Genomic DNA, 55900 nt, shown 5'->3' with positions numbered 1-55900 from the left:
GGTGCCCCGGCCCGAGAGGCAGTAGAGGTACTCGTCGCAGGTGGCGTGGTAGTGCGGCGGCGTCGGCCGGTAGACCCGGAACACCCGGGCGCTCGCGGCCTCCCGGTCGGTCAGGTAGGTGTCGACCAGGAGGGTCCCGGCGCTGTCGGGCAGCGCCGCCGCCAGTGCCGCCACGTCGAAGATCCCGGTCCCCGCCGCCTCCGTCATCGCGTCCTCACTCCGAGAAGCCTTCGAGCACGATCTTGCCCCTGGCGCGCCCGCTCTCGATCAGGCCGTGGGCGCGCCGGAGATTCGCGGCGTCGATCCGCCCGTAATGCTCTCCCAGGGTGGTGCGCAGGCGGCCCGAATCAATGAGGCGGGCGACCTCGTCGAGGAGCGCGCCCTGGGCAGCGATGTCGGCGGTGGCGAACATCGAGCGGGTGAACATGAACTCCCAGTGCAGCGACAGGCTCTTGCGCTTGAGGAGCCCGACATCGAGGCGCTCCGGATCGTCGATCAGGGCGAGGCGGCCCTGCGGGGCGATGAGCTCGACGATCGCGGCGAGGTGCGCGTCGGTGTTGGTCGTGGAGAAGACGAGGCCCGGCGCGCCGAGCCCCAGGGCCGCCACCTCGGCCGCCAGGGGCTTGGAATGGTCGACCACGTGGTGGGCGCCGAGGTCCCGGCACCAGGCCGCCGTCTCGGGCCGCGACGCGGTGGCGATCACGGTGAGGTCGGTGAGTTCCCGGGCGAGCTGGATGGCCACCGATCCGACGCCCCCCGCGCCGCCGACGATCAGGATCGCCGGGGCGGCGCCCGGAACCGGCTTGCCCGTGTCGAGCCGGTCGAACAGCGTCTCCCAGGCGGTGATCGCGGTGAGCGGCAGGGCGGCGGCCTGCGCCCAGTCGAGGCGCGCGGGCTTGCGCCCGACGATGCGGGCATCGACGCAGTGGAACTGGGCGTTCGTCCCCGGCCGGGTGAGGTCGCCCGCGTAGAACACCGCGTCGCCCGCGGCGAAGCCCTGGACCTCCGCGCCGGCGGCGACGACGGTGCCGGCCGCGTCCCAGCCGAGCACCTTGGCGCCGCCGGCCTCCGGCTCGGCCCGCCGCCGGACCTTGGTGTCGACGGGGTTCACCGAGACCGCCTCGACCTTCACCAGCAGGTCCAGCGGGCCGGGCGCCGGCTGGGGCAGGTCGAGGTCGACCAGGGCTTCGGGATCGGTGATCGGCAGGGACTTGCGGTAGCCGACGGCGCGCATGGTGATCTCCTCGGGCTGTCGCCGCAGGAGATGCCGCCCGCCTTCACGGGCCGCAAGTACGCACATAAAACGCCGCTAGTGCCGGAAACCATACCGTCGGAGACGCCCATGCCCCGCACCCGCCGCCACACGGGGGCCTGCAGCCCCGGCTGCGCCGTCGAGGCGACGCTCCGGCTCATCGACGGCAAGTGGAAGGGCGTGATCCTCTATCACCTGCTGGAGGGAACCCTGCGGTTCAACGAGATCCGGCGGCGCCTCGCCAGCGTGACCCAGCGCATGCTCACGAACCAGTTGCGCGAAATGGAAGCCGACGGCCTGATCACCCGGACGGTCTATGCCGAGGTTCCCCCGAAGGTCGAATACAGCCTGACCGAGCGGGGGCGGTCCCTCGAGCCGGTCATCCGCGCGCTGAAGACCTGGGGAGATCTGCACGTCGAATTGGCAGATGCGGCCCAAAACGCCGCCTGATTGGGCAGACCGGTCCCGGATCCGCGCGAGACCCATAACCGGATTTTTATGACTTGGCCGGAAGGTGGCGCGTCTCCTGCCGGACGGTTCCAGATCTTCCGATGCCGATCCTCGCCTCGCTCCGCGCCCGCATCCTGGCGGTGGCGCTCGCCCCGTGCCTCGCCTTCGCGGGGGCGGCCGGCCTCGCCGTGTCGGACCAGTGGGCGCGGCGGGCCGAGATGGACCGGGTTGAGGGCCTGGTCGGCCTCGCCTCCCGGATCAGCGCCTTCGTGCACGAGGCCCAGCGGGAGCGCGGGGCCTCGAGCCTGTTCCTGGGCGCGCAGGGCGCGCAGTTCGGTCCGGAACTGGCGGCCCAGCGCAGGCGCACCGACGCGGCGCTCGCCGGACTGCCCGAGGCCGTGACCGCCGCGACGGGCTTCGGGCCGGTCTTCGCGGCCCGGAGCGAGGGCTTCGCGCAGGCGCTCACCGGACTGGCCGCGCAGCGCCGGGCCGTCGACGCCCTGACGGCGGCCACGCCGCAGGCCGTGGCCTACTACACGGGCCTGATCGGGGAGGGGCTCGGGCTGGTGCGGGCCATGGGCGGCGCGATCGACGAGGCCGGCCTCGCCGCCCGGGCGAACGCCTACGCGGCCTTCCTGGCGCTGAAGGAGGCGGCCGGCCAGGAGCGGGCCGTCGCCGCGGCGGTCTTCGCCTCCGGCAACCTCGACCTCGCGGCCGCCCGCCGCCTCGCGACCCTCGCGGCCGAGCAGGCGACCTATGCCGGCCTGTTCCGGGCCGGGGCCGAGGCCGGGCAGGCGCACCTGCTCGACGCCGCGGAGGCGACCGGGCCGGCCCGCGAGGTCGCGCGCCTGCGGACGGTCGCGCAGGAGACGATGCCGGGGACGCCCCTCGCCTTCCGCGACGCGCCGGCGTGGTTCCGCCTCGCCACGCAGCGCATCGACGCCCTGAAGGGCGTGGAGGACCGGCTCACCGCCGACCTGGTGGCGGCCGCGGGGGCGGTGCACGCCCGCGCCGGGCGGATGCTGGCCTTCTGGGCCGCCGGCGGCCTCGCCCTGTTCGCCCTCTCGGCCGGCCTCGCGGTCTGGCTCGGCACGGCCATCGCCCGTCCGCTCTCCCGGATGGCCGGGGTGCTGACCGCGATCGGCCGGGACGCGGGCACGGCCGACCTGACCATCCCGACCGGCGGGCCGCGCGAGGTCCGGGCGATCGCCGCCGCCGCCCTGGCGTTCCGCGACAGCGTCGCCGAGCGCCGGGCGGCCCGGGCCGCGCAGGAGCGGCTCGCCGCCGAGACCGCGGCGGCCCAGCGCGCGGCCGCCCTCGGCCTCGCCGACAGCTTCGAGCGCCAGGTCGGCGGGATCGTCGCGGCCGTCTCGGCGGCGGCGGCCCAGCTGGAGGCCTCCGCGCACGGGATGGCCCGCGCCGCCCAGGACACGACCGATCTCAGCCGGGCGGTGGCGGTGTCGGCCGATTCGGCCGCCCGATCGGCCGACACGGTGGCGGCGGCCACCGAGGAGCTCACCGCCTCGGTCCGGGAGATCGGCGTGCAGGTCGGGTCCTCGGCGGACCTCGCGGCGGCCGCCACGCGGAGCGCGGACGGCATGGCCGGGGAAGTCCACCGCCTCGCCCAGGCGGCCGGCAGCATCGGGGAGATCGTCGCGATCATCTCGCAGATCGCCGGCCAGACCAACCTGCTGGCGCTCAACGCCACCATCGAGGCGGCGCGCGCCGGGGAGGCCGGCCGCGGCTTCGCGGTGGTCGCCGCCGAGGTCAAGCACCTCGCGGAGCAGACCGCCCGGGCCACCGAGGAGATCGCCGGCAAGGTCTCGGAGATCACCGGATCGACCGAGGCCTCGGTCCGGTCGATCGGCGGCATCACCGCGGTGATCCGCGACCTCGCCCGGATCGGCGCCGAGATCGCCGCCATGGTCGAGCAGCAGGGCGCGGCCACCGCGGAGATCGCCCGGACCACCGCGCAGACCTCGCAGGACACAAGCGGGGTCTCGAAGCACATGGCGGGCGTCGGCGCGGCGGCCGGCACCGCGAGCCAGGGCTCGGCCCAGGTGCTGCACGCGGCGGCCGACCTGTCCCGGCAGGCGGGCGATCTGCGCGGCGCGGTCGAGACCTTCCTCACCCGGGTTCGCGCAGCCTGACGCGGGATCCCGAAGGGCTCGGCCCTTCGGCGGGGTGTCGGGGCAGTGCCCCGACATGCGGGCCGCGCCCGCGAAAGGTCCCGGACCTCCCGAACCGGGCTTTCCCTACGCGGCGAGGCCGAGCCCGAGGAGCCGGTCGGCGTTGCGCCAGAGGGCGGCCTCCAGGGCCTCCTCGGACAGGCCGAGGCCGCGGAAATCCGCGACGCCCTGGCCCATCGGGCGGAACGGGAACGAGGAGCCGAACAGGAACTGGTCCTTCATGAACCCGTTCGCCGCCTCGACGTAGAGGCCGCCGCCCGGCGCGAACGTGTACATGTCGGGCGAGACGAAGACGTTCGCGTTGCGGAACGCCACCGTCACCATGTCGGCAACGTGCGGGTAGAACCCGTGGCAGCACACGATCGGCAGCGCAGGGAAGGTCCTGGCGACCCGGTCGACCGCGAGCGGGTCGTTGAGGCGCAGGTCCGGCGTCGTCGGCCCCGACATCACGAAGGCCGGGACCTCGAGCTCCTGGCACAGCTCGTAGAGCGGCATCAGGCGCTCGTCGTCGGCCCGCATGGCCTCGCGGTAGAAGCCGGCATCGAGGTTGATGCCCTTGAAGCCGAGCTCGGTCACGGCGCGCCGCGCCTCCGCGAGGGCGGCCTTGCGGCCGAGCTTCACCGGATCCACCGAGGCGATGCCGATCAGCCGCCTCGGGTCGTGCCGGGCGGCCTCCGCCAGGGCGTCGTTCGAGACCCGCACCCCCGGGACCGAGCGGGCGACCATGACGGCGACGTCGATGCCGGCCCCGTCCATCTCGGCACGGAAGCCCTCGATCGTCGCGCCGCGGGTGAAGTGCTCCACCTCCCGGCTGCCGACCCGGGCATTGAGCCAGCGGTCCACGCCGAACTCGGGCGTGTCCGGCTCGGCGCCGAAGAATCTGTGCAGGAAGGTCGGCCGGCTGCGCATGTCCACGACGGGCATTGTTCGCGAGTCTCCTGTGCGGATCGAGCTGTGTGTCCGGTCGGTCCTCGTCTCAGCGCGAGACGGCCTCCAGCACCTTGCCGCGGGTCTCGACGCCGAGGGTCAGGACCAGCAGGGCGGCGATCAGGAAGCCGCCGGCGCCGACCTGGAACGCGGTGGCCGGGCCGTGGTCGCGCACCAGCACCGGCACGATCATCGGCCCCAGGATGGCGCCGATCCGCCCGAAGGCCGAGGCGAAGCCGGCGCCCGTGGCTCGGGCCCGGGTCGGGTAGAGTTCCGGCGTGTAGGCGTAGAGGCAGCTCCACATGCCGAACATGAAGAACTGCATGACGAAGCCGGCGACGAACAGCCAGGTCACGGCGACGCCCGAGACGGTCAGCACCGTCCCGGCGCCGGCATTGCCGTACAGGTAGGCCGCCGCCGCCGCGCAGATCAGGAACAGGGCGGTGGTGGGCTTGCGGCCGACCCGCTCGAGCAGCACGGCCGCCGCGGCGAAGCCCGGGATGCCGCCGAGGGTGATCAGGGTGACGAAGCCCACCGAGCCGACGATCGAGAAGCCGCGCTCCTTGAGCAGCACGGCGATCCAGGAATTGAGGCCGAAGAAGCCGATCAGCGCGAAGAACCACAGCCCGAACGCCATCACGGTGCGCAGGCGGTATTCGGGCGCGAACAGAGTCGCGACGGCGCCGCGGTGCGGACCCTGATGCGGACCCTGATGCGGATCTTGCCGCGGGCCGGGCACGGCCGCCGTCGCCGCGGCCAGGGCCGGCGCGACCGGGGGGAGGGGGCGGCCGGTGGCGCGCTCCACGGCCCGCTCCATCGCGGCCATCGCGGATTCCGCCTCCGCTTCGCGGCCCGCCTCGGCGAGCCAGCGGGGCGATTCCGGCATCGTGCGGCGCACCGCCAGCACCACGAGCGACAGCAGGCCGACCACCACGAAGGCCCAGCGCCAACCGAGATGGGGCAGGACGAAGAAGCTGATCGCCCCCGAGAGGACGTAGCCGACCGCCCAGAACCCCTCCAGGATCGCGATGTACTTGCCGCGCACCCGGGCCGGTACGATCTCCGAGACCATCGCCTGCGCCACCGGCGCCTCGCCGCCGACGCCGACCCCGATCAGGAACCGGCAGGCCATCAGCACGGGCAGGCTCCAGGCGGCCGCCGCCGCGAGGCTCGCCAGCCCCCAGACCACCATGGTCACCTGGAACACCGCCTTGCGGCCGAACCGGTCGGAGGCGGTGCCCGCGAGGACGTTGCCCACGAGCTGGCCCGCGAAGGTCATGGCGGCGAGCTGGCCGGCCTCGGTGGGCGTCAGGCCGAAGGCCGCCACGATCGCGCCGAGCAGGAAGGTCAGGAGCGCCACGTCGATCTGGTCGACGAGCCACGCCGAGGCGATGACCGCGAAGATCCGGCGCTGGTAGCCCGACATGGGCAGCCGCTCCAGGCGCGCCGCGATGTCGGAGGCGTGCGGCCGCGCGGCCCCGGATGACGGGGCGACCGGGCGTTCGGCGGCTGGCGGCACGGTCGGCTGCTCCCTCCGCGTCCCGGACCGTACCGGGGCGGTTCCGCGGATCCGGTACATCACGCCGGGGTCCCGGAACAGGGACGGTGCGCGCCCGTGCGCTTCGGAGCGGGACCCGGGCCGGATCCCGGTCGGCCGGGGCCGCCTCCGGGGTTTCCGGTTCAGTCGGGAATCGCGAAGCCGATCGACAGGCACAGGGCCGCGACGGCCGTCAGGGCCATGGCGGCCTGACGGACCTGGTGCCAGCGCGCGCTGCGCGCGCGCTCCTCCGGGCTGGCGCCGAGCCGGAGCTCGTCGTCGAAGCCCGTCACGAAGGATTCGAAGTTCGGGAAGGCGCGCCGCGCGAGCCAAATCCACACACCGACGGCGACCAGGCCGAGGGCCCAACCGCCGTAGGTAAACGCATCGTCCAACATCCGGCGCAGCCCTCGAGCCGACGCCCCCCTCGCCGCGTATTCTACGGGAAGTTGCGAAGATTGCCTAGGCGGAACAGGGGCTTCCGGGCTCGGTTCCGTGTTTCCGAACGTATCGCGGCGGCCCCGCTCGGGGACTGGTCCGGCCGCGTCACGGTCCCGTCAGTCCCTCTTCCGGCCGAGGGCGTAGAGGGTGATGGCGGCGGCGTTCGAGACGTTGAGGCTGCGGATCGCGCCCGAGAAGGGGATCCGGGCCAGGACGTCGCAGCAGCCCCGGGTCCGCTCGCGCAGGCCCTTGCCCTCGGCGCCCAGCACGATCACCAGGGGCCGCGCGACCGTCAGCGCGTCGAGGCTCTCGGGCGCGTCCGAATCGAGGCCGACCCGGGTGAAGCCGCGTTCGCCCAGTTCGATCAGGGCCTCGGCGAGGTTCCGGACAGTCACGAAGGGCACGTGTTCCAGGCCGCCGGAAGCGGATTTCGCCAGGACCCCGGTGGCGCCCGGCGCGTGGCGCGCCGTGGTGACGATCCCGGCCACGCCGAAGGCCGCGGCGGTGCGCACGATCGCCCCGACATTGTGCGGGTCGGTGATCTGGTCGAGCGCCAGCAGCAGCGCGTCGGCGGGCAGATCGTCGAGGCCGGGGGCGGGTAGGGGCTCGGCCTCCAGGTACAGCCCCTGGTGGACGGCGTCCGGGCCGAGCAGGCGGCCGATGTCGCTCGGCCGGACCAGTTCCGGGGTGATCCGCACGGCGCCGCCGAACTCGGCCTCCAGGCGCGCGGCCGCGTTCTCGGTGGCGAGCAGCCGGTGCAGGCCGCGCTGGGCGTTGCCCAGGGCCTGCACCACGGGATGCCAGCCGTAGAGCACGGTCGGCCCGTCGCCGCCCTCCTCCCGCGGGCGGGCCGCCGCGGCCGGGCGGCTTCCGGGCCGGGGGGCCGGGCGCCGGGGCCAGGGCGGGCGTGGCCGGCTGGGGCGTCCGCCGGGCGGGCGGCCGTCGTCGCGGCGATCCGTCATCGGGCTGCGATCGGCGAAGGGGCCCAGGGCAGGGCGAGGCTGGGCCGGGCGAATTCGGGCAAGGGGGGCATTGGCGCGCTCTTCTCTGAGGGCCCTCTCGGAAGGAGCCGAGAAACCGGGCCGCATCGTCCGCGTCAAGCCGCCATCACACCGTGACCCTGGCCGAACCCCGGTGCGATGCCGGAGGCCACCCGGTCGTCGGCGGGGCGCGGCGGCACGGCACGGAACTCCTTCGCCGTTCCGTCAAGCCGCGACGGTCGTTCCCCGTGGGAATGTGGAAAACCTGCTCATATTCCCTTCGCACCCTGTGCATGTGCGGCGCGACACGGTCGTTCGTCAGAACGAACGGGCTGGTCCGCAGTAGGAAGATTATCTGGATGAATCTTTCAGAGAGTCAGTTCAGCAGGTTATATGGGGTGGCGAATTCCGCATGTGTGCCAGTGGTTTGGCGCGCGTTCGCGCATCCGACTCTGCGCGGGGATGCATTGAACTCTGCGCGGCGGCGTATCCGATTCTGCGCCCGGGCCGCGCCCCGCCGTATCGGAATCTGCGCGGCCGCGTATCCGATTCGGCGCGGATTCGCCCCCGGATCGGTGGATAACGGGGACGGTCACCGGGCACCCGCGCGTATCGGACTCTGCGCCGGACGCGGCGTCGGCTCGGCGTCGGATCGGCGGGCGACAAGACCCGTATCGAACTCTGCGCGCCGGGGCGGGCGCCGGCCGTGAAGCGACCGGCGTCGGCCCGCTCGCGGGCGTGATCCCGCACCGGGGAAGCGTGGATTGCCGGGACAAGGCCGACCGGACGGGGGCCGCGGCGGGCGAATCGTGGCATGGCAGGATCGGGCCGTCCGTCCGCCCGCCGGATGGACGGCCCGTGCAGCGCGGGCCGAGGGGCGATGAGCATCGAGGAGAAGATCGCCGGGATCCATGACCCGGACCTGCGGGCCGAGATCGAGGCGGCGCGCGGCGGCTTCCTGTTCGCGCAGATCGTCGAGCACGTGCTGCACCGTCAGCGCGAGCGCGATGCCCGGGCCGCCCTCCTGGGGGAGGAGGAGAGCCGCCGGGCCGGGCTGTCGCGCGACCAGCGCCGCCGCGACGCGGTGCGCCTCGTGATCGAGAACGAGCCGGCCCTCCCGTCGAGCCTCCAGCACATCCACTCGGTCCTGGCTCTGTGCGGCCTGCCCTACCGCGATCCCGGGCCGGTGCGGGAATTCTCCCGCAGCTACGGCCGCAACTCGCTCAACCTGATCGCCGGCCGGATCAAGGACCCGGAGACCGGCGCCTTCGAGCCCCAGGGGCTGCCCTACGGCCCGAAGGCCCGGCTGGTCCTGCTCCACCTCTGCACCGAGGCCGTGCGCCAGCGCAGCCCCACCGTGAAGGTGGCCGAGACCCTGTCTGGCTTCATGCGCGAGATGGGCTTCGCGGTCACGGGGGGCGAGCGCGGCACCATCCGCCAGTTCAAGGAACAGCTGAACCGGCTGGCCGCCTGCTCCATGCAGATCGGCCTCTGGGACGGGCGCGACAGCGCCACCACCCTCAACGTCCCGCCGTTCCGCAGCCTGGAGCTGTGGCGCCCCCGCGCCGGGGAGGGGGACGACGAGGCCGGCCGCACGGTGCGCTTCGATCCCGAATTCTACGAGACCCTGATCCGGCACGCCCTGCCGGTGGACGTGCGGGCGGCCCGGGCCTTCTCGGGCTCGGCGCGCAAGCTCGACCTGCTGTTCTGGACCGGCTACCGCCTGCGGTCCCTGCAGCGGCCGCTCCGCCTGACCTGGGCGAACCTCCACGCGCAGTTCGGGGCCGAGAACGCCTCGATCCGCAGCTTCCGCCAGGCGTTCAAGGCCGATCTCGCGCACCTGCGCGAGGTGTTTCCGCGGCTGCCGCTGGTGCTCGACGACGGCGGCCTGACCCTGCACCCGGCCGATCCCAGCACGCTGCTCGTGCCGCCCCGCCCTGCGGGCAAGGGAATACGGAAGCGCGCGAAGGAATAGATCAGAGCGCGAGGTTCATTCCCTCACGGAATGAAACGGGCCAGGATGGAGAGTCGGTCGTATTCCCTCTGCCGATCGGAATGAGTATATGTTCCGTCCGCTTGGAAGGAACATGACGTGGGCCTGTCGGACTCCGAGATCGCGGCGCGGCTCGCCGCGCTGCGCCGCCAGCGCGAGGCGCTCGATCGGGAGATCGCCGATCTCGTCCTCTACCAGGAGCTCGGTCGCCGGCTGGCGGCCGGCGGAGCGGACGCGCGGCCGGACCCGACCCTGAAGCCCGATCCGCCGGCGGGGCTGCGCCGAGACCCGGCCGACGGGCCGCCGCGGGGTCGGGACGTGCCGGAGGGCCGGCCCGGGGCGCCTGCCGACGGGGAGCCCGCGGCCCGCGACGGCGGGCGTGCGGTCGATCCGCGGCGCGGTCGCCCGATCCCGCCGGCGCCGCCGGGCCGATCCCGCCGGTGATCGCCTTCACGGAGGACGCCGCCGGCGCCCGCCGCTACGGCCGGGCCGTGGTGCAGGCGGCCTGCGCGGCGATCGCGCGGGCGGGCCGGCCGCTGCACGCGGCCGAGATCCTGGAGGTGCTCGCCCGGCAGGGCTTCACCCTGCCCGGCCGGGATCCGGTGGCGGCCCTCAACACGCGCCTGTGGAAGCGGTCGGGGCCGGGCGGCCCCCTGAACCGGGTCGCCGAGGCCACCTACGCCCTGGCATCTTCGGAGCCGGATCCAGCCCGAGGGGTGCCGGTCACGAAGACGTGACGCCGGACCCCGCCACCGTCTCCCCACTTGGGCGCGCGTCGGGCCCGGCGATCCGCTCGGCCGCGCGCTGACCCAGGCCGCCCGCGCCCACGCGGATCTGATCACGCGGCTGCTCGCCGTCGCGGCGGTCGGCGCGGCCGTGCCGGTGCTCCTCGTCGCCTCCCGCGACCACGCGCCGGAGGGTTGGGACCTTCGACGAGGTCACGGTCTACGCGGCCTCCTGGCCCGGCCGCCGGGCGCCGGCAGCGCCGGTCGGGCCGCTTCAGTTGACCAGGCAGAAGCCCTGACCGGTGCCGACCCGGCGCTCCTGCGCGCACCAGGGCTTGGACGCGCCGGAGCCGGTCGCCGGGGCCCTCAGGCTGGCGGTCGTCTGCGCGGGGTCGGCCGCGGTGCCGCGGAGGGTGAGGCTGCCGAGGGGCGCCCGGCCGGGCTCGGGCCGGAGCGCGGCCTGATCGGGGCCGGCCTCCGGTCGCGACCCCGGCGCGACCGCCCTGTCCGGCGCCGGGAGCGCGGGGCTCGCGGCCACCGGCTGCACCGGGTCGGGCGGGCTCAGGGTCGCGAGGCCGGGCATGTCCTGCGCTGCCGCGGCGCCGCACAGGACCAGGCAGGCGGCCGGGGCCGCGAGGAACCTGATCATCGACGAAGCTCCTGACGAGAACCATTCCGCCGGCCGGTCCCGCGGCGCGGGCCTGCCGTGGGGCTGAGTCTGGCCTTCCGCTCGTTAAAGGGGCGCGAAGATTCAGGATTAACCGGTTTTGAAGATCGCCGGGTCCCCGGACCCGGACAGCCTTGACGGCCCGCGCGGCGGGCTGCCGCCGCCCGGAGAGCGGGGCCGGTGGCCGGACGCGGCGCGGAGCCGCTCCCGATCGCCCCAGCGACGGGAACGGCTCCGCGCCGTTGTTTCTCGGGCCGCGGCTTCGGCGCCCGGCCCGCGCTGCGGGCGCCCCGCCGCGACCGGCCGGCCGCCGGCAGAGGGCGCGGGGCCCTTCAGTGGGCCGGGGCCGCCACCGCGGCGGCGAGCCGGTCGTGCGGGACGCCCGAGCCGCCGACCACCGCGATCCGGCTGCCGCCGGCGCTGCGCCGGCTCGCCCAGTCGCCGATCATCTCCAGGCAGGTGTGGTCGATGGCCGCGAGGTTGTCGGTGGCGAGGCGGACCTCGCCGCCCGCCGGGGTGCGCTCCAGGGCCGCCGTGAGGCTCGGCAGTTGCAGGAAGGTGGCCGCCCCCGACAGGCGCAGCTCCGGCACGCCCGGCACTTCGGGGGCCGCCGCGTGCTCGATCCGGAGCCGTCCCTTGCGCAGGCTCGGCAGGGCCTGGAGCAGGCTCAGGGCGAGGCCGGTCAGCACCCCGGTGAGCAGGTCCACCGCCACCACGGTGGCCATCGTGGCGAGCCAGATCGCCGCGGTCAGCCAGCCGTAGCGGGCCTGCAGGTGCAGGGCGTGGGCCGGGCTCGCCAGACGCCAGCCGGTGACCACCAGGATGCCGGCGAGGCTCGCGGTCGGCACCAGGGCCAGCAGCCAGGGCAGCGCGAGCAGGAAGGCCAGGATCCAGGTCCCGTGCATCACCGTGGCGGCGCGGCTCACGGCGCCCGCCTGGACGTTGGCCGAGGAGCGCACGATCACCCCGGTCATCGGCAGCGCGCCGACGAGCCCGCAGATCAGGTTGCCGATGCCCTGCGCGCCGAGTTCCCGGTTGAACTGGGTGCGGGGGCCGTCGTGCATCCGGTCGACGGCGGCCGCCGAGAGCAGGCTCTCGGCGCTGGCGATCACCGCGATCACCAGGGCCATGATCAGGATCTCGGCCTCGGCGAGGCGCGCCCAGGACTCGGCGGCCGGCAGGGCGAGGCCGGAGAACAGCGCCTCCGGCACCGCCACGCGCTTGACGGCGAAATCCCCGAGCCCCGCCACGAGGCTGCCCGCCAGCACGCCGACGAGCGCCCCGGGCAGGAGCCGGAGCCGCGCCGGGCGCAGCCGCTCCCAGGCGATCATCGCCGCGATGGTGATCCCGCCGACGATCACGGCCCCGGTGCGGTCGCCCGTGCCGGTGACGAAGTTGAAGAACGCGGCCGGGATCGCCACGAGATTGTCGAGGCCGCTCGCCCGGGGGAGGGCGTCGGTCAGGACGTGGATCTGGGCCAGCACGATCAGGATCCCGATGCCGGCCAGCATGCCGTGCACCACGGCCGGCGAGATCGCCCGGAACCAGCCGCCGACCCGCAGGGCGCCGGCGGCGAGCTGGACGAGGCCCGCCACCACCAGGACGGGGCCCAGGGCGTCGAGACCGTGCGCCTGCACGAACCCGTAGACGATCACGGCGAGCCCGGCGGCGGGCCCGCTGACCTGGAGCGGCGAGCCGGCGAGGAGGCCGACCACGATGCCGCCGACGATGCCGGTGATGAGGCCGCGCTCCGGCGGCACGCCGGACGCGATGGCGATGCCCATGCACAGGGGCAGCGCCACCAGGAAGACCACCACGGAGGCGGGCAGGTCCCGGGCGAGGCTCGCCCGGACGGCGCCGCCCGGGGCGAGGGCGCTCTGCAGGGTCGTGGTCAGGCGGCCGGGGGGGCGCATGATCAGGCCGCCTGCAGGCGGCTGCTGGCGGAGGAATCCTGCGCCACGGGCATGTCGGCCCCGGCGATCGGCCGGAAGCGCCCGCTCGCGCCGTCATAGGCCAGGAGGGCCCCGGTCTCGATCTCGAAGAACCAGCCGTGCAGCCGCAGGGAACCCTTGGCCAGGGCGGCGGCGACGCTCGGATGGGTGCGCAGGTTGGCGAGCTGGACCACCACGTTCTCCAGGGCCAGGGCGTGGTGGCGGGCCTGCGCGTCCATCCCCTCGGGATAGGCCTCGCAGACGATCCGCTCGGCGGCCTCGGCGTGGCGCAGCCAGGCGGCGACGCTGGGCATCCGCTTGAGCAGGTCCCGGTTCATCAGCCCCTTCATGGCGCCGCAATCCGAGTGGCCGCAGACCACGATGTCGCGCACGCCGAGGGCCACCACGGCGTACTCGATCGCCGAGGAGACGCCGCCGACCACGTCGGAGGCCGGGGGCACGATGTTGCCGGCGTTGCGGCAGACGAACAGGTCCCCGGGCCCCGCCTGGGTGATGTGCTCGGGCGAGACCCGGGAATCCGCGCAGGCGATGATCAGCGCGCTCGGGTGCTGCCCGTCGCGCACCAGCTGCTGGTACATCTGCCGCTGGCCGGGAAAGACGCTGCCCTGGAAGCTGGCGATGCCCTGGATGATGTTGTTCATGAAGGGTCCCTGAAGCTGGGAGAGCCGGAAGGCGGAACGGGCAAGGGCGATGCGCCGGAGCGCGCCTGCCGGACGGCGGCGCTGCGCGGGAGCGCGGAGCGGTGTTCGGTCGGGTCGGGACCGCCCGGCCGGAGGGGCCGGGCGGTGAGTCTCGGTGTCGGGGTGTCGCGTCCGAAGTGTCGGCGTGCGAAGCCTCGGCGTCCGAAGTCTCAGCGACGGACCCGGCGGCGCTCCGCGGTTCCGGAGGCCCAGTGCGGGTCGACGACCTGGCCACGCGCCACGCTGGCCCCGACCCTGTCGTGAACCATCGGCGCCCCGAGGAGCTGCCCGGACCCGGAACGCTGCGAGTGCAGCGAGCGCGGGTCGTGGTGGGGGTCGCTGATGTAGGAGCTCATGTGGCCGCCGCCGGCGGCCTGGCGGCTCCCACCGCCGCCTTCGCCCGCCTGCGCCGCCAGGGGCGCGCCGAGGATTCCGGTCAGGAGGCCCAGGGCGAGGCCGAAGGCGGAACCGGCCGTGCGGCCGCGAGCCGGGAGATGTCGGGACTGGGTCATGGCGTTTCCTCGCTGTTCAACCTGTGGCGCGGGACACTGCATCCCTGCCGCTAAGTCGAAAATAGTCTAAATTTCCGGAATAGCGTGTGCGCATCGGCACATTATATCGATGAACACTTTAATCCTCGGCGTATGTACTATCGTGTGCGCCCGCACACGTCTTCGTTGCGCCGTGAAATCATGGCCGGGATTAAAGGGGAATCCGGCCTCGCCGGCGCGCAGGGCTGCGCGGCCGCCCCGCCGCAGAGGGGCGCGCGATGTCGGGTCGAGGCGGGGACGACGGTCGCCCGGGTCGGGGCGGGATCAGGCCCGCCCGGCGTTCGGACGCGGCGCGGACCGTGCGGGCGCGCGGCCGGCGGCGGGCAGAGGATTGGCCGCCACGTAGACGAGGCCGCCGGCCTCGTAGGTGAGGCTGGCGGTCCTGCCCCCGGCGAAGCCCCGCTCGAGCAGGCGGGTGCCGAACCCCTTCCGCGAGGGGGAGACGACCGGCGGGCCGCCGCGCTCGCGCCAGGTCAGCCGCAGGGTCTCGGTGTCCGGACCGGCCTCCACCGTCCAGGCCAGCGCGGCTCGCCCGGCCGGAACCGACAGGGCGCCGTGCTTGACCGCGTTGGTGCACAATTCGTGCAGGATCATCGTGAGCGCGAGCGCTCCCTCGGGCGGCAGCCGCAGGTCGGGGCCGTCCAGGGTGATGCGCGGGGTGTTCGCGCCCAGAGCGTCCCGGTCCGAAGTCTCCCGGTCCGAAGTCTCCCGACCGGAAGAATCCCGGTCCGACGGATCGCCGCCCGCGGGTTCCGGACCCAGGAAGGGCCGCACCGCCTGGGCGGCGATGCCGCGCAGATCCGCGCTCGCCCAGCTCTCGCGGGTCAGGATATCGTGGGCGCGCGACAGGGCGAGGAGCCGCGCCTCGAAGGCGTCGCGCCCTGCCGCCGCGCCGGCGCCGAGATTCTTCAGGCTCTGCGCCGCCATCGCCTGCACGGTGGCGAGGGTATTCTTCACCCGGTGATTGAGTTCGTCGATCAGCAGCCGGTGGGTCTCCGCGCGCCGGGCCCGTTCGTCCGCCGCCGCCGCCAGGGCGGCGGCGATCGTCGCGCCCTCGCGCACGAAGGAGCGGGGCAGCGGCGGCAGGGGCTGGTCGCGGCCCAGGGTCTCGGCAGCGGCCGCCAGATCCAGCAGGGGGCGGGCGATCAGGCCGGCCAGCAGCCACGCGAGCAGCGCCGCCGCGAGGGCCACCGCGCTGCCCGCCGCCAGGATGCTCCCGCGCAGGGCCGCCACCGAGGTCAGGGCCCGGTCGGCCACCTGCCGGACCACCACCTGCCAGCCGAGGCCCGGATAGTCGCGGTGGCCGGCCGTGGACGCGCGGGCGCTGAGATACGCGGTGCCGTCCGGCCAGGGGCCGACCCGGCTCGTGCCCTCCGGATCGAGGGGCCGTCCGCCCGCCAGGACCGACCGGGGCAGGGGGGCGCCCTGCAGGGCGGGCGGACCGAGGAGCACGGTGCCGTCGCGGGACAGGATCAGGATCTCGGCACCCTGGCGGTGGCCCCGGAGGGCGCCTTCGAGGACGCGGGCCATGTCGCGCGCCCAGGCCCAGTCGAGATGCGCGGCCAGCACCCCGAGGACGCGGCCGTCCGGCGCCCGGACCGGGGCCGCGACGTCGAGGAGCCGCAGGGGCTCGCGCGCCGCCGCGCGCGCGGCGGCCTCGTCCGGGGGCATCAGCGCCTCGAGGAGCTTGGCCGGGTGCACGTCGCCCACGTAGGGGCCCGCGCGGCCGCCGCGGAAGTAGTCGCGACCGGAGACGTCCGCGCCCTCCAGGGCGCCGGTGCTGGTGACGGAGACGCGCCCGTCGGAGTCGATCAGCCCGATGATCGAGTAGGCCGGGTAGGTCGCCTGGAGCCGCTCCATCACGGCGCGCTTGGCGGCCGTTCCGGCTCCGGGATCCCGCAGACTGTCCGAGGCGGCGGCGATCTGGATGTCGCGCCAGCGCTCGAACATCCCGATATCGAGGCCCCGGGCCATCTGCCCGGCGATCTCGACGAGCTGCCCGCCGACCTCCGCCTCGAGCCGGCGGGTCGCCTCCCGGCTCGCCAGGGCGGCGAGCGCCAGGGTCGTCAGGAAGCCGAGCGTGCCGAAACCCAGGGCCAGCACGACGCGCAGCCGCGGCGCGCGCCATCCGCCGCGCCGTCCGCCGCGGTGGCTGGCGCGCGCCGCGGGGCCGGCGCAGGGCGCCGCCGCAGGGGGTTCCGATCGCGCGACCGCTTGCATCCGATCTCCCTGGGATCGGCCGGCTCCCGGTGGAGGGAGATCGTGCCCGCGAGCCCGTCTCAGCACGGGCGGCAAGCCTCAGCAAGACGGAAACCGGCCTCGTCGATGCGGAATTTCTATCGGGAGTTGCAAATCTGCACGCGGTCGTCCCCCGCGTCGGCACGGGTCCGGTGCGGGAGCCCGGCCGGGGCCTCAGCCCTCGAGCAGGGCGTGGGCCGCCCGGACCAGGATCCCGCCGGGCCGGCGCAGGGCGTCGAGCACCGAGAAGTGATCGGCCTCCGGGACCGGGAGCAGGGATCCCGGGGCATGGGCCGCCGCCCGCAGGGCGTGCAGGTTGCGGGCGTCGTGGATCAGCGCCGGCAATTCGCGGGAGCCGTAGGCGATGCAGAGCGGCTTCGCCACCGCCGGGAGGCGCAGGGGCGACAAGGTCTCGACCTCGCCGTCGGTGAGGCCCAGCTTGGCGTCCAGGGCGGTCTGTCGGATCGGCGCGAGGTCGTAGACGCCGGAGATCGCCAGGCCCGCCGCCACCGCCGGATGGCCGAGCTGCATCGCGGTGAGCAGCCCGCCCGCCGACCAGCCCGACAGGACCAGGGGACCGCGGATCCCGCGCGCGGCCCCGTGGGCGGCCAGCCAGTCGAGGGCCGCGCCGATCTCCGCCACGATCCGGGCGAGGCTCGCCTCCGGCGCCAGGGTGTGGCCCACCATCGCCACCGACCAGCCGGCGGCGTTCGGGCCCTGCGCGAAGCAGGCGAACAGCTCCCGGGCGCCCCGCTGCCAGTAGCCGCCGTGGACGAAGACCAGGCAGGGCGCCGCCGCGTCCCGCGCCGGGTAGAGGTCGAGGGCGTTGCGGGCGCCGGGGCCGTAGGGCACGTCGAGGCCGGCCGGATGCGCGGCCCGGTAGGCGGCCGAGGCCGCGTCCCGGGCGGCGACCTGGGCGGCGCTGTCGGCCACCGCGCGGGTGTTGTCGTAGCAGGCGTCCCGCGCCTCCTGCGCCAGGGTGTCCCAGCGGCGGCGCGGATCCGCGGGGGTCGGGTCGTCCAGGCGGAACTCCAGCACCATCGTGTCCGTCTCGGGCCGCTGCTTTCGCCCGCACCATGGCAGCCGGCCGGGTCCGGGTCGAGGCGGTTCAGAAACCGGGAGCGGCATCCGGGACGGTGCCGCCGTAGCCCCAGCCCGTGAGCGGCGGCGCCGCGACCCGCTCGCGCGCCGACGGGGGGAGCATCCGGGCGAGGGGCCGGGGCCGCTGCCAGACCCGCCAGAGGGGCCGGTCGCGCGCCGCCATGCGGGCGAGGGTCAGGTCCGTGTCGGAGGCCGCGCGGTGATGCGGTCGCCCGGCCGGGGGAGCGGCCTGCCGGCGGGCCTCGGCCGGGGCGGCCAGCAGCAGGAGCGTCGGCAGCAGGAGCGTCGGCAGGAGGGCGGCGAGGATCGGGGCGGGACCGGGACGCATGGTCGGGGCTCCGGGACGGGCGACCTGACGGGCTTCACCGGCGGCTACGCCCGAGCGCCGCCCCGGTTCCGGGGCGCCGCCGGCCGGGCATTGCCCGGGATCCCGGAAGCGCCGAAAACCCTCTAGGACTCCGCGCGCCCTCGAGACCGATTCGCGCGGGTCGGCACGCCGGCCGCGACCCGGCCAAGATCCGGCCAAGATCCGGTCACGACCTCGCCACGACCTCGCCACGCCATGGGATCCATGACAGAGCCCGCACAGACCGCCACGCCGCGCCCCGGCACGCCCGATCCGGCGGCACTGCTCGCCGCGCTCGTCGCCTTCGATACGGTGAGCGCCCGCTCGAACCTGCCGCTGATCGACTGGGCGGAGGCCTATTGCCGCGGCCACGGCGCCGCGGTCGAGCGAGTGCCGGATCCGTCGGGCCGGAAGGCGGCGCTGCTGGTCAGCGTCGGACCGTTCGAGACCCGCCCCGGCTACGTGCTCTCCGGCCACAGCGACGTGGTGCCGACCGACGGCCAGCCCTGGTCGTCGGACCCGTTCGTCCTGCGGGAGGAGGGCGGGCGGCTCTACGGGCGCGGCACCTCCGACATGAAGGGGTTCCTCGCGGTCTGCCTCGCGCTCCTGCCCGAGATGGTGGCGGCGGAGCTCGCCACCCCGATCCACCTCGCGATCTCGTACGACGAGGAGATCGGGTGCCTCGGCGTGCGCCCGCTGATCGCCCGGATGCTCGAGCGCGTGCCGCGGCCGCTCGGCTGCTTCGTGGGCGAGCCGACCGGGATGGACGTGGTGGTCGGCCACAAGGGCAAGGCGGCCGCCCGCCTCACCTTCCGCGGCAAGGCCAGCCACTCGGCCCTGGCGCCCCAGGGGGTCAACGCGGTCGAGTACGCCGCCCGCTTCATCGAGCATGTCCGCCTGTCCGCGGAGGCCATCGCCCGGGACGGGGCCCGCGACCCGCTCTACGACGTGCCCCACACCACCGGCCTGTCGAGCGTGGTCCGGGGCGGATCGGCGCTCAACATCGTGCCCGACACCTGCAGCGTCGAGTTCGAGTACCGGGCGATCGGCGCGGACGATGCCGCCGCGCTGGCGGCGTCCGCGATCGCCTACGCCACCGGGACGCTGGCGCCGCTGATGCGGGCCGGCGATCCGGCCTGCGGCGTCGCGGTCGAGCCGCTGATCGACTATCCGGGCCTCGACACCGATCCGGAGGCGGAGATCGTGACCCTGGCCAAGCGCCTCGCGGGCCGCAACGGCCACGCCAAGGTCTCGTACGGCACGGAGGGCGGGCTGTTCGAGCGGCTCGGCGGCGTGCCGGCCGTGGTGATCGGGCCGGGCTCGATCGCGCGCGCCCACAGGGCGGACGAGTACGTCACCCGGGACGAACTCGAGGCCTGCGCGGGCTTCGTGCGGCGGCTGATCGGCGCCTGCGTGACCGGCCCCGCGTCAGCGTCCCGAGGGGTGATCCCCGGCTGAACCGGCCTCCGCGTCGGTCGCGAGAGGCGCCGGTCCGCCGAGCGTCCGCCGCGCGGCGCGATCTCACCAGGGGATGCGGCCGAAGCGGTCGACCAGCCGCCGGTACTCGGCCTCGCTCTCGGCTCGCGACGTCCCGCCCTGGCCGACATCCGAGCTCCCGGAGCCCGGATGCACGAGGCGGCACACCAGCGGCAGGACGAAGCCGTGGCGCGCGAGGGATATGCTGGGGCCGCCGAGCTGGAGGACGTTGGCGAGCCACGGGCGGACCAGGATCGCGTCCTGCAGCGTGACCGGCGCCGTCGCCTCGACGAGGTGGGCGCGGCGCAGGCCGGTCTCGGCGAGGCGGCCGAGCCACTCGTTGTCGTAGTGCCACTTCGAGGCCGGGCTGATCGCGCCGACCTGCGCGAAGGTGGTCCGCCGCATCAGCCAGCCCGACGGCGTCGCGAAGTCGTTGATCCGGACCACCTCGCCGGCCTCGTCCACCTCGAGCTGCGTCGAGGAGACGAAATCGAAGCTGTCCAGGGCTCGGACGGCGACGCCCAGATAGGGCGGCAGCCAGCGATCGTCGTCCTCGAGGAAGCCGACGAGGTCCCAGCTGTCGTCGACGGCGCCGATGGCCGCGTTCAGCGCGGGGATCTGCCCCTTGCGCGCGCCGCGCGCGAAGGTGACCTGCGGGTGCGCGGCGAGCCGCGCCGGGATCTCGGTCTCCGGATCGGTCCCGACGAAGAAGTGGATCGTCGCCGGCCGGTCGAGCTCCTGGGCGTTGGCGCTCTCGATCGCGTGTTCCAGGAAGTACTGACCGGCCTTTCCGACCAGGGTCGAGGGCTTGAGCCGCGACGGCGTGATGATCGCGATGCGCATGGTCAAGATTCGACACTCTCACGGACACTGATCGGCGCGTGGTTCCCCCGGGCCGGCGCCTCGGCAATCATCGCCGCGCGTCGACCGGGGGAAACGTCGAGAAATCGAGCCGTGAAGTGAGCGTGCCTGTCAAGATTTGGGCGAATGATCTGAGATGATTTCGAATAATGATCACGAAATTGCCGAGACGGTGTCTAGGCCGATATCTATCATCGATTGAAGGATGGGTCGTAATTTTCAGAAGGATCCGGAACTCGACCATCTGCGCGAAGCGGATTGAACCATTGTTGCCGCCATGCCACCCTCGATCGAGGAAGCGCGCCATTCCGGGCGGTGCCGCCCATCCTGGCCGGGCGGCACCGGCGCGTGGCCAAGGAAACCTTTGGGCCGCTCGCGGCTTGGATCAGCGCCTTGGATCAGCGCCTTGGACCGGTGCCTCGGATCGGCGCACCGGGCCGGGTTGAGGGAGACCGTTCAGCGCATGGCCAGCCTCAGCGTCGCGATCGCGTTCGGCGTCCGCCTGCTCCTCGTGCTGCTGTTCCTGCCGTTCAGCGCCCTCGACAAGATCCTGAACTTCAGGGGTGCGGTCGGGCAGGCGCGGCAGGCCGTGCACGCCACCGCGCCCGCGGTGGCGCTGATCGTGATCGGGCTCTGCGTCGAGATCGGGATGTCGCTCTGCATCCTGACCGGGACCGCCGACCGGGCCGCCGCCTTCGTGCTCGCCGGCTATTGCGGGGTGACGGCGCTGCTGTGGAAGCAGTTCTGGGTGCCGGGGGATTTCTGGGCCGGGGGCAAGGGCCGCGAGCTGTTCTGGGACTTCCTCAAGAACTTCGCGCTGGCGGGCGGCTTCCTGCTCATCACCTTCGGCACGGGCGCCGGGACGGTCCAGGACTTCCTCGCCGACCCGCTCGGATCGACCCATCCCTACGCGATCGCCGACCGGGCCCGGCCGTAGCGAGGCCCGGCGCGGCGGGGCCCTCAGCCCTTCGGCACGGTGGCTTCCATGGACGGGCGGCGCTCGAACTCCGCGTACCAGGCGGCGACCGCCGGGCGGCCCTCCCGCCACGCGAGATCGGGGAAGCGCAGATCCAGGTAGCCGAGCGCGCAGCCCAGCGCGACCGTGCCGATATCCAGCGCCGGCATCCCGCCGACCAGGCTCTCGAAGCGGTCCAGCGCCGCGCGGATCTTGCCGACCTGACCGGCCTCCCAGGCGTCCCAGCGCTGGGATTCGGGGCGCAGCACCCGCTCGTAGCGGGTGAGCAGCGCCGCATCGAGCAGGCCGTCGGCGAGCGCCTGCCGGGTCAGCGCGTCCCAGCGGGCGGCCCCCTCGGGGAACAGGTGCGGCCCGGACGAGAGGCCGTCGAGGTACTCGCAGATCACCCGGCTGTCGTAGAGGGCGGTACCGTCCTCCAGCACAAGGGCGGGGATCTTGCCCAGCGGGTTGTGGGCGGCGACCTCCGCGGAGGGGCCCGTCGGCGAGGCCCCCGCGACGGTGACGGCGATCCGGTCGATCAGTCCCGTCTCGTGGGCGAGGACCAGCACCTTGCGGGCATAGGGGGAGGCGGGGGAGTAGAGGAGCTTCATCGGACCGTCCCGGGTGATCTTAGGCGCCGTGATCGCGGCGTCGGGACCTTGCACCGATGCCGCGGGGAATCCAGTCCCCGGCGCCCCGCCGGAGGCTCAGACCTTCCGGGTCATCCGGGCGCCGGCATGGACCACCCGGCTCCGGCTCCGGCTCGGGCTCGGGCGTCGCGCCCGCATCCGCGCGCGCCAGACGAGGATGGCGCTCGCCACCCGATCGAGGGCGAGCATGCACAGGCTGCCGACGATGGCGAGCACGCAGGCGGCCCCGATCAGGACGCCCCAGATCCCGGGGGCCGGGATGATCATCAGGCACAGGAGACCGAAGACGGCCGCGCCAGGAATCCACTTCGCCATCGCGCCGTCCGCCGGAACAAGAAGGGTGTCGTTCGTGCACACCCTGCACCGAGACCCTTAAGAGTGTTGGTTCGACTGGTGTGTCAGCGAATAATTTCACCTTTAGAGGATACGTATCTGTCGATCTAGGTTTATTTGCGGTAAATACGGCGATGAATATAGGCGGTGATTGCCGTCCCGCGGCCGGATCCTAATCCGCCAGCGACAAGGTCCGGCCGGCGCTGACCAGATGGTAGAAGCGGCCGTCGAACATCTGCATCACCGCCTCGGTGGCGGCGTGCGATTCCGGTCGGATCGGCGAGGCGAGGCAGGCGTCCAGGGCCGCCTGATCGGGGAAGTCCATCTCCAGGATCATGGCGATCGGCCGCGCGTCGTCGTCCTTGGAGACGAGGCGCTGGACCCGCACGGCGGTGACGCCCGGGAACCGCCGCCAGAACGGCTCGAGCTCGTCCCGGACCCGGCGGAAGAACTCCTCCTCCCGGCCGTCGCGCACCGTGCCCTCGTAGATCGCGGTCCTGGTCAGCATCGGCCGTCCTCCGGAATTCCCCGTCCAACCGCCGGATCAACCGCCGGCGGCCGGGATCGCTCCCGCGGTGACTCTGCGGTGACTCCGGGGTGACCCGGCGGCGACCCGGCGGTGACAACGCGCACCGGCTGTCGGCGGAATCGGCCGCCGGCGGGGCGGGCGGGCTTCTCCCCCGCGGCCGATCGGCGTATCCGGGACCGGCCCATCGTGACGATGCGGGAGAGACCGGGATCTTCCCAGCAGAGGGGACCCGGCGCCGACGGAGCAACCGCCCCGGAAACTCTCAGGCACCGGAACCGTGTCGTCAGGGCGATCTGGAGAGCGGTGCAGCGGGCGAGCCCGTGGGCACCCGCCGAAGGGGACGTCCGCGAAAAGCCTCGCCAGGGCCGGTCGCGGATCAAGCTCTCAGGCACCGGGACAGATGGGGCGCGCAACCGGCCGACCGCTCGCGGGCGGCCTCCACGCGTCCAGTCCCGGAGTCCAAGCCCATGACCCACATCGCCGTGATCGGCGCCGGCATCACCGGCGTGACGACCGCCTACGCGCTCGCCCAGCGCGGCTACCGCGTCACCGTCCTCGACCGGCAGCGCTACGCCGCCATGGAGACCTCCTTCGCCAATGGCGGCCAGCTCTCGGCCTGCAACGCCGAGGTCTGGAACAAGCTCTCCACGGTGATGCAGGGCCTGCGCTGGATGACGCGGCGCGACGCGCCGCTGCTGATGAATCCCAAGCTCTCCTGGCACAAGCTGTCCTGGATGGCCGAATTCGTCCGCGAGATCGCCCATTACCGGGAGAACACCGTGGAGACGGTGCGGCTGGCCCTGAAGGCCCGGGAGGCGCTGTTCGCCATGGCCGAGGCCGAGGGGATCGACTTCGACCTGAAGACCCGCGGCATCCTGCACTTCTACCGGGACCGGGCGAGCTTCGAGAAGGCCACCGCCGTCAACGCCCTGCTGCGGGAGGGGGGCCTCGAGCGCTACGCCGTGACCCCGGAGGAGATCCGCGCCATCGAGCCGACGCTGGCCGGGCGCTATCACGGCGGCTTCTTCACGCCCTCCGACGCCACCGGCGACATTCACAAATTCACCCGCGGCCTCGCGGCCGCCTGCGCGCGCAGGGGCGTCCGCTTCGTCCAGGACGCCAGCGTCGAGACGATCGCGCCGGGGGAGGGGGGCTACGCGGTTCGCTGGCGTGACGCGGGCCAGCCGGCCGGCGACGCGCGGGTCCTGCGGGCCGACGCGGTGGTGATCTGCGCGGGCTGCGCCAGCCGGCACTTCGCGGCGATGCTCGGCGACCGGGTCAACGTCTACCCGGTGAAGGGCTACTCGATCACCGTGAACCTGCTGACGCCGGAGGCCCAGAAGGCGGCGCCCGAGGTGAGCATCCTCGACGAGGCGGCCAAGATCGTCACGAGCCGGCTCGGCGACGAGCGCCTGCGGGTCGCCGGCACGGCGGAGTTCAACGGCTTCAACCGCGACATCCGCCACGACCGGATCCAGCCCCTGGTCGACTGGACCCGGGAGCAGTTCCCCCTGGTCGACACCGACCGGGTGGTGGCCTGGAGCGGCCTGCGGCCGATGCTGCCGAACTTGCTGCCCAAGGTCGGCCGGGGCCGCCGGCCGGGCGTGTTCTACAACACCGGGCACGGCCATCTCGGCTGGACCCTCTCGGGCGCCACCGCCGAGCTCGTCGCCGGGGCGATCGCCGCCGAGCACGCCCCGGAGCCGACGGTTCTGCCGCTCGCGGCCTGACCCGGGTTTTTAGGGGGCCCGAGGCCCTTCGGCGGGTTGTCGGGGCGGAGCCCCGACGCGCAGCACGGCGCGCTGTCCCATCCCCGAACTGGGGGGCGCGCCGTCGCAGATTATTTTGTATTCTCTTTTCCGAACCACCCCGGAAACCGAGCCGCGATGCCTCCGTCCGCCGCCTATCTCGACCCCGCCACCGGGGCGACCTACCCGATCGAGACGCCGCGCTGGCGCTCGGAGACGGGCGGTCCGCTGATGATCACCGACCTGCCGGGGATCGGGCGCGGCGAGATCGACACGGGCCAGCGCTCCCTCTGGCGCTACGCCGCCGCCCTGCCGGTGGCGGTGGCCGACCCGGTCACGCTCGGGGAGGGCTGCACGCCGCTGGTGCGCCGGCCCTGGCGGGGCGGCCACGCGCATTTCAAGCTCGAATGGTTCGCGCCCTCGGGCAGCTTCAAGGACCGGGGCGCCTCCGTGATGCTGTCGATCCTGCGCCAGCAGGGGATCGACGCGGTGCTGGAGGATTCCTCCGGCAATGGCGGGGCCGCGGTGGCGACCTACGCGGCGGCGGCCGGGATGCGGGCCAAGATCCTGGTCCCGGCCTCGACCTCGCCGGCCAAGACCGTGCAGATGCGCGCCGTCGGCGCGGAGGTCGAGCTGATCCCCGGCACCCGCCAGGACACCGCCGACGCGGCCGTCGCCCAGGCGGACTCGATCTTCTACGCCAGCCACAACTGGCAGGCCCACTTCCTCCAGGGCACCAAGACGCTGGCCTACGAGCTGTGGGAGGATCTGGGTTTCGCCGCGCCCAACCATGTCATCATCCCCTGCGGCGCGGGCAGCAACATCCTCGGCTGCGACATCGGCTTCTCGGAGCTGCTGCGCCGGGGCGCGATCGCCCGTCTGCCGCGGCTCCACGCGGTCCAGCCGGCCCACTGCGCGCCCCTGCACGCGGGCTTCGAGGCCGGCGCGGCGGATTTCGTGCCGGTCACCCCGCGCCCGACGCTGGCCGAGGGCGCCTCGATCGCCCAGCCGGTCCGCGGCCGGGCGGTGCTGGCGGCGCTCCGCCGCTCCGGCGGCGGCACCGTGGCGGTCTCCGAGGAAGCCATCGAGGCGGCCCTGATGGAGCTCGCCCGCTCGGGCCTCTACGTCGAGCCGACCTGCGCCATGGCGGCGGCGGCGCTCACCGATCTCACCGCGCGCGGCGCGATCCGGCCCGAGGACACCACCGTGGTGGTGCTCACCGGCACCGGCATCAAGGCGACGCCGCGCATCGCCGAGCTTCTGGGCCTCGCCCCGTAACCGGGCCCCGCCACGAGATCCGCACGCGATCAGGAGGACACACCATGCGCAACAACATCCCCGCCACCGTCGGGATGCCGGTCGAGGAGGTGGACACCCCCTGCCTGCTGGTCGACCTCGACGCCCTCGAGCGCAACGTCGACAAGCTCGGCCGCTTCATGAAGGCGCACGGCCTGCGCCACCGGGCGCACGCCAAGACCCACAAGTCGTCCGACATCACGGTCCTGCAGATCGAGCGGGGCGGGGCCTGCGGCGTCTGCTGCCAGAAGGTCAGCGAGGCCGAGGCGCTGGTGAGCGCCGGCATCCGCGACGTGCTGGTCTCCAACCAGGTGGTCGCGCCGAAGAAGATCGAGCGCCTCGCCGCGCTCGCCACCCGGGCGCGGGTGCTGGTCTGCGTCGACGACCTCGGCAATGTCGACGACCTCTCGGCGGCGGCGGTCAAGTACGGCGTCACCCTCGAATGCCTCGTGGAGATCGACGTCGGCGCCGGCCGCTGCGGCGTCGCGCCGGGCGAGCCCGCCGTGGCGATCGCGCAGAAGATCGCGGCGGCGCCGGGCCTGAGCTTCGCGGGCCTGCAGGCCTACCAGGGCAAGGCCCAGCACGTGCGCGACTACGGCGAGCGCAAGGCCCTGATCCAGACGGCGATCGATGAGACGAAGCGCACCGTCGACCTGCTGAAGGGAGTGGGCCTCGACTGCGCCATCGTGGCGGGGGCCGGCACCGGCAGCTTCGCCATGGAGGGCGGCAGCGGCGTCTACAACGAGCTGCAATGCGGCTCCTACGTCTTCATGGACGCGGACTACCAGCGGGTGAAGGACGCCGAGGGCCGGCCGATCGCGGAGTTCGAGAACAGCCTGTTCATCTACACGGCGATCATGAGCAAGGCGAAGGCGGACGTCGCCATCTGCGATGCCGGCCTGAAGGCGCAGAGCATCGACAGCGGCCTGCCGGTGGTGTTCGGCCGGGACGACGTGGAGTACATCAAGTGCTCGGACGAGCACGGGGTGATCAGCGATCCCGGCAACGTGCTGACGCTCAACGAGCGCCTGAAGCTGATCCCCGGCCATTGCGACCCGACGGTCAACGTCTACGACTGGTATGTCGGCGTGCGGAACGGCCGCGTCGAGGCGATCTGGCCGGTCACCGCACGCGGCATGACCCTGTAGGGGATTCCGAAGGGCCGAGGCCCCTCGGCGGGGTGTCGGGGCGGCGCCCCGACATCGGGCTCCGCCCGAGGGCAGGGCTCTGCCCTGCACCCGCGAAAGGTCTCGGACCTTTCGCAACCATGATTCTGGAGGTCCGTGAACCCATGCGCTTCATCTCGGAGGAGGAATCGGCCTCGTTGGTCGATCACGCCATGGCGTTCGACGCCGCCCGCGAGGCGCTGATCGCCGCGGTGGCGCCGGGTACCACCCTGTTCCCGGCGGTGCTCGGCCACGGCTCGGAGCCCGCCAACCGGTTCTCGATCAAGTCGGGCTCGACGGTCGACTATGCCGGCCTGAAGGTCGGCTCGTTCTGGCCCGGCAACCCGGACCGGGGCCTGCCGCGGCACAATTCGGTGATCCTGCTGTTCGACCAGGCTGTCGGCCGGGTCGACACGGTGATCGAGGCGGGCCGCGTTAACGCCTACCGGACCGCCGCTGCCGATGCCGTGGCGGCGAGCGTGCTGGCCCGGCCGGATTCGGTGGTGCTGGCGGTGTTCGGGGCCGGCAACCAGGCCGAGTTCGAGTGCGCGGCGCTCGCCCGGATCCTCCCGATCCGGACGGTGCTGGTGGTCGCCCGGGACGCCGCCAAGGTCGCGGGGCTCAGTGAGCGCCTGGCGGGGCAGGGGGCCTCCGGGCTCGACGTGCGGGCGGCCTCTGCCCAGGAGGCCTGCGCGGCCGCCGACGTGATCGTCACGGCGACGCCCGCCCGGGCGCCGCTGTTCGAGGCCGGCTGGGTCCGCCCCGGCACGCATGTCGCCGCCATGGGGGCGGACGCGAAGGGCAAGCAGGAGCTGCCCCCCGCCCTGCTGGAGCGGGCGGCCCTGTTCTGCGACCTGCCGGAGCAGTCGCGCACCATCGGCGAGTTCCAGCACGCCTCCGCGCAGGCTCAAGGCGGCCTCACGGCGCTCGGCGACGTGCTGCGGCGCGGGGAGGGGGGCCGGACGGACCGGGACCAGATCACCGTGTTCGATTCCTCCGGCATCGCCCTGCAGGACCTGACCATCGCCCGGGCGATCCTCGCCAAAGCCGACGCGCGCTTGTAGGGGAGGCCGGCGCCGGCCCTCCCCGCCCCGGCGGAGGACGGCATGCAGGACAGGCAGATCCGGGTCATCGGCATCGGCACGGGCGATCCCGAGCACCTGACCCTCCAGGCTGTGCGGGCGCTCGCCGACGTCGACGCGGTGTTCGTCCTCGACAAGCGCGCCGAGACCGCCGACCTCGTCGAGATCCGCCGCCGGATCTGCGCGGCCCATATCCGAAAACCCCACCGGGTCGTCACCGTCGAGGACCCGCCCCGGGAGCGCCGCCCGGCCGATTACGGGCGCACCGTCGAGGCCTGGCACGCGGCCCGGGCCGAGCGGCTGGAGGCGGCCTTCGCGGCCCATCTCGGGCCCGGGGAGGTGGGGGCGATCCTGGCCTGGGGAGACCCGGCCCTCTACGACAGCGTCCTGCGCATCCTCGACCACATCCTGGCCCGCGGACGCGTGCCGTTCCGGCGCCGCGTCGTGCCCGGTCTGTCCAGCGTGCAGGTCCTGGCCGCCCGCCACGGCGTGCCGCTGAACGGCATCGGCGGGTCGGTGCTGATCACCACCGGCCGCCGCCTCGCCGCGGGGTGGCCGGCGGAGGCGGAGAGCGTCGTGGTGATGCTCGACGGCGACCCGTCCTTCGCGCATCTCGACCCGGACCTGACGATCCACTGGGGCGCCTATCTCGGCAGCCCGGACGAGATCCTGATCTCCGGCCGGCTGGGCGACGCGGGCGCCGAGATCCGCCGGGTCCGCGCCGAGGCCCGGGCCCGGCACGGCTGGATCATGGACATCTACCTGCTGCGCCGTGACCGCGCCGCCACGGACAGGGCCGGCGCGGCCGGCTAGACCGCCGCCATGCTGCGCCTGCGGGACTACCAGCGCGCCAGCCTCGACGCGCTCTCGGCCGCCTGGGCGCGGGGAGGGGCGGACGACGCGGCGCCCGGCCACCTGATCGTCCTGCCCACCGGGGCCGGCAAGGCGCTCGTGATCGCGGCCCTCGCCCGGGAGACCCTGGACGAGAACCCCCTCGCCCGGGTGGCGATCGTCACCCACAGCCGCGAGCTGGTCGCCCAGAATTTCTCCGAGCTGACCCGGTCCTGGCCGGGGGCGCCGGCCGGCATCTTCTCGGCCGGGCTCCGGCGGCGGGAGGCCGGGGCGCAGGTGCTGGTCTGCGGCATCCAGTCGGTGGCCGACCGGCTCGACGCGATCGGTCCGCGCGACCTCGTGATCGTCGACGAGGCCCACCTGATCCCCCGCGCCGCCGACACCCGCTACGGCCGCTTCCTGGCGGGCCTGCGCGCGCGGACCCCCGGGCTGCGTGTGGCGGGCTTCACCGCCACGCCCTACCGGCTCGATTCGGGCCGCCTCGACGAAGGCGAGCACCGGCTCTTCTCCGGCATCGCCTACGAGGCCGACACGTTCACGCTGATCCGGCGCGGCTTCCTGGCGCCCCTCGTCTCCAAGGCGACGCTCACCCAGCTCGACGTCTCGGGCGTCGGCCGGCGCGGGGGCGACTACATCCCGGGCGAGCTGGAGGCGGCGGTCAACCGCGACTGGATCACCCGCGCGGCGGTCGCGGAGCTCGCGGAGTACGGGCGCGCCCGCCGGGCCTGGCTCGCCTTCTGCGCCGGCCTCGCCCACGCGGAGGCCGTGCGCGACGCGGTGCGGGCGGAAGGGTATTCCTGCGAGAGCGTCTCGGGCGAGACGCCCTGCCGGGAGCGCGACCGCATCGTCGCGGCGTTCCGGGCCGGGCAGATCCGCTGCCTGACCTCGGTGGGCGTGCTCGGGACCGGCTTCAACGTGCCCGAGGTCGATCTGGTGGCGCTGCTGCGCCCGACCCGCAGCACCGGCCTCTACGTGCAGCAGGTCGGCCGGGCGCTGCGCTGCGCGCCCGGAAAGGCCGACGCGCTGATCCTGGACTATGCCGGTCTGGTGCGGATGCACGGGCCCGTCGACGCCGTGACGGTCCGGAGCGCCACACAGGGATTGGGCGGGGCAGGGGCCTCGCGCGCCAAGCCCTGCCCCGGCTGCGGCGCCCTGATCGCGCTGAACGCCTCCACCTGCGAGGCGTGCTGGACCGAGCCGGAGGCGGACCCGGACGCCGAGGCGCCGCACGAGGCCGCCGCCGACGACGAGCTGGCGATCCTCTCGGCGGATCCCGGGCTGCCCGGTCCCGAGCCGGCGGGCCCTGCCCCGGCGGCGGAGGCCGGCTGGCAGGAGGCCGCGTGGCATCCAGTCACGGCCCTGAAGCTGGAGGCCGCGCCCGACGGGCTCGACCTCGTCCTCGGCTGGCGGGACGGCCCCGCCGAGGCGGCGTGGCGCGTCCGCCTGCGGCCCGAGCGCAGCGGCTACGAGCGGGATAAGGCGGTGTCCTGGTGGCGCGGCCTCGGCGGCGGCCGGGACGCGCCGATGAGCGCCGCGGAATTCTTGGAGCGCGCCGCGCTCCTGGCCCGGCCGGCATCGATCCGGATCCGGACCGGCCGTCTGTCGGAGCATATCGACTGCCGGACGCGGGACGGCCGGATCCTCGGCGACGTCCGCCGCACGGCCGGGCGCGCCGCGTGAGGGCGCGCGGGCGGCACGCCGCGCCGCGGGGAGGGGGCTCGGACCGCCCTCGCCCGATCCGGAAGCCGCCCGGCCGGACGGGACCCGACGCCGGGGCCGCACCGCCCGGATCGGAGGCGGCGCGAGGCGGGATCCCATCTGGGCGCGCCGGCCGGCGGAGCGACCGCCCCTCACCCGACCTGGGACGCCCTTTGCATTCCATAATATATCTTATGCGAACAACGGAGAGAGGTTCGTGGGACCGGATCGTCCCGTGTCCCGGCGTCGCCGCCCGAAGGCCGCCCGAAGGCCGCCCGAAGGCCGCCCGAGGGCGGCACGGGGCTGGATGCGACTGGATGCGGCTGGATGAAGGCCGCTGATCGGGCGGGAGGTCGAGGCCACGGGGATGGGAGGCCGCGCGCCGCCGCCGGACACGCTCGGCTCCGACCCGGGCCGCCGCGCGCCCGTCGTCGCGCGCGGCGAGGCGCGGTCGCAACGGGCGCGATGACGAAGCGGCTGACGGGCGCCGACACCGGCGCTCCCGGGCAGGGCGGTCGGGTCAGGGGGGTGGAGGCCCCTCCCCGCGACGGGTGGACCGGGACGACGTCCGGCCGATCGCCGCGGCGCTGACCCGGCTCGCCCGGCGTCGCTCGCGGCGGCGGCTGGAGCGGCGGTCCGGCTCTCCGGGCGTGACCGCCCGCGACCCCGGCGGCGGCGATCTCCGGCGCGCCCGCGCGGGTCCCGTCCGCGCGGGCGAGGGCCCCTGCGCGCCGGCCCGGGGCTCACCGGCCCCCTGCCCTGCCTGACGGCTCCCGCGCCGGATGAGCGACCCGACAGGGTCGCCGCAGGCAGCCGGTGCGCGCCGCGTCAGCGCATCACCGACACGCTGGTCAGCCAGAGCCGGCAGAGCCTCGGCCAGAGGGCGACCGGCGCCTCCGACCGGCCGATCCCGAAACCGTGGCCGCCGACCGCGAAGCGGTGGTACTCGACCGGCACGCCCGCCGCGCGGCAGGCCGCGTCCAGGATGCGGCTGTGCTCCGGGCTGATGACCGGGTCGTCGTCCGCCTGCACGAGGAACAGCGTCGGGCAGCCGGACCGGATATGGGTCTGGAGCGACCAGTCCCGGCTCGCCTCCGGGCTCGGGGCCTCGCCGACCAGGGAGCGCCGGGTGGTCGTGCGGTCGTGGGGCGGCTCCAGGCTCACCACGGGGTAGATCAGCGTCGCGAAATCGGGCCGCGCCGACAGGTCGTCGGCCGCGTCCACGGGTTCGTAGGCCCGGAACGCGGAGCGCGCGGCGATCAGGCCGCCGAGGTGGCCGCCGGCGGAGAAGCCGAGCACGCCGACGCGGGCCGGGTCGATCCGGAAGCGCCCGGAAGCGGCGCGGATCAGGCGCAGGGCCCGCTGCCCGTCCTGGAGCGGCGCCAGGGGGCCCGCCGCCCAGCCCTCGCCCGGCAGGCGGTAGGTGAGCACGAAGGCCGTGATGCCCTGCGCGGCGAGCCAGAGCGCGGCGGGGAGCGCCTCCTTGACTATCCCGATCCGCGCGTAGCCGCCGCCGCCGGCGACGAGGACCGCCACGCCGGTCGGCGTCTCCGGGGCGTACACCTCCAGGACCGGCACGGCGACGTTCTTCACGGCGCCGCTGTCGTCGCGGACCGGCGGACCCTGCGGACCGCCGCCGCCCGGCGGCTGCCCCGGCCAGAGCGGGATCCGCTCCGGCGCCCCGACGGCGTCGGCGCCCCGCGTCGACAGGAGCGCCGACCCCGCGGCCAGGGTGAGGAGCAGAGAGCGGCGGTCGGGCACGGAACCGGGCATGGGCTCCCTCGCGACGGGCGCTGTCCCGTGCGGCCCGGTAGGCAAGACCGCCGTGCCGGATCGGTTCCCGGTCGGGTGCCGGTCCGGGGTCTACAGGACCCGCGGCAGCAGCCGGCCGAGGAGATCCCGGCCAGGGAACCGGGCCGGCGGCATCCGCAGCTCCGGCGCCGGCTCATCGCCGGGGATCGGCCCCTCGGCGAAGCGGGCCCCGGCGGACCAGAACCCGTCCCGCCGCGTGCCGATCATGCCGAGCCCGACGGGCTCCCGCGCCGCGTCGGGGCGCAGCCGTCCCGCCGCCCAGACGCGCTGCCAGCACCGGCGCCGCGACAGGTCGGCGTCCCGCCAGCCGAGCCGCGCGTAGCCGGCCGCCGCGAAGACCCGGTCCCCGGCGAAGTCCTCCGGGATCCACACCCAGCTCGAGAACACGTGGACCGTGTCGGCGCGGAAGCCGGCCGGATCCACCGCCCGCGTGTAGGCGCTCAAGGCCGTCGCCCGGTGCCGGCCGACATGCCGGCGCAGGCGTCCCGGCAGCGCCAGCGCCTCCGGGAAGGCGGCGGCGTCGAGGCGGGTCGGCGCCGCGCCGCGCTCCAGCGCGTAGGCGCTGTCCACGAGGTGCATCCAGGGTTCGAGATCGACCTCCCAGGCCTGCTCCACCGGCGCGAACCGGCGGACCTGTCCCGCGATCAGCCGGTCGGCGACGCGCCGGGCCGGTTCGGGAACCCAGTCCGGTCCGGCCTCGGTCACGCGCAGCAGCGTCGAGGGCCCGTGCGCCCGGACCGCCTCGACCAGGCGGGCGAAGTCGGCCTCGGTCTCGTCGCGGCCGACCTTGCGCACCAGGATCTTCGAGCCGTCCGCGAGTTCGTCGAGCAGCTTGCGCTTGAGATGGGCCAGCCGGCCGTATTCCCGCTCCAGCAGCACCTCCGGCTCGATCGAGCCGGCCGGGTGCCCGGTATTCGCCCAGATGTTGTAGGCGACGCTGTGGCAGTAATAGGTGCCGCCGGAACTCACGGAGAGCCGCAGGTCGCCCGGCACGCCGAAATCCGCGAAGCCGCAGCGCAGGCCGCGGATCAGGTCCTCCATGGGCGTGTAGGAGAAGCGCAGCAGGCCGGAGGGCTCGACCCCGCCGTAGCGCTGCACGAACCCGAACTCGCAATTGTCGCCGAGGCTCCGAAAGGCGTGGAGCCGTTCGGCGAGGAGCGCCGCCGTCGTCCTGTCTCCGGTCACTGCATCCGCTCTGTCTCGCCGAACCCGTCGCGCCCAGATCGCGGCGGGGCAGGGCCTCTGTCCAGTCCCCGCCCGGTCGGGGAGCACGCCGCGCTCAGCCGGCCGGGGGCATCTCCAGGGGCACCTCCAGGCGGAAGCAGGTGCCCTTCTCCCGGGCCGGAATCGTCAGGCTGCCGCCGAGCTGGCGCGTGAGGCTGCCGACCACCCGCATCCCGAGGCTCCTCGAGTTACGCCCGATCTCAAATCCCGCCGGCAGGCCGATCCCGTCGTCGGCCACCTCGACCACGAGCCCCTCGGGCCGGCGCTCGGCGCGGACCCGGATCTCGCCGCCTGCCGGGTGCGTCTCGGGGGGGTAGGCGTATTTGAGCGCGTTGGTGACGAGTTCGTTGACCAGCAGGCCGATGGGGATCGCCCGATCGGCCGAGATCCGCTGCGGGCAGGCCGCGCAGGCGAGCCGCTGGCCCGGCACGCCGCTGGCGAGGTTGGCCACGAGCTTCTCGAGGAAGGGCGCGAGGTCGAGCTCGCCCGGCACCCCCTCCCCCTCCCCCTCCGCCTTGTCACCCTGCCGCCAGAGCTGGTCGTGGACGCCCGCGATCGCCTCGACGCGGCTGCGCGCGTCCGCCAGGGCCGTCTGCACGGCCGGGTCCTCGGCGGCCCGGGCCTGCAGGGCGAGGAGGCTCGCCACGATGGCGAGGCTGTTCTTGACCCGGTGGCTCATCTCGCGGGCGAGCAGGTCCTGCCGGGCGAGGGCGGCCCGCAGCAGGCTCTCGGTCCGCTGGCGCTCGATGGCGCCCCCGAGCAGGTTGGCGAAGCCCTGCATGAAGGCGATGTCGGCCTCCGCGAACATGCCCTCGCGGGTGTCGTCCACCTCCAGCACCCCGAAGGCGCCGTCCCGGTTCTCGATCAGCACGTTGATCGCCCGGCGAATGCCGTGCTCGGCCATGAGCTGCGGCGTGCGGAACCGGGTCTCGTCGGCGAGGTGGTTGGAGATCACCGGCCGGCCGGTCTTGAGGGCGAAGCCCGCGGGGGAGGCGAGGTCCGCCCCGATCCGGGCCTTCCCGATCACGTCGGGTCCCCAGCCGACGCCGGCCCGGACCAGCAGGGTGTCGGCGCCGCGCTGATATTCCAGGGCCTTGCAGAACTCCGCGCCCATGCCCTGCGCGCACAGTTCCGCGGCCCGCTGCAGCAGGTGATCGACATCGGTGCCGCGCAGAGCCTCGACGCCGAACTCGGACAGGATCGCCTGCTGGCGCAGGCGATAGTCGAGATCGGGCGGCGCGGGCGCGGGGCGCGTCTCGGGGCTCGGTTCCACTTCGGTCTGATCGGTGTGCTGGGTCATGGAGAGCGGCAGATTAGCAGCAAGCCGGGCCCGGCGCGAAGCGGCGCCGCTCCGGCGGGCGCGCCTGTCGTCGCACCTGTCGCCGCGCGTGTCGTCGCACCCTGGCGTCCGTCCGGACCCCTCAGGCCCGTACGGCGTTCGTCCGACGAACCCGACGCGAGGAGCGCACGCATGGCCGACGACCTGAACGGACTCTCCGACAAGGCCCTCTCGATCTTCGCCTTCGCGGCCTACCACCGCCTCGTCAGCGGCGAGAGGGTCACCTCGGTGATCCGCCGGGACGGCGCCGGCCACGAGGCCGACCCGGAGGGCGTGGAGGAACTGGAGGCGCGCGGCCTCGTCACCGCCGGCGAGACCGACATCGACCTCGGTGAGACCGCGCAGGCGGCGGTCGAGACGATGGTCGCGGCCCTGCGCCGGGAGGTCGGGCGCTGAGTGCGGCATCCCGGCCGTGGAGAGCCGGGAACGCACCCGCTCCCGGCGCCTTGTCCCGCAGCCACGACGGAGGATCGGATGACTGCCAAGGCCAAGGTGAAGACCGGCGACGACGTCACCTACAAATGGGGCAAGGGCACCGTCTCGGGCGAGGTGACCAAGGTCCACACCCAGGACGTCGAGAAGACCATCAAGGGCAACACGGTGAAGCGCGAGGCTTCGAAGGCGAAGCCGGCGGTGGAGATCAAGACCGCCAAGGGCAAGACGGCGCTGAAATCCGCCTCGGAGGTCACGGTCAAGTCAGCGTGAACGCGCAACCTTCGCGTGCTGTGATCTTGCGCACATCGCTTTCTGCATAAGGTCTCGCCGAGGGCGCGGCGGCGGCTATCTGTAACGGTTCCAGCCTCAAAAGCCGGGACCCCCGCATGACCATTCCCCTCAGGCTCACCCTGAACGGGCAGCCGCGCGAGATCGCCCTCGACGATCCGCGCGTCACCCTCCTCGATCTCCTGCGCGAGCGCCTCGGCCTGACGGGCGCCAAGAAGGGCTGCGACCGCGGCCAGTGCGGCGCCTGCACGGTCCTGGTGAACGGGCGGCGCATCAACAGCTGCCTGACCCTCGCCGCGAGCCTCGACGGCGCCGAGATCCTGACCATCGAGGGGCTCGCCGAGGGCGACCGGCTGCACCCGGTCCAGGCGGCCTTCATCGCCCATGACGGCTTCCAGTGCGGCTTCTGCACCCCCGGCCAGATCATGAGCGCGGTCGGCCTGATCCGCGAGGGTCATGCCGGCACCGATCCGGAGCGCATCCGCGAGGGCATGAGCGGCAATCTCTGCCGCTGCGGCGCCTACGCGGGCATCCTGGACGCCGTGCAGGACGCGGCGGCCCGGACCTCGGAGCAGCGGGAGGACGCGGCGTGAGGACCTTCGACTACATCCGCCCCGCGAGCGTGCCCGAGGCCGTGGCGGCCGGCCAGCTTCCGGGCACGGCCTACCTCGCCGCCGGCACCAACCTCGTCGACCTGATGAAGGGCGGCGTCGCCACGCCGGAGCGGGTCGTCGACATCACCCGCCTCCCCGGCCTCTCGGCCATCGAGCGGCTGCCGGACGGCACCGCCCGGGTCGGCGCCCTGGTGCGCAACAGCGACCTCGCCCACGATTCGGCCTTCGCCGAGGCCTACCCGATGGTGGCCGAGGCCCTGCTGGCCGGCGCCTCGGCGCAGCTGCGCAACGCCGCCACGGTCGGCGGCAACCTGATGCAGCGCACCCGCTGCCAGTTCTTCACCGACGCGGTCTCGCCCTGCAACAAGCGCGCGCCCGGCTCCGGCTGCGCGGCCCTGGGGCACGCCACCCGCATCCACGCGGTCCAGGGCTGGAGCGAGCACTGCATCGCCACCCACCCGTCCGACTTCTGCGTGCCGCTCGCCGCCCTCGACGCGGTGGTGGAGATCACCGGGCCGGACGGCGCCCGGGAGGTGCCGCTCACCGCGTTCCACCACCTCCCCGGCGACCACCCGGAGCGGGAGACCGACCTGCGGCCCGGCGAGCTGATCACCGCCCTGCGCCTGCCCCCGGAGGCGGCGTCCTTCCGGGGCAACGCCCGCTACCTCAAGGTCCGCGACCGCACCTCCTACGCCTTCGCGGTCGTCTCGGCGGCGGCCGCCCTCACCCTGGAGGCCGGCGGCCGGATCGGGCAGGCCCGGCTCGCCCTGGGCGGGCTGGCGCTCAAGCCCTGGCGGGTGGCGGAGGCCGAGGCGGCGCTCGCCGGACAGGCACCCTCCGCCGAGGCCTTCGCGAAGGCCGCCGACGCGGCGCTGTCCGGCGCCAGGCCCACCGGCGAAGCCAACGCCTTCAAGATCGAGCTCGCCCGCCGGGTGGCGATCCGCGCGCTGACCCAGGCCGCCGCGGGCACGCCCGCCCGGATCCCGGCGCTCCCCGCCTCCCCGTTCGGCATCGTCTGACCCCGCCCCCGGTCGGCGGCTCGGCGCCGTCATCGCGGGCGGAGCGAGCCGGGCGGCGCCACGATGCCCGACGTCGCGCTGCCCTGGGTCACTTCGCTCCGCTCGCGATGACGGAGCGGGTCGCCGCAACCGAAGGCTTCAACCGGACCCCTTTGAGGAGACCCGCATGACCGCGACCTCCAAGCCATCGAACATGCCCGCCTCGAACCTCCCCGCCGGCGCGATCCGCCACGGCTCCAGCATCGGCCAGCCGCTGACCCGGCGCGACGGCCCCCTCAAGGTGACGGGCCAGGCCCGCTTCTCCGCCGACAACCTGCCTCCCGGCACCCTCCACGCGGCGCTCTGCGTCGCCCGGATCGCCCGCGGCCGCGTCACCGGCCTCGACGTGGCCGCCGCCGAGGCGCATCCCGGCGTCGTGGCGGTGATGCGGCCGGGGCACGCCCCGGCGCTCGCCAAGGACCCGGACGCCAAGGACGGGCCGTTCACGTTCCGCCTCGACCTCCTGCAGAACGACCGCGTCCGCTACGCCAACCAGCCCATCGCCGTGGTGATCGCCGAGACCCTGGAGGCGGCCACCGAGGGCGCCCGGCTGCTCGCCCCGACCTACGCGGCCGAGACGCCGCGGATCGGGCTCGATGCCGGCGCGGCCTTCACGCCGGATTCGGTCGGCGTCGGCGCCCCGCCCGTCGAGACGGACGGCGACGTCGAGGCCGGGCTCGCGGCCGCGTCCAAGACGATCGCCGCGACCTACGAGACGCCGGCCCAGTACCACAACGCCATGGAGCCCCACGCGGCGGTGGCGAGCTGGGACGGGAACCGGCTGACGCTCTTCATGCCGACCCAGGCGCTCGCCATGTCGCAGGCCCGGCTCGCCGGGCTCTTCGGCATCAGCCCCGACGACATCCACATCGAGAGCCCCTATCTCGGCGGCGGCTTCGGCTCGAAGGGCGTCCCCGCCGGGCCGCAGGTGCTCGCCTGCATGGCGGCGAAGCTCGTCGGCAGGCCGGTGAAGCTCGTCCCGACCCGCACGCAGATGTACGGCCCGATGGGCCATCGCGGGCCGACCCGGCAGACCCTCCGGCTCGGCGCCGACGCGTCCGGCAAGCTGACGGCCCTCGACCATCACATCCGCACCGCCTCGTCGAGCTTCGACGACTTCTTCGAGCCGGCGGGCCGGGCGACCAGCACCCTCTACGCGAGCCCCGCCATCGCCATCCGGCACGAGGCCGTGCGCCTCGACACCGGCACGCCGCTGTTCATGCGCGCGCCCGGCGAGGCCACCGGCAGCGTCGCCCTGGAGAGCGCGCTGGACGAGATGGCCCACGAACTCGGCATGGACCCGCTGGAGTTCCGCCTCGCCAACTACGCCGAGGTCGAGCCGATCACCGGCAAGCCGTTCTCCTCCAAGGCCCTGCGGGACTGCTACCGGCGCGGCGCCGAGGCGTTCGGCTGGGCCGGGCGCCCGCTCCGGCCCCGCCAGACCCGCGACCGGGACGGGTTCCTGGTCGGCACCGGCATGGGCACCGCCACCTTCCCGGCGCTGATCTTCGAGGGCATGGCCCGGGCCGAGATCCGCGCCGACGGCACCGGCACGGTGGAGCTCGGGGCGATCGACATGGGCCAGGGCTCGTGGACGGCGCTGGCCCAGATCGCCGCCGACGGGCTCGGGATCGGGATGGACGCCCTCACCTTCCGGATGGGCTCGTCCGACCTGCCGAATGCCGGCATCGCGGGCGGCTCGGGCCACACCGCCACCGCGGGCGGCGCGGTCCACGCGGCGGCCGGCGACGTGATCCGGCAGCTGGCGGAGCTCGCCACCAACGATCCCGCCTCCCCGCTCTACGGCGCCGGCAACGCCGGCGTGACCGCCGCGGACGGGCGTCTGACCCGGCGCGACGACCCGGGTCGGAGCGAGTCCTTCACCGACATCCTCAGGCGGGCCGGCCGGTCGAGGATCGAGGGCCAGGGCAAGGCCGGCGCCGACCCGGCGGCGCAGGCCTCCTACGCCATGCACGCCCACGGCGCGGTCTTCGCCGAGGTGAAGGTCGATCCCGATCTCGGCCAGATCCGCGTGAGCCGCCTCGTCGGCGCCTTCGCGGCCGGACGGGTGATCAACCCGCGCCTCGTCCGGAGCCAGTATTACGGCGGGATGATCTGGGGCCTGTCCTTCGCCCTGCATGAGCGGGCCGAGATGGACCCGCGCACCGGCCGGTTCCTCAACGACAACCTCGCCGAGTACCACGTGCCGGTGAACGCCGATGTGCCCGCCATGGAGGCGATCCTGGTCCACGAGGACGACGCGGTGGTGAACAACCTCGGCGTGAAGGGGGTCGGCGAGATCGGCATCACCGGCACGGTGGGCGCCATCGCCAACGCGGTCTGGCATGCCACCGGCGTGCGGGTCCGCGAGATGCCGATCACCCTCGACAAGCTGCTGGGATGACCGAGCGGGTCGGTCGCGCGCCGAACGCGGTCCGATCCCGTCCAGCGCCCGATCCCGTCCCGGGCGCGTCGCGTCGCCCGGGATTTTTTAGTATGGGGCATGCCACCCGGCGGCCGGCGGCCGCCGCAGCAGCGCGGAGACCGGCATGCCTCTCACCAGCGACATCGGCGGCGTCGTCCCGATCGCGCCGACGCCGTTCCATCCGGACGGCCGGATCGACGAGGTCTCCCTCGACCGGATGACCGACTTCTTCGGGGCGGCCGGCGTCGACGGCCTGACGATCCTCGGCCAGCTCGGCGAGGCCGGCAAGCTCGACCACGCGGAGGGGATCGCGGTGGCGCGGCGCGTCCTCGGGCGCACCCGGCTGCCGGTGATCGTCGGCGTCACGGCGCCGGGCTTCGCGGCCATGCGGGCGCTCGCCCGGGAGGTGATGGAGCTGGGCGCGGCCGGCGTGATGATCGCGCCGCCCAACACGCTCCGCACCGACGACCAGGTGGTCGGCTATTTTCGGAATGCCGCCGAGGCCGTGGGCCCGGACGTGCCCTTCGTGCTTCAGGACTATCCCCTCACCTTCTCGGTCCAGATGACCCCCGGGGTGATCCGCCGGATCGTGTCCGAGAACCCCTCCTGCGTGATGCTCAAGCACGAGGACTGGCCGGGCCTGGAGAAGATCTCCACGCTGCGCGGCTTCGAGGCGGACGGCTCGATGCGCCACATCTCCATCCTCGTGGGCAATGGCGGCCTGTTCCTCGACTTCGAGACCGAGCGCGGCGCCGACGGGGCCAATACCGGCTACGCCTTCCCGGAGATGCTGGTCGACGTGGTCCGCCTCGGCCGGGCGGGGCAGCGCGACGCTGCCCACGACCTGTTCGACGCCCACCTCCCCTATCTCCGCTACGAGCAGCAGCAGGGCCCGCTGGGGCTCGCGGTGCGCAAATACGTGTTCATGCGCCGGGGGATCTTCGCGTCCGACGCGCAGCGCAAGCCGTCGCAGGCGCTGACCGCGCAGGCGAAGGCCGAGGTCGAGTACCTGCTGGCCCGCCTCGCCCGCATCGACGCGCGGGCCCGGCTCGCGGCCTAGACCGCCGCCCCGGCCGGAAGGGCCGGGGCCTCGCCGAAGCCGCCGCAGCGCCCGCTTCGGCGGCCGGCCGGCGCGCGACGGCTCACTCGAGCCTGAAGGCGATGACCGAGTCGCCCAGCGTGGTGCCGAGGGCGCCGTGCCCGCCCGCCGCGATCACCACGTACTGCCGGCCGTCGCGGCCGCGATAGGTCATCGGCGTGGCCTGGCCGCCGGCCGGCAACGTCGTGGACCACAGGACCTCACCGGTCCGCATGTCGTAGCCGCGCATGCGGTCGTCGAGCGTGGCGGCCGTGAACGCGACGCCGCCCGCCGTGGTCAGGGTGCCGCCGTGGGCCAGCATGCCCATCTCCAGGGGGAGCGGGACCGCCAGGCCGCCGACCTTCTGCCCCGCGACCGTGCCGTTGCGGCGCTTCCAGGCGAGCGTGCCGTCGGCGAGATTCACGCCGACCCGCACGCCCCAGGGCGGCGCGCTGCAGGGGATGCCGAGGGCGGAGCGCATGTGCGCGATGGAGACCGCGTAGGGGCCGCCGAGATTCTCGTTGACCGGGCTCGCCTCGGGATCGGCGCCGACGAGGCGCCGTTCCGGCTCGCCCGGCGGGCGCGGGAGCAGGCGGTAGATGTAGGGCAGGTATTGCGGCGTCGCGATCATCCAGTGATGGACCGGATCGACCGCTACCGACCCCCAGTTGAACACCCCGATATTGCCGGGCCAGACGATCGCGCCCTCCGACGCCTGGGGCGGTGTGAACGGGTTGCCGTCGTAGCGGTTCGACCGGAAGGCGAGGCGGCACTGAATCTGGTCGAAGGGCGTGACGCCCCACATGCCGGCCTCCGTCAGCGGCGCCGGCGTGAAGCGGAGGGACGACATCGGCTGGACCGGGGACGGCGTCTCCCCCGGGATGTCGGTCCGGGTCGAGACCGGGACCTCGGAGACCGGCCGGATCGGGGCGCCGGTGCGGCGGTCGAGGACCCAGACGTTGCCGACCTTGGTGGGGATCAGGATCGCCGGCACCGTCCCCTCGCCCTGCGGCAGGGTGAGGAGGACCGGCTGGGACGGGTTATCGCGGTCCCAGAGGTCGTGATACGTGGTCCGGAACGCCCAGCGCAGCGTGCCCGTCTCCAGATCCAGCGCCGCCAGGGCGTCGATGAGGGCCTCGTCGGCCCTCGACCGGGCCACGCCCACCTGATCGGGCGCCCGGTTGCCGAACGGCACGTAGACGAGCCCCAGGGCCTCGTCGGCCGAGAACTGCGTCCAGGCCACCGCCGAGTTGGGCTCGTACTTGTCGCCGGGCCGCAGCGGCGCGGTCGCGTCGGGCTTGCCGGCGTCGAACTTCCAGACGATCGCGCCGGTGCGCACGTCGAAGGCGCGGATCACGCCCGAGGGGTTGTCCGCGTAGTAGTTGTCGGCGATGGCGCTGCCGAGGACGATGAGGTCCCGGGTCACCAGCGGTGCCGAGGTCTGCTGATAGGCGGCGCGCCGGAGGTTCGGCATCTGCGCCTTCAGATCGACGAACCCGTCCGCCCCGAAGGTCCTGCACGGGGCGCCGGTCTCGGCGTTCAGCGCGTAGAGGCGCGCGTCCACCGAGGCCGCGATGATCCGGCGCGGACATTCGGCGACCGCGGCCACGACGGCGGCGGCCCTGTCCGCATCGGCCTCGGCGGGCGGCGCGTAGCCGGTCGAGTCGTTGTAGGACACGCCGCGGCAGGTCTGGTGCTGGTACTGGCCGTCCCGCGCCATCTTCGGGTCGAAGGCCCAGACCAGCCGGCCGGTTTCGGGCTCCAGGGCCTGGACGATGTTGTGCGGCGTGCAGAGGTAGAGCAGCCCGTTAACCTTGATGGGCGTGGCCTCGAAGGTGAATTCCTTCGGATCCGCCCGGCTGTCGCCGCGCAGGTCGCCCGTATGGTGCTCCCAGGCCACGGCGAGGCCCCGGACATTGGCGGTGCTGATGTCCCTGAGCGCCGAGTAGCGCTGGCCGAGATTGCTGCCGCCGTAGGCGACCCAATCGTCCGCCGGATAGGGAACGCCGCTCGGATCGACGGCGGCGGGCCTCGCCCCCGCGACCTTCGGCAGGCTGCCCCGCGTCTCGACCGGGTCGAAGAACCAGGACGCGGCACCCGAGGCCGCGATCAGCAGCACGACGACCCGGAGGGCGAGCGGACCGTTCCCGAGGCCAGGCTTCCAGGGCCGCTCCGGCGCGTCGCGCAGGCGCCGCACCACGGGGGGCAGGCAGAGCACGAGTCCGACGAGGAGGAGCAGGGCCCCGCGCGGGATCCATTGCCACTTGTCGAGCCCGACCTCGCCGACCGTCCAGGCGAAGGCCGCGGCCAGCACCAGCGCGTAGATCCCGAGGCCGCGCTGCCGCCGCCGGGCCAGCTCGACGCCGGAGGCCAGCACGCCCACGCCCAGGGCGACGTAGAACCAGGTCCCCCCCGCGAGGGCCAGTGTCAGCCCGAGGATCGCCAGGGCGAGCCCAAGCAGCGCGATCGACAGCGCTATCGTTCCGAGTGCCACGGCGGTGAGATCCGCTTCCTGAGCCGGCCGGTCACGGCGGCGCCGGGGTCTGACCCCGCGTCGGCCGCCGCGTGCCCGGCGCTTATCGCCGCCGGAGCTGTCCCAGGGCTGGACACGGCGGCCGGACGGCGGGCGCCCGTCCCGTGCCGCGCGTACGGCCGCCGCCCACAGCGCGGCTCACGCCCCGGCCCGGTCCTCCGGACGCAGGGTGACCCTGTCGCCGTCGCGCAGCGAGGCCGGCGGGCCCACGACGACGCGCTCGCCGCCGCTCAGGCCGTCGCGCAGTTCCAGCAGCGTGCGGGTCTGCCGGAAGATCGTGACCGGGCGCATCCGCACCACGCCGCCCCCCTCCCCGGCCGCCTCGACCACGGCCACGCGGGTCCCGTGCTGGTCGAAGATCAGGGCGTCGTTCGGCACCGTCACGGCGGGCGAGACGCGCGGGATCTCCAGCGTGATGGTGATGTAGAGCCCCGGCCGCAGCGCGCCGTCGGGATTGGGGATGTCGACCTGCGTGACCAGCGTGCGCGCGGCCGAGAGCAGCGTCGTCGACGAGCGCGAGACCGTGCCGGGGAAGATCCGGCCCGGGATCTGCGCCACCTCGACCTTGGCGGCCAGCCCGTCGCGGACGCCGTCGGCGGCGTAGAGCGGCACGTTCACCGCCATGCGCAGCACGTCGTCGCGGTTCAGCGTGAGGAGCGGCGCCCCCGTATTGGTGTCCGCCGTGACCGCGTCGCCGACGTCGTTGTTGCGGGCCGTCACCACCCCGTCGAAGGGCGCGCGGATCTCCTCGAACCCGGTCAGGACCTTGAGCCGGGCGACCTGCGCCTCCTGGGCGGCGATGTTCGCCTCCGCGACCTTCACGGCGGCCCTGGCGGCGTCGACGTTGGCGGTCTGCGCCAGCACCCCGGCCTGGGACGTGTCGGCGTTCTGCCGGGTCTCGACCCCGGTGCCGGCCAGTGTCGAGGTCCGCCGGTTGGTGACGTCGGCGAGGTGGCGGTTGGCCTCGGCCTGGTCCACCATCGCCCGCGCCTGGATCAGCGCCGCCTGGAGCTGCAGCACCTGCGACTGGGCCTGGACCAGCTGCTGGTCGAGGTCGGGCGCGCTGATCCGGAACAGCAGGTCGCCCGCCTTCACGTGCGAGCCGATATCGACCTTGCGCTCGACGATGTAGCCGGTCGCCCGCGGGTAGAGGTTCGCGATGTCGAACGCCTGGGTGGTGCCCGTCTGGGTCAGGCTCAGGGTGTCGGAGGCCCGGGCCGCGGCGGCGACCCGCACGGTCGGCGGCTTCGCCTCGGCGGCGGCGGGCGGACTCGCCGCGCGGGACGCTTCCGGCCACAGGCGGTATCCGAGGGCACCGAGGCCCGCCAGCACCAGCAGGGCGAGCCACCGGCGGCCGCCGCGGGCGGGCGGGACGGTTCCGTCCGCGGCTGAACTGTCCCGGTCCGCCATCCTGCCCTCGGGTCGCGCCGCGCCTGAACCGCCGCATCGGCGCCCGGTCGGGACGCGTCCGGTGCCGTATCCAATGCGCCGTACGCAATGCATAGACCGCGCGCGGTCTCCGGGCGAGATGCCGCAGCGCACAGTGCGGCCCGTCCGCGGATCCTCCGAGCACGCGACCGGTTTCCCTGCCACTGACGCAGGGACCGATCCACGATGACCGAGATCTCCAGGCGCGCCGTCATCGCAGCCGCCGGCGGCGCGATGGCGGCATCCTCCGCCGCGGCGCAATCCGCCGGGCCCTCCGCGCCCCGTCCCGAGCGCGGCGGCAAGGGGGCCGACATCCTGGGCCCGCAGAACAGGCCTCGCGCCGCCGAGGAGCCGTTCACCCTGGCGCCGCCCGCCACCGATCACGGCACGATGCCGAACCTGAAATGGTCCTTCGCGGACAGCCACATGCGGCTGGAGGAGGGCGGCTGGGCGCGCCAGACCACGATCCGCGAGCTGCCGGTCTCCAAGGCCATGGCGGGGGTCAACATGCGGCTCAAGGCCGGCGCGGTCCGCGAGATGCACTGGCACAAGGAATCCGAGTGGGCCTACATGATCAAGGGCAAGGCCCGGATCACCGCGGTCGACCAGGACGGGCGCACCTTCGCGGACGACGTCGGCGAGGGCGATCTCTGGTACTTCCCGGGCGGCATCCCGCACTCGATCCAGGGGCTCGCCGCCGACGGGGTCGACGGCTGCGAGTTCCTGCTCGTGTTCGACGACGGCGGCTTCTCGGAGGATTCCACCTTCCTGCTGACCGACTGGCTGGCGCACACGCCGACGGACGTGCTCGCCAAGAACTTCGGCCTGCCCGAGGCCGCCTTCGCCGAGGTTCCGCAGAAGGAACTCTACATCTTCCCCGGTCCCAAGCCGGGACCGCTCGCGGCCGACAAGATGGGCGGCTCCGGGCCGGTGCCGAAGACTTTCAGCCACCGGATGCTGGCGCAGGAGCCGGTCCGCACCCGGGGCGGCAGCGTGCGCGTCACCGATTCCACGGTGTTCCCGGCCTCCGTGACGATCGCGGCGGCGCTGGTCGAGGTCGAGCCCGGAGGGCTGCGCGAGCTGCACTGGCACCCGAACAGCGACGAGTGGCAGTACTACCTCTCCGGCCAGGGCCGGATGACGGTGTTCGGCTCGGAATCGAAGGCCCGCACCTTCGACTACCGGGCCGGCGACGTCGGCTACGTGCCCTTCGCCATGGGGCACTATATCGAGAATACCGGCGACACGACCCTGACCTTCCTGGAGATGTTCAAGAGCCCGCGCTACGCCGACATCTCCCTGACGCAGTGGCTGGCCCTCACACCGCACCCCCTGGTCCAGGCCCATACCGGTCTGGATCCCAAGCTCGTCGAGGCCCTGCCGGAGACGAAATCCCCCGTCGTGCCGGGTTGACGCGCCCGGGAACCCGGACCGATCCTGGCGCGTCGACTTCGGACAAGCGTTTCCGAAGACCGCTCGAATCTCGCACGGAGGGACCCATGCGCGCCGCGTCCCGCGCGCTCCTCGTCCTGGCGCTCGCCCTCCCGGCGAGCTCCGCCCGGGCGCAGGTGCAGCAGAACGACCCGAACGCCGCCAACGCCTCGTTTGCCCTGCAGGGCCAGATCCGGTCGCTCAACCAGCAGCGGGTCTCGGACTTCAACACGCTGAACCAGACGATCCAGCGCAACGTCCAGGCCGACTCCTTCGGGCCCTACCTGCCCTATCGGGGCGTCCGCGGGGACGTGTACCGGGGCCGCCATATCGGCCGCAACGGGGTCGTGCGGCGGGGGGGCGGCCTCAGCACGAGCGTCTGCATCGGCTGCTGACATCGGCCTCCGAGCCGCCGGGATATCCGCGCAGAGCGGGGAAAGCCCGAAAAAAACCTTTTCCCGCGGGCACGCTTCCCCCAGAAGCTGGGCCCATGGTGGCGTGCGCATGAACATCCTGCTGATCGGCTCCGGCGGCCGCGAGCACGCCCTGGCCTGGCGACTGGCCCAGAGCCCGCTCTGCACCCGCCTGTTCACGGCGCCGGGCAATCCCGGCACGGCCCGCCACGGGACCAACCGACCGGACCTCAAGGTCACGGACCACGCGGCCGTGGCCGCCTTCTGCGCGGCGGAGTCGATCGGCCTCGTGGTGGTCGGGCCCGAGGCGCCCCTCGTCGCCGGCCTGGTGGACGACCTGAAGGCCGCCGGGATCCGCGCCTTCGGGCCGACCCGCGACGCCGCGCGGCTCGAGGGCTCGAAGGGCTTCACCAAGGATCTCTGCGCCGCCTGCAACATCCCCACCGCCGCCTTCGCGCGCTTCACCGAACTGGAGCCGGCGCTGGCCTATGTCCGCCAGCAGGGGGCCCCGATCGTCGTGAAGGCCGACGGCCTCGCCGCCGGCAAGGGCGTCACCGTGGCCGAAACCGTCGACCAGGCCGAGGACGCGCTGACCGCCCTCTTCGCCGAGCCCGGCGCCGAGGTGGTGGTCGAGGAGTGCCTGTTCGGCGAGGAGGCGAGCTTCTTCGCCCTGTGCGACGGCACGCGGGCGATCCCCCTCGGCACCGCCCAGGACCACAAGCGGGTCTTCGACGGCGACCGCGGTCCCAATACCGGCGGCATGGGCGCCTATTCCCCGGCCCGGGTGGTCACCCCGGAGATCGAGGCCCGGGTCATGGCCGAGATCATCGCGCCGACGCTCGCCGGCATGCGGGCCCGCGGCTGCCCGTTCACCGGCATCCTGTACGCCGGCCTGATGCTCACCGCCGACGGCCCCAAGCTGATCGAGTACAACACCCGCTTCGGCGACCCCGAGGCGCAGGTGCTGATGCCGCGCCTCGCCTCCGACCTCGTGCCGGCCCTGCTCTCGGCCTGCGACGGCGACCTGTCCGGCGTGGGCCTGGAATTCGATCCCCACCGGGCGGCCCTCACCGTGGTGATGGCGGCGGCCGGCTACCCGGGCGCCGTGGTCCGGGGCTCGGTGATCCGGGGCGTCGACGCCGCCGAGGGCGACGGGGTCCACGTGTTCCAGGCCGGCACCCGCGCGGAGGACGGGCAGCTGCTCGCCGACGGCGGCCGGGTCCTGGCGGTGACGGCCCTCGGCGACAGCGTCACCGACGCCAAGGCCCGCGCCTACGCGGCGGTGGCCCGGATCGACTGGCCGGAGGGTTTCTGCCGGCGCGACATCGGGTTCCGCGCCGTGGCGCGGGAGGCGGGAGAGGGCTGAGCGGCGCCCGTGTTCGACGCCGCGGCGGGCCGTGCGCCCCCTGCCCCGGACGCCCGGGTCGCCGCGGAGGCTGATCCGGGACCCGAGCCCGCGCGGTGCCGCGCAGCCTCCGGGACCCTCCCCTACTCCCCCACAGCCGCGCCGGCCGGCCGGCGGTTGTCGTTGGCGCCGTAGAGCAGGCCCGGCCGCATCCGCTCCGTGCGCGAGGCGTCGTTGCCCGACGACGCGGCCTCCGGCAGGGCGGGCGCCGCGGCGCGGACCGCGATGAGTTCCTGTGCGCCCCAGGGCTTCTGCTCGACGATCGTGTGGCCCATGCCCCGCAGGAGGCCCTGCGTGTCCGCCGAGAGCGCGAAGGGCTCGGCGTAGATCGTGTCGGGCAGCCACTGGTGGTGGATGCGCGGGGCGTCCACCGCCTCCTGCGGCTCCATGCCGAAGTCGAGCATGTTGATCAGCGTCTGCGCGTTGATCGTGATGATCCGCGAGCCCCCCGGCGAGCCCGCCACCAGCGCGACCCTGCCGTCGCGCAGCACGATCGTGGGCGCCATGGACGAGAGCGGGCGCTTGCCCGGCTGGATCGCGTTCTTCGTCCCCTGCACGAGGCCGAACAGGTTCGGCACCCCGGTCTTGACCGTGAAGTCGTCCATCTCGTCGTTGAGGAAGAACCCGGTGTCGCCGGCGATCACCCCGGCGCCGAAATAGCCGTTGATCGTGTAGGTCAGCGCGACCGCGTTGCCGGCCCTGTCCATCACCGAGATGTGGGTGGTCTCGGGCCGTTCCCGCGTCTCCGGGCCGGGATCCGGCCGGATCTCCGCCGACGGGGTCGCCCGGTCCGGGCGGATCGAGGCCCGGAGCGTCTCCGCGTAGGCCGGCGACAGCAGCCGGTCGACCGGGTTCTCCACGAAGGCCGGGTCGCCGAGCAGCAGGTTGCGGTCCGCGTAGGCGCGCCGCATCGCCTCGACCATCAGGTGCACGGTCCGGGCCGAGTTGAACCCGGCGGCCCGCAGGTCGTAGCCGTCGAGGACGGTGAGGATCTCGCAGAGCGTGGTCCCGCCCGACGAGGGCGGGGGCGCCGACAGGATCGTCGCGCCCCGGTAGCGGCAGGTGAGCGGCTCGGACTGCGTCACCGTGTAGGCGGCGAAGTCGGACGCCGTCAGCAGGCCGCCGCCCGCCCGGGAGGCCGCCTCCACGGCGGCCGGGATCGCGCCCCTGTAGAACGCGTCCGCGCCGCGGTCGGCGATGGCCTGGAGGGTGCGGGCGAGGTCGGCCTGGACCAGCCGGTCCCCGGGCCGCCAGGGGCTGCCGTCCGGGCGCAGGAAGATCCGGGCGACGTTCGCTTGGCCCGCGAACACCTTCGTGCCGGATTCGAGGATGTCGGTATCGCCCCGGGTCAGCACGAACCCGTCCCGGGCGAGCGCGATCGCCGGCGCCATCACCTGGGCCAGCGGCAGGGTCCCGTACGCGGCGAGCGCGGTGTTGAGGCCGAGCACCGTCCCGGGCACGCCGGCCGCCTTCCAGCCGCGCAGGCTCGCGCCCTGCACGACGGTGCCGGCGGCGTCGAGATACATGTCTCGGGTCGCGGCCGCCGGAGCCGTCTCGCGGAAGTTGATGAATCGGCTGCGCCCGTCGGCGCTGTGGAGCACCAGGAAGCCGCCGCCGCCGAGATTGCCGCAGCAGGGGTTCACCACCGCCTCGGCGTAGGCCACCGCCACCGCGGCGTCGACGGCGTTGCCGCCGGCCCTCAGGATGTCGGCGCCCACCTGCGAGGCGAGGCGCTGGGACGAGACCACCATCCCGTTCTCGGCCTCCACGGCCGGTCCCGAGGCGGCCCGCGCGGCGGGCGCGCCCAGGGCGAGCAGGGCCGTCAGGAGCAATGCGCGTGCCGGTGCGATCATCCTTGCCCTCTCCGGTTCGGGTCCCGCGCCGTTGCTGGCGCAGGCCGCCATATAGGGCAGGTGGGACGACGCGGGTGCCGGCCGACCGGTCCCACGCGCGACCCCGTCCTGAGGCGCCGGAGCGCAGGCCCCGAAGGAGGGCTCCTTCGGGGCGGCTTCTCCGCACCTCAGGACAGGGGCGGGTGGAAGGGACAGGCCGGGCAGGCCTTCCGATCCCGCCTCAGCCGTTGCGGAACGTGTAGCTGTAGCCGTTCAGCGCCGGCGCGCCGCCGAGATGGGCGTAGAGGACCTTCGAGCCCTTCGGGAAGAAGCCCTTTTTCACGAGGTCGATCATGCCCTGCATCGACTTCCCCTCGTAGACCGGGTCGGTGATCATCCCCTCGAGCCGGGCCGAGAGCCGGATCGCCTCCACGGTCTCCTTGGAGGGCACGCCGTAGACCGGGTAGGCGTAATCCTCGTTGAGCACCACGTCGTCGGCCACGATGTCGCCCGCGCCGACCAGGGCGGCGGTGTTCTGGGCGATGTCGAGGACCTGGGCCTTGGTCTGGGCCGGTGTGCAGGAGGCGTCGATGCCAATGACGTTGCGGGCGCGCCCGTCGGCCGAGAAGCCCACCAGCATGCCGGCATGGGTCGAGCCCGTCACCGTGCAGACCACCACGTAGTCGAAGCGCAGGCCCATCTCGGCCTCCTGCTTGCGGACCTCCTCCGCGAAGCCGACGTAGCCGAGCCCGCCGTACTTGTGCACGGAGGCGCCGGCCGGGATCGCGTAGGGCTTGCCGCCCTCGGCCTCGACCTCGGCGAGCGCCCGCTTCCACGAATCGCGGATGCCGATGTCGAACCCGTCATCGACGAGCTGCGTCTGCGCGCCCATGATCCGCGACAGGAGGATGTTGCCGACCCGGTCGTAGACCGCGTCCTCGTGCGGCACCCAGGCCTCCTGGATCAGCCGGCACTTCATCCCGATCTTGGCGGCGACCGCCGCGACCATGCGGGTGTGGTTCGACTGCACGCCGCCGATCGACACCAGCGTGTCGGCGCCGCTCGCGATGGCGTCCGGCACGATGTACTCGAGCTTGCGCAGCTTGTTGCCGCCGTAGGCGAGGCCGGAATTGCAATCCTCGCGCTTGGCGTAGAGTTCGACCTCCCCGCCGAGATGCGCGGTCAGGCGCTTGAGCGGCTCGATCGGCGTCGGGCCGAAGGTCAGGGGATAGCGCTCGAATTTGTCCAGCATCGGGTCTCTCCGGGTCTCGGGGCGCGGCCGGGGGCAGGAGCGGTCTCCGCCGGGCCCGGACGCGTCGAAGCGAGGCCTCGGGGACGGCCCGGCGCGAGGCCCGGCTCCGTCTTCGAGGCGCGGGGAAAACTACCCGATCCGCGATGAAAGGTGCTCTCGATCTTTCAGCTCAGACATCCCGCCACTTGCGTTGCTGGGCGCCTTAGCTGCAGAGAATTCCGGATTGAGCTGTGACCCTGAAAGAATCGTCCATGTCCGCAGGGCTCGACCGGATCGACCAGAAGATCCTCCGCCTCCTCCAGGCGGACGGGCGCATGGCCAATGCCGAGATCGCCGAGCGGGTCGGCACCAGCGCGGCCACCTGCCATCGCCGGATCCAGCGCCTGTTCGCGGACGGGTTCGTGCGGGCGGTCCGGGCGCTGATCGATCCGATGCGGGTCGGACGCGGCACCCTGGTCTTCGTCGGCGTCGTGCTCGACCGCTCGACCCCCGAGAGTTTCTCGGAATTCGAGGCGGCCGTGCGGGCGATTCCCGCGCTCCTCGACTGTCACCTCGTGGCCGGCGACTTCGACTACATGCTGAAGATCCGGGTCTCCGACATGGCCGACTTCAACCGCCTCCACAGCGCCACGCTGATCGGCCTGCCGGGGGTGCGCCAGACCCGGACCTTCTTCGTGATGAAGGAGGTGATCGACAACGCGCCCCTCGATCTGTGAGGCCGCCTACCCCTCCCCGCGCCGTTCCTTCCGCAACGCCTCCCAGCGGTCGAGCCGCTCGGCGATGCGGTTCTCGTAGCCCCGTTCGGTCGGCTGATAGAGGTGCTGGCGCCCCAGCGCGTCGGGCCAGTAATCCTGGCCCGAGAAGGCGTCGGGCTCGTCGTGGTCGTAGCGGTAGCCCTCGCCGTAGCCGATCCGCTTCATCAGCTTGGTCGGCGCGTTGAGGATGGTGCGCGGCGGCGGCAGGGAGCCCGCCTCCTTGGCGAGGCGCGTCGCGGCCTTGTAGGCGGTGTAGACGGCGTTCGATTTCGGCGCGCAGGCGAGGTAGATCGCCGCCTGGGCGAGGGCCAGCTCGCCCTCGGGGCTGCCGAGGAAGTCGAAGGCGTCCTTGGCGGCGTTGGCCACCACCAGCGCCTGCGGGTCGGCGAGCCCGATATCCTCCACCGCCATGCGCACCAGCCGGCGGGCGATGAACAGCCGGTCCTCGCCGGCATCGAGCATCCGGCAGAGATAGTAGAGCGCCGCGTCCGGGTCCGAGCCGCGGACGGTCTTGTGGAGCGCCGAGATCAGGTTGTAGTGGCCCTCCTGCGCCTTGTCGTAGATCGGCGCGCGCCGCTGCACGATCTCTTGAAGCGCCTCGGCGTCGAGGGTCTCGCCGGGTCGGGCCGAGCGCCAGACCTCCTCCGCCAGCGTCAGGGCCGCCCGACCGTCCCCGTCGGCCATGCGGACCAGCACGCCCCGGGCCTCCTCGGTGAGCGGCAGGGCCTGGCCCGTCAGCGCCTCGGCCCGGACCAGGAGCCGCGCGACGGCGCCCGGGTCGAGCGCCCGGAACAGCAGCACCCGGGCGCGGGACAGGAGCGCGGCGTTGAGCTCGAAGGACGGATTCTCCGTCGTCGCGCCCACCAGCGTGACGGTCCCGTCCTCCATCACCGGCAGGAAGGCGTCGAGCTGCGCCCGGTTGAACCGGTGGATCTCGTCGACGAACAGCAGGGTCCCCTGCCCGGTCGCCCGGCGCTTGCGGGCGGCCTCGAACACCTTCCGCAGGTCGGGCACGCCGGAGAAGATCGCCGAGATCTGCTCGAAATGCAGGTCCGTGCCCTGGGCGAGCAGCCGCGCCACCGTGGTCTTGCCGGTGCCGGGCGGTCCCCAGAAGATCAGCGAGCCGAGCGTCCGTCCCCGCAGCAGGCGCGTGAGCGCCCCGCCCTCCCCGGTCAGGTGTTCCTGGCCGACGACCTCGGCGAGGGTCTGCGGGCGCAGCCGGTCCGCCAGCGGGCGGGCGGCCTCGGCACCGGGGGCGCGGCCGGGATCCGGCGCGGGAGGCGGTTCCGCGGAGGCGAACAGGTCGGACATCCGCGCATCAACACCGGGCGCGGCCGGGGGCGCAAGCCGGGAGCCGGGGCTTGCCCACGGCCACGGACCTGGCGCCCCCGGACGGGATCAGCCGCCGAACACCGAGGTCAGGATCTCGCCGTTGCGGTTGATCGCGACCTCCCACGAATTGAGGCTGTTGCGGGTGACCCGGTCGAGATCCTTGGTGGTCGACATCGGCACGCCGTTGACCGCCACGATCACGTCGCCCTTCTGCAGCCCGACCCGGGCCGCGATGGAGTTCTCGTCCACCGCCTGCACGGCCACGCCCTCGGCCGGGAAGTCCACCTGCATCTCCTCGGCCACCGCCGGCGAGGTGTTGACGAGGGTCGCGCCGACGAACGGCGAGCGGGTCTTCACCTTGAGCACGTCCCGCGGGCGCGTCTCGGGAGCCGGGGCGAGCTTGACCGAGACCGTCTGCCGGGCCGTGCCGCGCAGGATCCCGAACCGGGTGTGGCCCTGCACGCCCTTCAGGGCGAAGCGGTAGCCGAAAGCCTCCGGGTCGGCCACCTCCTGGCCGTCGACCGTGAGGATCAGGTCGCCGCGCTTCAGGCCCGCCTCCTCGGCCGGGCTCTTGGGCTGGAGGCTCGCCACCAGCACGCCGGTCGGGTGGTCGAGACCCATGCTGTCGGCGATGTCGGGGGTCACGCTCTGGATCCGCGCCCCGAGCCAGGGCCGGCGCACCACGCTCGCCCCGTCGCGGGCGGCGTCGACCACCGCCTTGACCATGCCCACCGGGATCGCGAAGCCGATGCCGTGGCTGCCGCCCGATTGCGAGTAGATCGCGGTGTTGATGCCGACGAGCTGGCCGCGCAGGTCCACCAGCGCGCCGCCGGAATTGCCCGGGTTGATCGCCGCGTCGGTCTGGATGAAGTACTGATAGTCCGCCGAGCCGACCTGCGTGCGCGCCAGGGCCGAGACGATGCCCTGCGTCACCGTCTGGCCGACGCCGAACGGGTTGCCGATCGCCATCACGAAGTCGCCGACCTCCAGGGCGTCGGCATCGCCGAACGGCATCGGCACGAGGCCCTTCGGCGGCTCCTTGATCTTGAGCACCGCGAGGTCGGTGCGGGTGTCGCGCATCACGATCGTGGCCTCGAACTCGCGGCGATCCGCCAGGGCGATCCGGACCTCGTTCATGTTGTCGATGACGTGGTTGTTGGTGATCACGAGCCCGTCGGCATCGACCAGGACGCCCGAGCCCAGGGACCGCTGCGCCCGGTCACCCCGGGGACCGCGACCGCCCTCCGGCTCGCCGAAGAAGCGGCGCATGAACTCCTCCATGGCGCTGGTGCGCGCGCTGGAGCGCTTGTCCACGTGGGAGGCGTAGACGTTCACCACCGACGGCGCGGCCCGCTTCACCACGGGTGCGAAGGAGAGCTGCACGTCGGCCTTGCTGAGCGGCACGACCTTCGCGGTGCCGTCCTTCGCAGGCTCCCGGGTCTCCGTCCGCGCCATCTGCGCCGCGGCCGGGCTGGCGGCCAGCAGGGCTGCGACGAGGGCGGGCAGGGTGAGGCGGGTCAGCATGCAGGGCTCCGGCGTCTGGGCGGGCGCGCCGTCCAGGCCGAGAGAAGGCAGGCGCACCGTGCGGCCTCACGCTATCGGGGTCGATTGCGGCAGGTCGACGACACCTTCGCCGCAGGGGGGGGGGCGGTCGCCGTCAGACGGCTTCCTTGCTGCGCGCCCGCCGCTTCCCGGCGGGCTGCGGCGCGGGCTCGTTCTCGGGCGCGGCCGCCGCGGCCGCCGCGGCGGCGCGCGGCTGACCGAGGCCCAGGGAGCGGGCGAGCTGCGAGCGCTGCTCGGAATAGCTCTGGGCCGTCATCGGGTAGTCCGAGGCGAGGCCCCACTTGGCGCGGTAGGCCTCCGGGGTCAGGCCGCGCAGGGTGAGATGCCGGCGCAGCGTCTTGTAGGGCTTCCCGTCCTCGAACGAGATCAGGAAATCCGGATTGATCGAGCGCCGGATCTCCTGCGCCGTCGCCTTGGCGATCGGCTGGCTCTGGCCGGCGTCGCAGATCCCCCGGATCGCCGCGTGCACCTCGTTGAGGAGGCCGGGCAGATCCGCGCTCTGCACGTGATTGTGGCTCACATAGGCCGAGACGATCTCGGAGGCGAGCGTGACGAAGCGGAGAGAGCCGCCGTTCGACTGGGCCATGTCGTGTGCGTTGCCTTCTCGTGATGACGAAACTCGCCAGAACGCAAGCACTGCGTCGCGATTCGGACGCCTGATACAATCGCATCTGGAAGATGGGTCAAGTCTTAAATTCGGAATTGGGGTATACGGTCCCAAATAGCGTAAGAAGAGTGATCTTGATCGCTCAACCTCAAGGAGTAATGCCTGCCAGATTCTCGCTTGTGCGCAATCGATATTGCCAGATTGTCCTTACGATCGGGAAGGGTCCTCGCTCTACAGCCGAAGGTGCGATGCGGCGCAGGCTATAGAGCTTCCGAGTCCGTTTCTGCCCGTCGATTGTGCATTCGGAGGGCGTCGCCGGTCGATACCTCAAGGGCGAGAGGACAACCTCAGAGAGCCTGTCGGCGATCGGACCTGCGCGGCGAGCGACGGAGAATCTGGAA

48 protein-coding genes, 1 pseudogene and 2 riboswitches (1 of these 51 cut by a window edge) are annotated in these 55900 nt (G+C 73.6%); of the genes and pseudogenes, 22 read left to right on the top strand and 27 right to left on the bottom strand.

Annotated elements, in window-relative coordinates; genetic code table 11:
• On the bottom strand, positions 1-207 hold the 5' portion of the coding sequence (locus BKE41_RS09195; RefSeq protein WP_012318549.1) for a cupin domain-containing protein. The gene continues 219 nt to the left of window position 1, outside the view; 207 of the gene's 426 nt are visible here — the first part of the coding sequence; the start codon lies at positions 205-207; its stop codon lies beyond the left edge, outside the window.
• Between the two features lie 7 nt (positions 208-214).
• Complete coding sequence (locus BKE41_RS09190) at positions 215-1234, bottom strand: zinc-binding alcohol dehydrogenase family protein (RefSeq protein WP_012318548.1); 1020 nt, start codon at positions 1232-1234, stop codon at positions 215-217.
• A gap of 108 nt (positions 1235-1342) precedes the next feature.
• Between BKE41_RS09190 and BKE41_RS09185 the strand changes: the two genes are divergently transcribed.
• Positions 1343-1702, top strand: coding sequence for a helix-turn-helix domain-containing protein (locus tag BKE41_RS09185; protein ID WP_012318547.1), 360 nt, complete (start codon positions 1343-1345; stop codon positions 1700-1702).
• A gap of 101 nt (positions 1703-1803) precedes the next feature.
• On the top strand, positions 1804-3852 hold the full coding sequence (locus BKE41_RS09180; protein WP_070999206.1) for a nitrate- and nitrite sensing domain-containing protein: 2049 nt from the start codon (positions 1804-1806) through the stop codon (positions 3850-3852).
• 105 nt (positions 3853-3957) lie between these two features.
• Here the strand turns inward: BKE41_RS09180 and BKE41_RS09175 are convergent, their stop codons facing one another.
• The 4 genes from BKE41_RS09175 to BKE41_RS09160 all read right to left on the bottom strand — a co-directional run bounded on the left by BKE41_RS09175 (position 3958) and on the right by BKE41_RS09160 (position 7758).
• The gene (locus tag BKE41_RS09175; RefSeq protein WP_070999204.1) at positions 3958-4815 is read right to left on the bottom strand and encodes an amidohydrolase family protein; all 858 of its coding nucleotides are present in this window, start codon (positions 4813-4815) and stop codon (positions 3958-3960) included.
• Positions 4816-4867: 52 nt separating this feature from the next.
• Positions 4868-6337 carry an MFS transporter gene (locus BKE41_RS09170; protein ID WP_245295934.1) on the bottom strand — a complete coding sequence of 490 codons (1470 nt, stop codon included), beginning with the start codon at positions 6335-6337 and terminating at the stop codon, positions 4868-4870.
• Between the two features lie 161 nt (positions 6338-6498).
• Entirely contained in the window at positions 6499-6753 is a 255-nt protein-coding gene (locus BKE41_RS09165; RefSeq protein ID WP_012318543.1) for a hypothetical protein, read from the bottom strand.
• Positions 6754-6912: 159 nt separating this feature from the next.
• Positions 6913-7758, bottom strand: a complete 846-nt coding sequence (locus BKE41_RS09160; RefSeq protein WP_012318542.1) for an RNA methyltransferase — start codon at positions 7756-7758, stop codon at positions 6913-6915.
• 898 nt (positions 7759-8656) lie between these two features.
• On the opposite strand from BKE41_RS09160, the gene BKE41_RS09155 reads away from it, so the two are divergent.
• Both BKE41_RS09155 and BKE41_RS32590 read left to right on the top strand, forming a co-directional pair.
• The gene (locus tag BKE41_RS09155; protein WP_012318541.1) at positions 8657-9751 is read left to right on the top strand and encodes a replication protein RepA; all 1095 of its coding nucleotides are present in this window, start codon (positions 8657-8659) and stop codon (positions 9749-9751) included.
• Positions 9752-9868: 117 nt separating this feature from the next.
• Positions 9869-10506, top strand: a pseudogene (locus BKE41_RS32590) (hypothetical protein).
• A 262-nt stretch (positions 10507-10768) separates the two neighbouring features.
• Here BKE41_RS32590 and BKE41_RS09140 read toward each other — a convergent pair.
• From BKE41_RS09140 to BKE41_RS09110, 7 genes are all read right to left on the bottom strand, one after another.
• Positions 10769-11143: a hypothetical protein gene (locus BKE41_RS09140; RefSeq protein ID WP_012318538.1), complete on the bottom strand. Its 375-nt coding sequence runs from the start codon at positions 11141-11143 to the stop codon at positions 10769-10771.
• A gap of 350 nt (positions 11144-11493) precedes the next feature.
• The gene (locus BKE41_RS09135) at positions 11494-13074 is read right to left on the bottom strand and encodes a SulP family inorganic anion transporter (RefSeq protein WP_058608320.1); all 1581 of its coding nucleotides are present in this window, start codon (positions 13072-13074) and stop codon (positions 11494-11496) included.
• A 2-nt stretch (positions 13075-13076) separates the two neighbouring features.
• Positions 13077-13754 carry a carbonic anhydrase gene (locus BKE41_RS09130; RefSeq protein WP_012318536.1) on the bottom strand — a complete coding sequence of 226 codons (678 nt, stop codon included), beginning with the start codon at positions 13752-13754 and terminating at the stop codon, positions 13077-13079.
• Positions 13755-13963: 209 nt separating this feature from the next.
• Complete coding sequence (locus BKE41_RS09125; RefSeq protein WP_070999202.1) at positions 13964-14305, bottom strand: hypothetical protein; 342 nt, start codon at positions 14303-14305, stop codon at positions 13964-13966.
• 303 nt (positions 14306-14608) lie between these two features.
• Positions 14609-16564: an HWE histidine kinase domain-containing protein gene (locus BKE41_RS09120; RefSeq protein ID WP_070999201.1), complete on the bottom strand. Its 1956-nt coding sequence runs from the start codon at positions 16562-16564 to the stop codon at positions 14609-14611.
• A gap of 192 nt (positions 16565-16756) precedes the next feature.
• On the bottom strand, positions 16757-17623 hold the full coding sequence (locus BKE41_RS09115; RefSeq protein WP_083374333.1) for an alpha/beta hydrolase: 867 nt from the start codon (positions 17621-17623) through the stop codon (positions 16757-16759).
• Between the two features lie 67 nt (positions 17624-17690).
• Positions 17691-18011, bottom strand: a complete 321-nt coding sequence (locus BKE41_RS09110; RefSeq protein ID WP_012318532.1) for a hypothetical protein — start codon at positions 18009-18011, stop codon at positions 17691-17693.
• Positions 18012-18254: 243 nt separating this feature from the next.
• Here BKE41_RS09110 and argE point away from each other — a divergent pair, with 243 nt between their 5' ends.
• Positions 18255-19487 (top strand): acetylornithine deacetylase, encoded by a 1233-nt coding sequence (gene argE / locus BKE41_RS09105; RefSeq protein ID WP_029361272.1) that lies wholly within the window; start codon positions 18255-18257, stop codon positions 19485-19487.
• Positions 19488-19550: 63 nt separating this feature from the next.
• On the opposite strand, the gene BKE41_RS09100 is transcribed toward argE, so the two are convergent.
• Complete coding sequence (locus BKE41_RS09100; RefSeq protein ID WP_070999199.1) at positions 19551-20348, bottom strand: glycosyltransferase family 2 protein; 798 nt, start codon at positions 20346-20348, stop codon at positions 19551-19553.
• 481 nt (positions 20349-20829) lie between these two features.
• On the opposite strand from BKE41_RS09100, the gene BKE41_RS09095 reads away from it, so the two are divergent.
• Positions 20830-21303 carry a DoxX family membrane protein gene (locus BKE41_RS09095; protein WP_012318529.1) on the top strand — a complete coding sequence of 158 codons (474 nt, stop codon included), beginning with the start codon at positions 20830-20832 and terminating at the stop codon, positions 21301-21303.
• 23 nt (positions 21304-21326) lie between these two features.
• Here BKE41_RS09095 and BKE41_RS09090 read toward each other — a convergent pair whose 3' ends face one another.
• The 3 genes from BKE41_RS09090 to BKE41_RS09080 form a co-directional block, all read right to left on the bottom strand.
• Positions 21327-21932 (bottom strand): glutathione S-transferase, encoded by a 606-nt coding sequence (locus tag BKE41_RS09090; protein WP_012318528.1) that lies wholly within the window; start codon positions 21930-21932, stop codon positions 21327-21329.
• A gap of 96 nt (positions 21933-22028) precedes the next feature.
• Positions 22029-22286, bottom strand: coding sequence for a hypothetical protein (locus BKE41_RS09085; RefSeq protein ID WP_012318527.1), 258 nt, complete (start codon positions 22284-22286; stop codon positions 22029-22031).
• Between the two features lie 190 nt (positions 22287-22476).
• The gene (locus BKE41_RS09080) at positions 22477-22812 is read right to left on the bottom strand and encodes an ethyl tert-butyl ether degradation protein (RefSeq protein WP_012318526.1); all 336 of its coding nucleotides are present in this window, start codon (positions 22810-22812) and stop codon (positions 22477-22479) included.
• Between the two features lie 206 nt (positions 22813-23018).
• Positions 23019-23121, top strand: a riboswitch (glycine riboswitch).
• A 3-nt stretch (positions 23122-23124) separates the two neighbouring features.
• Positions 23125-23235, top strand: a riboswitch (glycine riboswitch).
• A 65-nt stretch (positions 23236-23300) separates the two neighbouring features.
• Here BKE41_RS09080 and BKE41_RS09075 point away from each other — a divergent pair.
• From BKE41_RS09075 to BKE41_RS09050, 6 genes are all read left to right on the top strand, one after another.
• Complete coding sequence (locus BKE41_RS09075) at positions 23301-24563, top strand: D-amino acid dehydrogenase (RefSeq protein WP_070999198.1); 1263 nt, start codon at positions 23301-23303, stop codon at positions 24561-24563.
• A gap of 156 nt (positions 24564-24719) precedes the next feature.
• Positions 24720-25859 carry a pyridoxal-phosphate dependent enzyme gene (locus BKE41_RS09070; protein ID WP_070999196.1) on the top strand — a complete coding sequence of 380 codons (1140 nt, stop codon included), beginning with the start codon at positions 24720-24722 and terminating at the stop codon, positions 25857-25859.
• A 44-nt stretch (positions 25860-25903) separates the two neighbouring features.
• Positions 25904-27025, top strand: a complete 1122-nt coding sequence (locus BKE41_RS09065) for a DSD1 family PLP-dependent enzyme (protein WP_012318523.1) — start codon at positions 25904-25906, stop codon at positions 27023-27025.
• Between the two features lie 143 nt (positions 27026-27168).
• Positions 27169-28107, top strand: a complete 939-nt coding sequence (locus BKE41_RS09060) for an ornithine cyclodeaminase family protein (RefSeq protein WP_070999194.1) — start codon at positions 27169-27171, stop codon at positions 28105-28107.
• Positions 28108-28149: 42 nt separating this feature from the next.
• Positions 28150-28938 (top strand): precorrin-6A synthase (deacetylating), encoded by a 789-nt coding sequence (gene cobF / locus BKE41_RS09055; protein ID WP_012318521.1) that lies wholly within the window; start codon positions 28150-28152, stop codon positions 28936-28938.
• Positions 28939-28947: 9 nt separating this feature from the next.
• Positions 28948-30657 carry a DEAD/DEAH box helicase gene (locus BKE41_RS09050; RefSeq protein ID WP_070999192.1) on the top strand — a complete coding sequence of 570 codons (1710 nt, stop codon included), beginning with the start codon at positions 28948-28950 and terminating at the stop codon, positions 30655-30657.
• A gap of 846 nt (positions 30658-31503) precedes the next feature.
• On the opposite strand, the gene BKE41_RS09040 is transcribed toward BKE41_RS09050, so the two are convergent.
• The 3 genes from BKE41_RS09040 to BKE41_RS09030 form a co-directional block, all read right to left on the bottom strand.
• Positions 31504-32448 carry an alpha/beta hydrolase gene (locus BKE41_RS09040; RefSeq protein ID WP_012318519.1) on the bottom strand — a complete coding sequence of 315 codons (945 nt, stop codon included), beginning with the start codon at positions 32446-32448 and terminating at the stop codon, positions 31504-31506.
• A gap of 90 nt (positions 32449-32538) precedes the next feature.
• Complete coding sequence (locus BKE41_RS09035; RefSeq protein ID WP_024830483.1) at positions 32539-33672, bottom strand: hypothetical protein; 1134 nt, start codon at positions 33670-33672, stop codon at positions 32539-32541.
• A 94-nt stretch (positions 33673-33766) separates the two neighbouring features.
• Complete coding sequence (locus BKE41_RS09030) at positions 33767-35011, bottom strand: histidine kinase dimerization/phosphoacceptor domain -containing protein (protein WP_012318517.1); 1245 nt, start codon at positions 35009-35011, stop codon at positions 33767-33769.
• Positions 35012-35182: 171 nt separating this feature from the next.
• On the opposite strand from BKE41_RS09030, the gene BKE41_RS09025 reads away from it, so the two are divergent.
• The 6 genes from BKE41_RS09025 (at position 35183) to BKE41_RS09000 (ending at position 40930) form a co-directional block, all read left to right on the top strand.
• A complete protein-coding gene (locus tag BKE41_RS09025) occupies positions 35183-35446 on the top strand; it encodes a hypothetical protein (protein ID WP_012318516.1) in 264 nt (87 codons plus the stop codon).
• Positions 35447-35524: 78 nt separating this feature from the next.
• The gene (locus BKE41_RS09020) at positions 35525-35755 is read left to right on the top strand and encodes a DUF2945 domain-containing protein (protein ID WP_053622099.1); all 231 of its coding nucleotides are present in this window, start codon (positions 35525-35527) and stop codon (positions 35753-35755) included.
• A gap of 116 nt (positions 35756-35871) precedes the next feature.
• On the top strand, positions 35872-36366 hold the full coding sequence (locus BKE41_RS09015) for a (2Fe-2S)-binding protein (RefSeq protein WP_012318514.1): 495 nt from the start codon (positions 35872-35874) through the stop codon (positions 36364-36366).
• Entirely contained in the window at positions 36363-37406 is a 1044-nt protein-coding gene (locus BKE41_RS09010; protein ID WP_012318513.1) for a xanthine dehydrogenase family protein subunit M, read from the top strand. The genes BKE41_RS09015 and BKE41_RS09010 overlap by 4 nt, the downstream gene beginning before the upstream one ends.
• A 166-nt stretch (positions 37407-37572) precedes the next feature.
• Complete coding sequence (locus tag BKE41_RS09005; protein WP_107088347.1) at positions 37573-39849, top strand: xanthine dehydrogenase family protein molybdopterin-binding subunit; 2277 nt, start codon at positions 37573-37575, stop codon at positions 39847-39849.
• A 145-nt stretch (positions 39850-39994) separates the two neighbouring features.
• Positions 39995-40930 (top strand): dihydrodipicolinate synthase family protein, encoded by a 936-nt coding sequence (locus tag BKE41_RS09000; protein ID WP_024830487.1) that lies wholly within the window; start codon positions 39995-39997, stop codon positions 40928-40930.
• Between the two features lie 82 nt (positions 40931-41012).
• Here BKE41_RS09000 and BKE41_RS08995 read toward each other — a convergent pair whose 3' ends face one another.
• Together BKE41_RS08995 and BKE41_RS08990 are read right to left on the bottom strand one after the other, a co-directional pair.
• Positions 41013-43442 (bottom strand): membrane-bound PQQ-dependent dehydrogenase, glucose/quinate/shikimate family, encoded by a 2430-nt coding sequence (locus tag BKE41_RS08995; RefSeq protein WP_070999191.1) that lies wholly within the window; start codon positions 43440-43442, stop codon positions 41013-41015.
• Positions 43443-43619: 177 nt separating this feature from the next.
• Positions 43620-44891, bottom strand: a complete 1272-nt coding sequence (locus BKE41_RS08990; protein ID WP_070999189.1) for an efflux RND transporter periplasmic adaptor subunit — start codon at positions 44889-44891, stop codon at positions 43620-43622.
• 204 nt (positions 44892-45095) lie between these two features.
• Between BKE41_RS08990 and BKE41_RS08985 the strand changes: the two genes are divergently transcribed.
• The 3 genes from BKE41_RS08985 to purD all read left to right on the top strand — a co-directional run bounded on the left by BKE41_RS08985 (position 45096) and on the right by purD (position 48119).
• Positions 45096-46322, top strand: a complete 1227-nt coding sequence (locus tag BKE41_RS08985; RefSeq protein WP_024830489.1) for an oxalate decarboxylase family bicupin — start codon at positions 45096-45098, stop codon at positions 46320-46322.
• Between the two features lie 86 nt (positions 46323-46408).
• A complete protein-coding gene (locus BKE41_RS08980) occupies positions 46409-46735 on the top strand; it encodes a hypothetical protein (protein ID WP_063111672.1) in 327 nt (108 codons plus the stop codon).
• 109 nt (positions 46736-46844) lie between these two features.
• Complete coding sequence (purD, locus tag BKE41_RS08975) at positions 46845-48119, top strand: phosphoribosylamine--glycine ligase (protein WP_012318506.1); 1275 nt, start codon at positions 46845-46847, stop codon at positions 48117-48119.
• Between the two features lie 122 nt (positions 48120-48241).
• On the opposite strand, the gene ggt is transcribed toward purD, so the two are convergent.
• Entirely contained in the window at positions 48242-50011 is a 1770-nt protein-coding gene (gene ggt, locus BKE41_RS08970; protein WP_070999187.1) for a gamma-glutamyltransferase, read from the bottom strand.
• Positions 50012-50231: 220 nt separating this feature from the next.
• Positions 50232-51242 carry a 1-aminocyclopropane-1-carboxylate deaminase gene (locus BKE41_RS08965; RefSeq protein WP_012318504.1) on the bottom strand — a complete coding sequence of 337 codons (1011 nt, stop codon included), beginning with the start codon at positions 51240-51242 and terminating at the stop codon, positions 50232-50234.
• A gap of 251 nt (positions 51243-51493) precedes the next feature.
• On the opposite strand from BKE41_RS08965, the gene BKE41_RS08960 reads away from it, so the two are divergent.
• Positions 51494-51958 (top strand): Lrp/AsnC ligand binding domain-containing protein, encoded by a 465-nt coding sequence (locus tag BKE41_RS08960; protein ID WP_041372296.1) that lies wholly within the window; start codon positions 51494-51496, stop codon positions 51956-51958.
• Between the two features lie 6 nt (positions 51959-51964).
• Here BKE41_RS08960 and BKE41_RS08955 read toward each other — a convergent pair whose 3' ends face one another.
• From BKE41_RS08955 to BKE41_RS08945, 3 genes are all read right to left on the bottom strand, one after another.
• Positions 51965-53308, bottom strand: a complete 1344-nt coding sequence (locus BKE41_RS08955; protein WP_012318502.1) for a replication-associated recombination protein A — start codon at positions 53306-53308, stop codon at positions 51965-51967.
• A gap of 87 nt (positions 53309-53395) precedes the next feature.
• Positions 53396-54853, bottom strand: a complete 1458-nt coding sequence (locus BKE41_RS08950; protein WP_070999185.1) for a Do family serine endopeptidase — start codon at positions 54851-54853, stop codon at positions 53396-53398.
• 133 nt (positions 54854-54986) lie between these two features.
• Positions 54987-55478 (bottom strand): MucR family transcriptional regulator, encoded by a 492-nt coding sequence (locus tag BKE41_RS08945; protein ID WP_070999184.1) that lies wholly within the window; start codon positions 55476-55478, stop codon positions 54987-54989.
• Positions 55479-55900 lie beyond the last annotated feature (422 nt).

It is taken from the genome of Methylobacterium sp. C1 (assembly GCF_001854385.1).
Taxonomy (GTDB): domain Bacteria; phylum Pseudomonadota; class Alphaproteobacteria; order Rhizobiales; family Beijerinckiaceae; genus Methylobacterium; species Methylobacterium radiotolerans.
This window is presented reverse-complemented; position numbering and strand designations above follow the sequence as displayed.

Coding starts and splice junctions, on each gene's coding strand:
- BKE41_RS09190 (WP_012318548.1), bottom strand. CDS start 1,234: ATGCGCGCCGTCGGCTACCGCAAGTCCCTGCCGATCACCGATCCCGAA.
- BKE41_RS09185 (WP_012318547.1), top strand. CDS start 1,343: ATGCCCCGCACCCGCCGCCACACGGGGGCCTGCAGCCCCGGCTGCGCC.
- BKE41_RS09180 (WP_070999206.1), top strand. CDS start 1,804: ATGCCGATCCTCGCCTCGCTCCGCGCCCGCATCCTGGCGGTGGCGCTC.
- BKE41_RS09175 (WP_070999204.1), bottom strand. CDS start 4,815: ATGCCCGTCGTGGACATGCGCAGCCGGCCGACCTTCCTGCACAGATTC.
- BKE41_RS09165 (WP_012318543.1), bottom strand. CDS start 6,753: ATGTTGGACGATGCGTTTACCTACGGCGGTTGGGCCCTCGGCCTGGTC.
- BKE41_RS09160 (WP_012318542.1), bottom strand. CDS start 7,758: ATGACGGATCGCCGCGACGACGGCCGCCCGCCCGGCGGACGCCCCAGC.
- BKE41_RS09155 (WP_012318541.1), top strand. CDS start 8,657: ATGAGCATCGAGGAGAAGATCGCCGGGATCCATGACCCGGACCTGCGG.
- BKE41_RS09140 (WP_012318538.1), bottom strand. CDS start 11,143: ATGATCAGGTTCCTCGCGGCCCCGGCCGCCTGCCTGGTCCTGTGCGGC.
- BKE41_RS09135 (WP_058608320.1), bottom strand. CDS start 13,074: ATGCGCCCCCCCGGCCGCCTGACCACGACCCTGCAGAGCGCCCTCGCC.
- BKE41_RS09130 (WP_012318536.1), bottom strand. CDS start 13,754: ATGAACAACATCATCCAGGGCATCGCCAGCTTCCAGGGCAGCGTCTTT.
- BKE41_RS09125 (WP_070999202.1), bottom strand. CDS start 14,305: ATGACCCAGTCCCGACATCTCCCGGCTCGCGGCCGCACGGCCGGTTCC.
- BKE41_RS09120 (WP_070999201.1), bottom strand. CDS start 16,564: ATGCAAGCGGTCGCGCGATCGGAACCCCCTGCGGCGGCGCCCTGCGCC.
- BKE41_RS09115 (WP_083374333.1), bottom strand. CDS start 17,623: ATGGTGCTGGAGTTCCGCCTGGACGACCCGACCCCCGCGGATCCGCGC.
- BKE41_RS09110 (WP_012318532.1), bottom strand. CDS start 18,011: ATGCGTCCCGGTCCCGCCCCGATCCTCGCCGCCCTCCTGCCGACGCTC.
- argE (WP_029361272.1), top strand. CDS start 18,255: ATGACAGAGCCCGCACAGACCGCCACGCCGCGCCCCGGCACGCCCGAT.
- BKE41_RS09100 (WP_070999199.1), bottom strand. CDS start 20,348: ATGCGCATCGCGATCATCACGCCGTCGCGGCTCAAGCCCTCGACCCTG.
- BKE41_RS09095 (WP_012318529.1), top strand. CDS start 20,830: ATGGCCAGCCTCAGCGTCGCGATCGCGTTCGGCGTCCGCCTGCTCCTC.
- BKE41_RS09090 (WP_012318528.1), bottom strand. CDS start 21,932: ATGAAGCTCCTCTACTCCCCCGCCTCCCCCTATGCCCGCAAGGTGCTG.
- BKE41_RS09085 (WP_012318527.1), bottom strand. CDS start 22,286: ATGGCGAAGTGGATTCCTGGCGCGGCCGTCTTCGGTCTCCTGTGCCTG.
- BKE41_RS09080 (WP_012318526.1), bottom strand. CDS start 22,812: ATGCTGACCAGGACCGCGATCTACGAGGGCACGGTGCGCGACGGCCGG.
- BKE41_RS09075 (WP_070999198.1), top strand. CDS start 23,301: ATGACCCACATCGCCGTGATCGGCGCCGGCATCACCGGCGTGACGACC.
- BKE41_RS09070 (WP_070999196.1), top strand. CDS start 24,720: ATGCCTCCGTCCGCCGCCTATCTCGACCCCGCCACCGGGGCGACCTAC.
- BKE41_RS09065 (WP_012318523.1), top strand. CDS start 25,904: ATGCGCAACAACATCCCCGCCACCGTCGGGATGCCGGTCGAGGAGGTG.
- BKE41_RS09060 (WP_070999194.1), top strand. CDS start 27,169: ATGCGCTTCATCTCGGAGGAGGAATCGGCCTCGTTGGTCGATCACGCC.
- cobF (WP_012318521.1), top strand. CDS start 28,150: ATGCAGGACAGGCAGATCCGGGTCATCGGCATCGGCACGGGCGATCCC.
- BKE41_RS09050 (WP_070999192.1), top strand. CDS start 28,948: ATGCTGCGCCTGCGGGACTACCAGCGCGCCAGCCTCGACGCGCTCTCG.
- BKE41_RS09040 (WP_012318519.1), bottom strand. CDS start 32,448: ATGCCCGGTTCCGTGCCCGACCGCCGCTCTCTGCTCCTCACCCTGGCC.
- BKE41_RS09030 (WP_012318517.1), bottom strand. CDS start 35,011: ATGACCCAGCACACCGATCAGACCGAAGTGGAACCGAGCCCCGAGACG.
- BKE41_RS09025 (WP_012318516.1), top strand. CDS start 35,183: ATGGCCGACGACCTGAACGGACTCTCCGACAAGGCCCTCTCGATCTTC.
- BKE41_RS09020 (WP_053622099.1), top strand. CDS start 35,525: ATGACTGCCAAGGCCAAGGTGAAGACCGGCGACGACGTCACCTACAAA.
- BKE41_RS09015 (WP_012318514.1), top strand. CDS start 35,872: ATGACCATTCCCCTCAGGCTCACCCTGAACGGGCAGCCGCGCGAGATC.
- BKE41_RS09005 (WP_107088347.1), top strand. CDS start 37,573: ATGACCGCGACCTCCAAGCCATCGAACATGCCCGCCTCGAACCTCCCC.
- BKE41_RS09000 (WP_024830487.1), top strand. CDS start 39,995: ATGCCTCTCACCAGCGACATCGGCGGCGTCGTCCCGATCGCGCCGACG.
- BKE41_RS08990 (WP_070999189.1), bottom strand. CDS start 44,891: ATGGCGGACCGGGACAGTTCAGCCGCGGACGGAACCGTCCCGCCCGCC.
- BKE41_RS08985 (WP_024830489.1), top strand. CDS start 45,096: ATGACCGAGATCTCCAGGCGCGCCGTCATCGCAGCCGCCGGCGGCGCG.
- BKE41_RS08980 (WP_063111672.1), top strand. CDS start 46,409: ATGCGCGCCGCGTCCCGCGCGCTCCTCGTCCTGGCGCTCGCCCTCCCG.
- purD (WP_012318506.1), top strand. CDS start 46,845: ATGAACATCCTGCTGATCGGCTCCGGCGGCCGCGAGCACGCCCTGGCC.
- ggt (WP_070999187.1), bottom strand. CDS start 50,011: ATGATCGCACCGGCACGCGCATTGCTCCTGACGGCCCTGCTCGCCCTG.
- BKE41_RS08965 (WP_012318504.1), bottom strand. CDS start 51,242: ATGCTGGACAAATTCGAGCGCTATCCCCTGACCTTCGGCCCGACGCCG.
- BKE41_RS08960 (WP_041372296.1), top strand. CDS start 51,494: ATGTCCGCAGGGCTCGACCGGATCGACCAGAAGATCCTCCGCCTCCTC.
- BKE41_RS08955 (WP_012318502.1), bottom strand. CDS start 53,308: ATGTCCGACCTGTTCGCCTCCGCGGAACCGCCTCCCGCGCCGGATCCC.
- BKE41_RS08950 (WP_070999185.1), bottom strand. CDS start 54,853: ATGCTGACCCGCCTCACCCTGCCCGCCCTCGTCGCAGCCCTGCTGGCC.
- BKE41_RS08945 (WP_070999184.1), bottom strand. CDS start 55,478: ATGGCCCAGTCGAACGGCGGCTCTCTCCGCTTCGTCACGCTCGCCTCC.